We start from the raw sequence: 57,671 nt of genomic DNA, 5'->3' as shown, positions 1-57,671 counted from the left end.
TCTCCGTACGGCTGGCGCTCTGGTATGCCGTTACGTTGCTGGTACTGCTGGGGCTGTTTGCGGCCTTCAGCTACGTGAGCTTCCACATGGCCCGGCATCGGGACTTCGACCAGCATCTGATCCACGAGACGCGCCAGCTCATGCCGTTCGTGCAGGAGCGGGCCGGTGTGCCTGTGTTTGTGGCGCTCGATACGCTGCGCTCCGTGGCCTATCAGACCGACGGCATTTACGGTACGTATGTGCGGCTGCTGCGCCCCGACGGTCGCGTGGTCTACGAGAGTCCCAATTTCGCCCGGCACGATTCGCTGCCCGTGCGCGTGCAGCCCGTCCTGGATGTGCAGGTCTACAGCCACACGTGGGAAGGCAAGCCAGCGCGCACCCGCTACACGCCGCTTTTCGATGAGGCAGGTCTGCTATTCGGCTGGCTGGAGGTGACAGGCTTCGAGTGGTCGCTCCACCGCGAGCTGCACCATCTGGGCCTGGTGCTGGGACTGGGGATCGTGCTGAGCGTGCTGCTGGCCGCCCTGGGCGGCTACTGGCTGGCTCGGCGGGCTCTGCAGCCGGTAGCGCTGCTGACGGCGACCGCCCGGCAGATGGGCGCCGACAACCTGGCGGCGCGCCTGCCCGTCCCGGGCGGGGTGCAGGACGAACTGACCGAGCTGGCCGAGACGTTCAACGACCTGCTGGCACGCCTGGCCGCCTCGCTCGAGCGGGAACGGCGCTTTACGGACAACGCGGCCCACGAACTGTTGACGCCGCTTTCGGCGCTGCGCAGCGAGCTGGAGGTGGCACTCCGGCGACCCCGCCAGGCCGCCTACTATCGCGAAGTGCTCGAAGAAGCCCTGCGCGACGTCGAGCGCATGACGGAAACCGTCCGCGGCCTGCTGCACCTGGCCCGTCTCGAGCGCACCGACGCGCATGAGCGCGCCCGCCCGACCGATCTGGTCGAGCGCTGTCAGTCGCACCTGAAGGACTGGCAGGCCCGCTTCGAGCAGGCAGGGCTGCGTTTCGAGGCGGTGTTGCCCGGACAGGCCTGGGTTTGCGTGGTGCCGGAATATCTGGACGAGGTGCTCGACAATCTGCTTTCCAACGCCTGTAAGTACACGCCGCCGGGTGGCCGGGTGCGTCTGGAAGTGCATCGGCTCGACGGCCAGATCCGGCTGCGGGTTACGGATACCGGGATCGGTTTCGATCCGGCGGAAGCGGCGCATCTCTTCGACCGCTTTTACCGGGGACGCTCGGCCGAAGGCAGGCCCGGCTCCGGACTCGGCCTGGCCATCGTACGCGCCATCGTGGAAGCCTGCGGCGGCTCGGTGCGGGCCTGGAGCCCGGGCCCCGGCAAGGGCAGCACCTTCGAGGTTTACTGGCCGGCCTGTCCGGTGCCGGTGCTGTCGGCCTGACAGACCGGAACGCGCTTTGTCGAGCAGATCTCCGGAGCCTGTGGGTGACAGCGTGTCAACCAAAAACCGGGAGGTGCGCCATGTCGATGACCGGATTGGACGTGTTTGACAGCACGATCCAGAAGACGAACACCTGGCTGAAGGAGATTCGAGAGGCGCTGCACCTGGACGAACATGTGGGCAACAGCCCGCATCCGGAGGAGACGGCCCGGCGCTATGCCTATCACGTGCTGCGGGCCGTGCTGCACCAGTTGCGGGATCGGCTGACCGTGGAGGAGGCGGCTCAGTTTGCTGCTCAGCTTCCGCTGCTGGTGCGTGGTATTTTCTACGAAGGATGGGACCCCACCGACAAGCCGCTGCGCCTGCGGCACGAAGAGGACTTCCTGATGCCCATTCAGGAAGAGTTGCACCAGATCGGGCTAACCATCAGCCCGCAGCAGGCCGTGCGGGTCGTCTTCGAAGTGCTGAACCGGCATATCAGCGCCGGTGAGATTGCCGACGTGCGGGCCATGTTGCCCAAAGCGATCCGGCACCTGTGGCCGGAGCCTTCGGCGCAGACGGCGTAAAGCAGTGGCAAAGGGGTGGCGTTCAAGCCACCCCTTTTTTGTTTAGGCCGGCTCGACGCGCAGCGCAAAAGCTTCCAGCTTCCCGTAGCGCACGGGCTGTACGAGTGTCGGGTGATAACCGGCCTGCGTGAAGGCCTCGAGCCAGGAGTCGCGGCGGGGCGTGAGCGCCACGACTTCGGCAATGCCGTGTCGGGCGCAGGCGCGGGCAAAGTCGTGGTAGAGTCGGTCAATGCGCCGCGGATCGCCCAGGCGCAGGCCATAGGGCGGGTTGGTTACGATGCTCCAGCGTCCGGGTGGCTGCTGTTCCAGGTAGGCCATGCGCTCGGCCCGGCCGGCGCAGACGGTCACGTCGGCCGCCACGCCCATGGCTTCCAGATTGGCCTTCATGCCCCGAATGTTGCGGGCGTAGCGGTCGGCCGCCAGGATCGGAACGGGCGAGCGGGGACGCACCTGGCGTTCCGCGCGGTGACGCAACCGACTCCACGCAGTGTGGTCGAGAAAAGACAGACGAAACAGTGCCAGCTGTCCTTCCGGCAGCAGGAGTCCGGGTGCCACGTTGCGGGCCAGCAGGGCCGCTTCGATGGGGATTGTGCCGCCGCCCGCCATCGGGTCGATGAGCAGATCCACGTTGTCCGGGAAAGACGACAGCCGGAGCAGCGCGGCCGCCAGCGTGGGAAGCAGCGGCGCAAAATGCTGAAAGGCCCGATGGTGCCGACGGTGCAGGGGTGGGCCTGAGGTGTTCAGCAGAAGCAGGAGCTGGTCGTCACTCAGTTCGGCCATGATCTCTACGTCGGGCGTGTCCAGGTCGGCTCGAATGCGCCGTCCGGTGTGTGCCTGCACGCGCTCGACCACGGCCGAGCCCACTTCACGGGCGACGTCCATCGACGTGAAGTCGTGGGATCCGTGGCGCTGTGCGCGCACGGCAAAACGCTGCTCCGGGTTCAGATAGGCATGAAAGGAAACGGCCTGCGCCAGCGCCCGCACGTCCTGTAGCGTCGGTGCACGTCCCAGTCCCAGCAGCAGATAGACGCGATGGACGGTGCGCGGATAGAAGTTCAGCGCCGGGCAGGCGTCCGGACCCGCCTCGGGAAGTACCAGCTTGGCCGGTTTCAGGTAGTAGGGCGTATGGCCCAGCTTGCGAAGTTCTTCGGCCACCACCGGCTCGAAGCCGGCTGCACAGGAAACCACCGGGGGATTGGAAAGCGGCTCGGGAATCCAGGGATCAGGGGCCTGGAAAACGGAAGGAAGCGGTAAGGTCGGTTCGGCCACGATCCTTCTGTGGCTTGCTGATCGCAATGACGTTTCAAGTTAAACAATTCGGGAAAACGGCACCGCCTCGGTCCGTCAAATCTCCGTGCATCCTACATTACCGAAAACTTTTGCCCGCGGAATCATGGACGACGCACGACTTGCCGCCTACCTGCAGGCGCTGGAGGCGCTCCGTTTCGATCCGATCGGCCGGGTGGCTTATCTGGTAGAGAGCCCCGAACCGGGCTTGCACCTGCTCCGGGCGGAATTGCCGCTGGAGGAAGGGGTGGGGTGTCCGGGCGATCATGCCAGAAGGCACACGCCGGGCCGTGAGGTGAGCGCCATGAGTCTGGAGGTGCTGCGCGCGCTGCAGGTGCGCCCGGAAGTGCCGGGCGACAATCTGATTCTGGAGGGCATCGATCTACGGGCGCTTCGACCCGGTGATCGGCTGCTGGTGGGCGAGGTGGTGCTGGAGCGAAGCGACCGGCCGCATCAGCCGTGCGCCACGTTTCGGGCCCGTACAAGCCCGGAAGCCTTCGAGGCGGTGGCGCAGACCGGCCTGCGAGGGGCGCTTTTCACGGTGCGCAGGGGCGGCGTCGTGCATGTGGGCGATCCGGTTCGAAAGCTGTAAATCAGACGGTCGTATGCGTACGCTGCACGTAGTGCTTGTCGGGCTGGCCGTGCTGGCCGCCTGCGCTTCGGAAGGGCAGACGCCTTCTGCTTCGTCAGAGGATCAGGTGTTGCAACTCGGCCGGCGGGTTTTTCAGAACTACTGCGCTACCTGTCATCAACCCAATGGCCAGGGGGTGCCCGGCATCTATCCGCCGCTGACCCCCAATGAATGGGTACAGGGCGACAAAGGGCGGCTCATCCGGCTGGTGCTGCACGGCGCGCAGGGTGAAATGAAGGTGGGCGAGGAAGTCTACAACAACGTGATGACGGCGCACGATTTTCTGACGGACGAACAGATTGCAGCGGTCCTGACGTTTATCCGACAGAATTTTGGCAACCAGGCCGATCCGGTAACGCCCGAAGAGGTGGCGGCCGTGCGTGCGGCCAGTCGGCAGCAGGGCCCCTGGGATCCGGCCGTGCTGTGGGAGCAGACTGGGATTCCACAGGCCGATGACTAGAACTTACTCGGAAAACAAGGGCAGATCTGATAAGCTGGCGCTTTGGGTTGCGTCTCTGAAGCATGTGTTTGTAGTAAGCCACGAAGGCGTCAGCCGTAGTGGCGTTACCTGAGACGGCACTCCGCTTCGCTCCGCGTCGGACTACAAGCGCGTTGGTCGTGCTTCAAACGGCCGGCTATAAAGGTTTGTAGGTCGAAATCGCGAACTTCTTCGCAACTGTTTTTCGGATGACTTCTGATCCAGTTCAGTCGGATTCAGATGCTTCGGGCGGCCGGGCCGGGAGGCGCAACCGGCCGGTGGCAGCTTCGGCGGCATGGGCCAGCTGTTCCCAGGCGCCGAATTGCCAGAGGCGCGCGTGCGTGCGGATGATCTGCAGCTGGCGCTGACGATACGGGGTAGGCGTTTTCTCGGCCAGTTGCTCGAAGCGCGCGGCGAGCGAGTCCAGTCGGGCCCGGTTGGCGAAGGTGAAGCCAAAGTGGCGGACGTCCTCGAGCAGGTCCGCATAGGCCTGGTCCCAGAGTGTGTATTCCTGTTCGTTTTGCGTGAAGGTTGTGTGGTCGAAGCGTTGGATCAGGCGCAGGCCGTCGAAGCCGAGGTACCGGAGGCGCTGCGTGGTGCCGAGGGGCAGGAAGAAACGGACGGGCGGCGTGTTGTCCGTTATTGCAAAGTGAACATCTCCGGCCAGAGGAATGCCCACGCTATCAGGTGCGGCGGGCAATTCGAAATGTGGATTGAGCAGGCGGAATCGGTTGTAGAGGCTGGCGGAAGGCGTTGCGACCCGCCAGTCCAGCGTGTCGACGCCGGCAGCGCGCAGCAGGGCAAGCAGCTCGCTCAGGTAGAACGGCTCCGGTGAGACCACCTGAACCAGTTCGGCCTGGATGGTACGGCTGGTGTCCAGCGGCAAATGTTCCAGCGCACGTAGCGTGCCGTAAAGCGAGGGTACATAACCCCGCGAGTAGCTGCGAAAACTTGTCTGACGAGACAGTTCGTCAAAGCCCTCGGTCAGCGCCCACAGGTAGGCGTCCAGCACCGTGGTACCGGGTTTCAGGTAGGCAAGGCCTTTGGTCAGAAACTGGCGATAAACGCGAAAGAGATTGGCCGGGCCGGTGTGGTAGGCCGACAGGCCCGGCACTTCGTGGCCCACGGCGTTGGCGTAGCTGCGCATCACCAGAAAGGCCGGCTCCATGGTCATCAGAGGGTGCCATTCTTCGAGGACCCGGATTCGGTTGCCGGCGGCTGTGTGCAGCGTATAGTGGTGAATGTCATAATGGCGAAGCAGGTAGGGCATGAGCTGGTAGCGGCTGCGGGCGCCGGCAGGAGAGACCAGCCGGTCGTTGCTGAACGTTTCGACGACGCTTACGGCCGTGCTGAGCAGACTGAGATTGAGCAGGCGCGCCAGCCGGATTTCATATTCCAGATAGGGCGCCGCCCGCAGATAAGCCTCCTGCACCTGATTGGCCCGGCCCCAGCGCACCACGAGCGCCTCGCGCGAGAAACCCCGGGCGACGAAGTTATCCAGCAACGCACGGGTGATTTCCCGGCGCCGACGGTCCACCTCGTCCCAGTCGATGACGCCCGTTTCCTGATAGCGTTGCCGTTCGTCGATCAGCTCGTAGCGAACCAGCAGTTCACCGCGTGCTCCATCGTAGACGCGGATGGTAAAGTTGTCGTCCACCGCCTGGCGCAGCGTGTACTGCGCCAGCAACTTTTGAAAATGAGGCAGCAGCGGAGCGACGGGAATGGAGCGATCCGCAGGGGTAAGGGCCCCGGTAAAGTACGGGCCGTAGCGGACGTCGGGGTGCAGATCGGCAGCGAAGCTTCCAAGCGTAATAGTAGTGTGCGTTTCCGTCGGAGGTGCCGGCGGGGAGGTTACCGCGACCGGCTCCGGCGGAGGAGTAAGGTACGCCCGAAGCGCGGCGGCCAGCCGGGGCAGGTTGAGCGACACGGCCAGCGTCAGCGCGATCAGAAACAGGCGCCACCAGGCACGCTGCTGCTCCATAGCGAATGACGCGTTGTCGTAATTTTGTCTCTATAGAAGGCTCCGCGCTATGTATCGGCGAAAGCCGTACCAGTTAGAAGCGCTCGGTGTTACCGGCCGCAAATTTTTCGGCCAGACTGACCAGGTGGCGAAAGAGCGGGAAGCCCTCCGTTCCCATGCGCTCAGGGTGGAATTGTACGCCGAGCAGACGGCCATCGGGTGACTCGATGGCTTCAATCACCCCGTCGGGTGCCCAGGCGCTGACGCGAAGACCACGGCCCACGGTGGCAAGGGCCTGAAGGTGTCGGGTATTGACCGTCCAGGTTGTCCGTTTCAGTAGACGGGCCAACCAGGAGTCCTGCGCGATTTCAATCGGGTGTTGCTCGGCACCTCGTCTGGGACTGTGCGCCTGTGCGCCTTTGCATTGACGCTGCACGTCGGCGTAGATGGTGCCGCCCAGCACGGCGTTCAGCAACTGCATGCCGTAGCAGATGCCCAGAATGGGCTTGCCGGCTTCCAGGAACGCCTGGAGATAGAGACGGTCGCTTGCGGTGCGGCGCGGCTGCGGCGGATCCAGATCCTCCGGTAGCTCGCCGATGAGACCATCGGTCACGGCGGGACCTCCGGGTACGACCAGACCGTCCAGCAGCCCGGCAAAATGGCGGGCGATTTCGGCCGATTGCGTGAGCGGCAGCAGCACGGGCAGGGCTCCGGCCGTCTCCAAAGCAGCCACGTAGGCGAGGTCCACCTGCTGGCGCTCGCCGTCGAAGCCGGTTGTCAGGCCAATCCGCACCATGGCTAACGGGGGCAGTATTCGGAAAGACAGATCGGACGCGGATCAGGCGTGGCCGTCAGATCCAGGGCCAGTAGCAGTTCAGTCTGCAACGGGAGCGCCTGCGTGATGTGCGGCGCAAGGCTCCGGTCTCGAGCATCTCGTGCAGCATGCGTTTGATGGTCGGGCGTGCACCTTCTGGATCAGCGGTGGACGATCCATGGATCAGGCACACCTGCGCGCGGCCCTGGCGGGCGGCCTCGGCCACCACACGTAACACCAGCGGGCGCGCTTCCGCCAAGCGCACGCCGTGCAGGTCGAGCACCACGCACCGTCCGTCGTCCGTCAGTCGTGGATACGCCATTCCAAAAGCGGTTTACGCCGATCAATGGCGGGTTTGCGAAATAGTTTCTGAATTTTCTGCACGAAAACGCTTCTGTTAAATAACTATGTCGAAAACGCTTACTGCTTCCGGAAGAAGAATCCGAGGCTTCGTCCTTTCGTAGAACGGGACGTTCGGTTGTTCCACCAACCATTTCGGGAGGGAAAACGACGCCATGAAACGGCTTATGCATTCGCTGAAGCGGCAACTGCTCCAGCTGGCGCACGTGATGGCCCTGCCGGCCTACACGTACTGGGGGTTCTGCCCGGTCTGTGGAGAAACCACGCCCTGGTATGCCGACGCCTGGCGCGGGCATTACGAGTGCATGCGGTGTCACCGCAACCCGGTAACCATGTCGGTGGACCGGCGCGAGAAAGCCGGCGCCTGAGCCTGTCGTTCGGGTGGGGAAGGGGGCCGCTGTGCCCCCTTCCCCACCGTAATTTCTAGCAGTCGTCCGAAAAATAGTGTCAAAGAAGTTCGCGATTTCGACCTGTAAAGCTTTTCGGTGAGCCCTATAGCCTGCCGTTTTGAAGCACGACCAACGCGCTCGTAGTCAGGCACGAAGCAAAGCGAAGTGCTGTCTCGGGTGACGCCCCTTCGGCTGGCGCCTTCGTGGCGTACTACAAACCCGTGCTTCTGACACGCAGCGCGAAGCGCTGGCATACCAGATTTTCTGGATAAATTTCCGGAAAATCATAGTGCATATGAGAAAGCACGGGCGCACATTGTGGTGCGCCCTTACAGATCCTTGACGTTTTCCCTATCCCGTAGGGGCGGACCCCTGTGTCCGCCCGATCATACCCGCCGGATCACGTCCGCCACACGGGGTGTGGCCCCTCATGCACCAGTAAATCAACGATTCCATTAAGTTCTACACAGATCCAGCACCTGTGAAGTGCAGGCCGCGCCTTGCTGCCGGCATCCGGACTGTCGGTGGCTTCCATTGCACCCATTTTCATCGGCTTTTCTGAACGGGAACAGGGTGTAACATTTCCGTACACACCTTGCTTTTGTGGCCGGGAGGTTTATTTTTGCGCAGAGCATCACCCTGAACCAACACGGCAGACCTATGCCTGTACGCAAAGCGCAAGCCGTCTGGAACGGCAATCTTCGGGAAGGAAGCGGCCGTATGGCCTTCGGCAGTTTCGAAGGGCCCTACTCGTTTGCCTCGCGTTTCGAGGAAGGGGAGGGCACCAATCCGGAAGAGTTGATCGCCGCGGCGCATGCCGGCTGTTTTTCGATGGCGCTGGCTAATCGGCTGGCCCAGGCCGGATACACCCCTGAGCGAGTGCAGACCGAAGCGCGCGTGCATCTGGAGATGACGAACGACGGGCCACGCATCAGCAAAATCGAGCTGCATACAGAAGTCAAGGCGCCGGGCCTGGACGAGCAGACGTTTCTGGAGCATGCCGAGGCGGCCAAGCAGGGCTGCCCCGTTTCCAAAGCGCTGGCCGCCGTGCCCGTCATCGAATTGCACGCGCGGCTGGTCTGAGCGTCGTCCGATTTGTTACCATGTGGCAACGGCCGGCTCGGTGCCGGCCGTTTTGCCATTTCTTCAGGAACGTTTGCAAAAAGCGGGCGATCACCTTTTAGTAAACTTTATTTTTTCCTGTCAACCATCCAGGTCGTTCCCTATGGAGGGGGCTCGCATACGGCGGATCGCCTTCGTGGGTAACTATCTGCCGCGCCAGTGCGGCATTGCCACGTTCACCACGGACCTGTGCGAAGCCGTTGCGGCGGCCGCTCCCGAAACCACCTGCTTTGCCGTCCCGATCAACGATCGTCCGGAAGGATACGCCTACCCGCCCCGTGTGCGGTTTGAAATCCTCGAAGAGGACCTGACGGCTTACCGGCGTGCCGCCGAGTTCCTGAACATCAACGATGTGGACGTGGTCTGCCTGCAGCACGAATACGGGATCTTCGGAGGCCCTGCCGGTAGCCACGTGCTGACGCTCGTGCGCGAGCTGCGCATGCCCGTCGTGACCACGCTGCACACGATCCTGCGCGAGCCGAACGCCGAGCAACGGGCCGTGCTCGAAGAATTGACGGCGCTTTCGGATCGTGTGGTCGTGATGACGCAGCGGGGCAAGGAATTCCTGCAGACGATCTACGGCGTGCCGGAAAGCAAAATCGATCTGATTCCGCACGGGATCCCGGACGTGCCCTTCGTGGACCCGAACTTCTACAAAGACCGCTTCGGGGTCGAGGGCAAGATCGTGCTGCTGACGTTCGGGCTGCTTTCGCGTAACAAGGGCATCGAGTACGTGATCGAGGCCCTGCCGGCCGTTCTGGAGCGGCACCCGAACGTCGTGTACATCGTGCTGGGCGCCACGCATCCGCACGTGCGCCAGGTGGAGGGCGAAAGCTACCGGCTCTTCCTGCAGCGTCGCGCGCGGGAGCTGGGCATCGAGGAGCATGTGATCTTCCACAACCGGTTCGTCAGCCTGGAGGAACTGGTCGAGTTCATCGGCGCGGCGGACATCTACCTGACGCCCTATCTGAACCGGGAGCAGATCACCTCGGGTACGCTGGCCTACACGGTCGGCTGCGGCAAGGCGGTGATCTCGACGCCTTACTGGCACGCCGAAGAGCTGCTGGCCGACGGACGGGGCATTCTGGTGCCGTTCCGGGACGCGAAGGCCATTGCCGAGGCGGTCAACCGGCTGCTGGACGACGAGGCCGAGCGCCATGCCATCCGGAAGCGAGCCTACCTGTACGGCCGCCAGATGATCTGGCCGGTGGTGGCGCAGCGCTATCTGGAGAGCTTCGAACGGGCCCGCGCGGCCGGCACCACCCGCACGCGCGTGGCCATCCCGACGCTCAACCAGCGCCCGGATGAGCTGCCCGTGCTCAAGCTGGATCATCTCAAGCGCCTGACTGACGACACGGGCATCTTGCAGCACGCCACCTACACGGTACCCAACTACGACGAGGGATACACCACCGACGACAACGCGCGGGCTTTGATCGTGGCCGTGTTGCTCGAAGAACTGGGCGGCAAGACGGCCACCGAAGCGCCCGAGCTGGCCACGCGCTACCTGGCCTTCCTCTGGCACGCCTTCAATCCGGAAACCGGCCGTTTTCGCAACTTCCTGGACTACAATCGCCACTGGCTTGAAGCCGTCGGCTCCGAAGACAGTCACGCCCGGGCCCTCTGGGGACTGGGCTACGTCGTCGGGCGCTCGCGGCGCCCGGGGCTCTGGAAGCTGGCCGGACGCCTCTTCGACGAGGCGCTGCCCGCTGCGCTGGCGTTTACCAGTCCGCGCGCCTGGGCCTTCACGATTCTGGGCGTGCAGGAATACCTGCGGCGCTTCTACGGAGACCGGACGGCCCTCCAGGCCCGTGAGACGCTGGCCGATCGGCTCTTTCAGCTCTACCAGAAAAACCGGCGTGACGACTGGCGCTGGTTCGAAGATCGGCTTACCTATGCCAATGCGCGCATGCCCCATGCGCTCATGATGGCCGGCTACTGGACCGGCCGTTCGGAATGGCTGGAGGCCGGGCTGGAGTCGCTGCGCTGGCTGGTCGGCGTGCAGCAGGACAAACAGGGCAACTTTGTGCCGATCGGCAATGATGGGTTCTATTTGCGCGGAAAGAAACGTCCCCGTTTCGATCAGCAGCCCATCGAGGCGCATGCGACGGTCTCGGCCTGCCTGGAAGCCTACCGAATCACGAACGATGCGTTCTGGTATCGCGAGGCGCGCCGGGCTTTCGAGTGGTTCTTGGGACGTAACCAGCTCGGCGTGCCGCTTTACGATCCATCCACCGGAGGCTGCTGCGACGGATTGCAACCCAACGGCGTCAACGAAAACCAGGGCGCCGAATCGACGCTCGCCTTCCTGCTGTCGCTGCTGGAGATGAAACTGGCCGAGGCGTACCTGCCGCTGCAGCAGAAGCGCGTGGAACAGCGGATGGTCGAATCGGCCGGTGTGGCCAATGGGGCATCTGCAGAAATCTGACGAATTCGGCCCGGCATCGAATCCAGGGTGCCGGGCTGTTGTATGTTACAGGTATCGGAGTGAATTGTCGTAAATCCAGAATCTGGAGCGAATATGCAGGTGTCGCCGGCGCTGGTGGAGAAGTATAATCGTCCCGGACCGCGCTACACGAGCTATCCGCCCGCGCCCCATTTCCGGCCGGGGATGACGCCGAAGACGGTGGTGGCGATGATCCGGGCCGACAACGAGCGCCCCGATCCCGAGCCACTCTCGCTGTACGTGCACCTGCCGTTCTGCCGCTCGCTCTGCTACTACTGCGGTTGTCACATGATCGTCACGCACCGGCCGGAGAAGATCGCCCGCTACCTGGACTACCTGGAAAAAGAGATCGCGCTGGTCAGCCGGTGGGTGGCGCCCGACCGTCCCGTCGTGCAGCTGCACTGGGGCGGCGGCACCCCGACCTACCTGGCGCCCGAGCAGATCGTGGCGCTGATGGACCTGCTCCGGCGGCACTTTCACTTTGCGCCGGACGCCGAGATCGGCATCGAGGCAGACCCGCGTGGCCTGACCCGTGCCCATCTGGAGGCGGCCCGGCAGGCCGGATTCAACCGGATCAGCTTCGGCGTGCAGGATCTGGATCCCACCGTCCAGCAGGCCATCAACCGGGTGCAACCCTACGAGCAGGTGGCCGAGGTCACGCGCTGGGCACGTGAGCTGGGCTTCGAGAGCATCAGCTACGACCTGATCTACGGGTTGCCGCACCAGCACCTGGCACAGTTCGAGCAGACCATCCGCCAGGTGATCGACCTGGGACCCGATCGCATTTCGCTGTTCAGCTATGCGCACGTGCCCTGGAAGAAAAAGCACCAGCGGCTTATCCGTGAGGAGTGGCTGCCCCGACCGGCCGAAAAACTGCAACTTTTCCTGCGGGCCGTCGAGCTATTGACCACCGAGGGCGGCTACCGCTACATTGGCATGGATCACTTTGCGCGGCCGGAAGATCCGCTCAGCCGCGCGCTCGATGAAGGCACGCTCCAGCGTAACTTTCAGGGCTACTCCACGCATGGCGGCACCGAACTGTACGCGTTCGGTATTTCGGCCATCAGCCAGCTCCGTGACGCCTATGTGCAGAATGTGCTAACGCTTCCCGAATACTATGCGGCGCTGGACCGGGGACAACTTCCGGTGGGGAAGGGTTATGTGCTGACCGAAGAGGATCGGCTCCGGCGGCACGTGATCATGTCGCTCATGTGTCACTTTCGGCTGAACATTCCCGACGTTGAACGACGCTTCGGGATCGACTTCGCGGCACACTTTTCCGAGCCGCTGGCACGGCTCGAGGAAATGGAAGCCGACGGGCTGGTCGTGCGCCGACCCGACGTGATCGAGGTCACCGAAACCGGCCGTTTCTTCATCCGCAACGTGGCCATGGCTTTCGACGCCTATCTGCAGGCCACATCCGACCGCCCCATGTATTCCCAGACGGTGTAATATGGGATCGCTGATTTACCGGTGCATGAGGGTGCAACACCCTGTGTGCCGGACACAATCCGGCGGGTATGATCGGGTGGACACAGTGGTCCGCCCCTACGGGATAGGGAAAACATCAAGGATCTGTAAGGGCGCACCACAATGTGCGCCCATGCTTTCTCATATGCACTATGATTTTCCGGAAATCGTATAAGGAAATCAGGCGGCGGTAGGATGAAGCGAGGCGGGAAGTTCGCCCAGCACGGTGGCGATGGCGTTGCGGGCCGTAAAGTAGGCGTTGCGGATGCGCTCGCGTTCGTTGACCGAGAGCGCGTCTTTCTGCAGCAGCGACGGCGCTTCGGCTTCCAGCGGCAAGAGTAGATCAAAGTAGAGGTGGAGGCTGCTGGCCAGATCGGTGCAGGGGCGCGCCATCAGTCGTAGCGAGGCATCTTCAGGAACGGGCACATCGTGCCAGGTCAGAAATCCCCGAAAAGCCGCCTTGAGCGCCTTCAGCGTATGTTCAAGCAGGCCCCGGTAGTCGGTGGGCTGGGCTTCGAGCGCCCGGCGGGCCTGCTGCAATTCTTCCAGTGCGGTGGTCAGCAGCTTTCGAGCTTCCGTGGTCCGATCCTGTACAACGGCTTCCATGGTACGACGCGTTTTTCCGTGCAATGCGCCGGAAAGATACGGGCTTTTTGCGGGAAGCTCCAGCCTTTGATGTCCGTTATGGCAAATTCATTTAGAGGGAACCAGATCGCGAAAATGAAAACCCCGGCGGGCGACGCGTCGGCCGAGCCGGTGTCGGACCGGATGGCGAAACAGCGGCCCGTCAAAGACGAACGTGTGGAATTCACCGTTTTCACCGCAGGGATCGACGGCTTCCGGTAGCTTCTCTACCGCCTTCGGGGTCAGTTCACGGCCGGCCCATTCTGGACCGAGGTGTCGTGCATCGACGCACACGATGCGCGTGCGAAAGCCCGCGTTCCAGAATTCGTCCAGCAGGGCCAGGCTGTCGGTGCGCCTACGGCTACCGGTCCAGATCGGAAAAACCGGTCTCATGTCCAGCTTCGCCAGCTGCTGCTCCCGGTAGGCGCGAATGTCTTCCAGAAAAATGTCGCCGAACGCCACGTGCCGGACGCCCTGTGCAATGAACGGACGCAGCGCTTCCGCCCAGGCCGCTTCGTACACTTCGTTCGACGCCTCGGGTGGCAGGAAGATCGGGATCATGGGCGCTACGTTCATGGCGGCTACCTGCTGTTCGATCAGCGCGCGCCGGACACCGTGCATGGTGATCCGGTCGTATGGCTGGCTGATCGTGCACAGCAATCCGACCACCTGCCAGTTCGGATCGTGCAGGGTTCGATAAAGCGCCAGGGCGCTGTCTTTGCCGCCACTCCAGGAGACAAGCACGGGCGTTTTCATCGAAAGTCGGCCTGTTTTCAGCCCGGTTCTATCGCAAAAATTGTAATTCGGGTCTTTTTTTGCCGAGAAAATGCAGTATATTTTGGCTTATTATAAAACTCACCCACCAACCAACACCCAGGAGCCATGCGTCGTTTAATCTATGTGCTGTTTGCTGCACTGTTTATGGTGAGCCTCAGTGCCTGTGGGCAGCGTGCGGCCGAACAGCAGCAGGAACAACCGGCGACCGAACAACAGGAGGCACCGGCCGCCGTGGATACGCTGCAGCAGGATACCACCATGGCGGCTCCGGATACGGCAGCTGCCGAGCAGATGTAATGCGCAAAACTAAGGCACGGGTTCTGAAAACAAAGAGGGCGACGGCCGGCTTAAATGCCTGTCCGTCGCCCTCTTCTGCTAACGCACAGGCGTTTCATCCATCCTGTCCTTTACGCAGGGCGCGACCAGGACGCGCGCCGGTAAGCTCGCCGTCAAGCAGTACGGCCTGGCCGTTGACAAACACGTGCACGATGCCCTCGGCGTACTGGTGAGGATTCGTGAACGTGGCGCGGTCCTGCACGCGGTTTAGGTCCAGCACAACTACATCCGCATAGGCGCCCGGGCGTAGCACGCCGCGGTCTTTCAGGTTGAGGCGCCAGGCGGGCAGGCCGGTCATCTTGTGAATTGCCTCCTCGGGCGTGAGAATGCTCCGCTTGCGTACGTAGCGGGCCAGCACGCGGGCAAAGGCACCGTAGTTACGTGGATGAGGGACACCGACGCCGGGGTCCGGGATGCCGCCGTCGGAGCAGATCATCGTGCGGGGATGCTGCATGATGCGCTCGACGTCCTCCTCGCTCATGGCATGGAAGATACCCGTGCAGCCGCCTCGCTCCTGGATTTCCAGCACCAGCTCGGCCGCCTCTGCGACAGTAACCGGCCGTCCCTGCTCCTGCAGCACCTGGGCCAGATTTTTGCCGTTCAGTGTCGTGTCCCAGCGACAGAAGGCCAGTTGTACGCGGGACGGATCGCCGCCACCCCGATCCTCGCGCAGGTTGAAGATGACGGCCTCTTTGATTTTGTGGCGAGTTTCCGGGTCGCGCAGCCGGGCGACGATGTCTTCGCGACCTCCCTCCAGCGCCCAGGCCGGAAACAGCACGCTGATGTCTGTGCTGGAGGCTGTATAGGGATACTGGTCCATGGAGACGTCGAGCCCGGCCTGCAGGGCCTCGTCCACCAGACGCAGCATTTCCCGGCTTTTGCCCCACATGCGCGGGCCGATCACTTTGGCATGGGTGATCTGCGCCGGCAGGCTACCTTCACGGCCGATCCGGATGGTTTCTTTGACGCTTTCGAGCACGTGTAATCCCTCATCCCGCATGTGTGTGATATAGATCCCGCCGTAGCGACCGGCCACGCGGGCCAGCTCGATGACCTCTTCGGTGCGCGCGTAGGCGCCGGGAACGTACTTCAGCCCGGATGACAGACCCCAGGCCCCTTCTTCCATGGCCTGTGCCACCAGGGCTTTCATCTGCTCCAGCTCCTCCGGAGTGGGATCGCGGTTTTCGTTGCCCATGACGGCACGACGGACGCTCCCGTGGCCTACGAACAGCCCCAGATTGATGGCGGCCGGGGTCAGCTCAAAGCGCGCCAGAAATTCGTCGATGGGCAGCGGCGAGGAGCCGTCCTGCCCGGCAAACACCGTGGTGACACCCTGGCGGATGTAGTTTTCGGCCAGTGGCTGGCGGAAGATGCCGCTGGTTTCAGGGCCTCCCCGTACGGCGTGGCTGTGGATGTCGATAAAACCGGGGGCTACGGCCAGCCCTTCGACATTCAGCCGGAGCGCCGCACGCGCCTCCTTCAGATCACCAATGGCAGCAATGCGATCGCCGACCAGTCCCACGTCGGCCACAAACGGCGCCTTTCCGGTGCCGTCGTAAACGGTGCCGCCTTCCAGAATGACCGTGTAGATCGTGTCGAGGTGTATCGGTGTAGAGCCGGCAACCAGTCCGATGCACAGCGCCAGTAGCAGGGTAAGCATGGTAACCTCTGAAGTTTGAAAGTAGCGCTTTCAGTAAGAATTTAATAGCTTTGCGCCAGAGTTTGTGTGATCAACAGAGAGTGAAGCCATGCGTCGGCTCCGGTTTTATGGCCTGTTGCTGCTGCTGGCCGTGGCGCCGGCCCTGAAGGCGCAGCGGGCACCGCGCTATGCCGTGGCACCTGCCCCGCCACACGCCTCGCTACTGGTGCAGGTCCGGGACTCCATCGATGCGCTGATGCGGCGTTACGGAGTGCCCGGGCTTTCGGCGGCCATCGGGGTGAACGGTAAACTTATCTGGGCGGAGGGATTCGGCTATGCCGATGTGGAAAATCGCGTCCCCATGCTGCCGCAGACAAAGTTGCGCGTGGCCAGTGTGTCGAAGTCGTTGACGTCGGCCGCACTGGGACTGCTGGTCGAGCAGGGGAAGCTGGACCTGGACGCCCCGGTGCAGCGCTACGTGCCCACCTTTCCGAAAAAACGCTGGCCGATCACGACCCGTCAACTGGCCGGACATCTGGCGGGCATCCGGCACTACCGCGATCAGGAATTTTACAGCATGAAACACTACGATTCGGTGGTGGAGGCCCTGGAAGTCTTCAAAGATGACACTTTGCTCTTCCGGCCGGGCACGCGCTACTCGTATTCCAGCTATGGATGGAATCTGATCAGCGCGGTCATTGAGGGGGCCTCCGGTGAGCCGTTCCTGCAGTTCATGCGCCGCTATGTGTTCGACCCGCTGGGCATGCACGACACGGTGGCCGAGCATGTCGACAGCCTGATCATGTACCGCGCGCGTTTCTATGTCTACCGGGATAGTTTGCTGATGAACGCGCCCTACGTGGACAATAGCGTCAAATGGGCCGGCGGTGGGTTTCTATCGACGGCACCGGACCTGGTGCGTTTCGGTAACGGACTGCTGACCGGGCGCCTGCTGAAGCCGGAGACGGTCCAGTTGCTGTTTACCTCGCAGCGCACCGAAGACGGTCAGGAGACGGGCTACGGCATGGGGTGGCGGGTCGGCGAGCACCTGGGACGCCACTTTGTCTGGCATACCGGAGGCGCCGTGGGTGGCAGCTCGGTACTCGTGCTGCTACCCGAAGCACAGGTGGTCGTCGCGCTGATTGCCAATCTGCAGGGGGTGCGACTGGCGCCGCTGGGGTTCTGGATCGCCGATCAGGTGGCTCAGCACGTGGTGGAAGCGGCCGCGGCCGTTCCCTCCGATTAAGAGATGATGCGGGCGTCGTGCCGGCCATCATAGAATTCGAGCGTGACCGCGTCGCCGGGTCGGAGCTGATGCGCACGGGTGGCGAGGCTGCCGTTGCACCGCACGCGCACGTAGCCGCGACGCAGGGGAAGTTGCGGATCGAAAGCGGCCAGGCGGCTCTGCAGCAGGGCCAGCGTCTGCCGGCGCCGTTCCAGAAGTTGCCGGACCTGTTGCTGCAGCGAGGCTTCCAGCCGTTGCAGCTCGTCCTGCAGACGGGCCAACCGGTCCGGGACGCGGCGCAGGCCGTAGTGGTGCAACAGCATGTGCACACGCTGGCGCCGCCGATCGAGGCCCTGCCGGAGGTACTGACGCATGATCTGGGCGGTGCGGATCAGCATGGCTTCCAGATCGTCCCGATCCGGTACGGCGATCTCGGCCGCCATCGACGGCGTGGCCGCCCGCCGATCGGCCACCAGGTCCGCAATCGACACGTCCGTTTCGTGCCCGACGGCGCTGATGACGGGGATGCGAGAGGCGAAAATCGCCCGGGCGACGACTTCCTCGTTGAAGGCCCACAGGTCTTCCACCGATCCGCCGCCGCGTCCCACAATGAGCACGTCCGGCCGGCGATCCTCCGGCAGCCGGTTCATCAGTCGGATGGCGCGGGCGATCGACGGCGCCGCCTGCAACCCCTGCACGCGCACCGGGCAGTGCAGCACCTCGACGACGGGAAAGCGGCGACGCAGAATACTGAGAATATCCTGCAACGCGGCACCGCTGTCGGAAGTGACGACGCCGATTCGTCGGGGAAAGCGGGGGAGCGGACGCTTGCGGTCTGGATCGAACAACCCCTCGGCCTCCAGCCTGCGCTTGAGCGCCTCGAAGGCCTGCTGGCGGGCGCCGGCCCCGGCAAGCGTCATCGACGTGGCAATCAACTGCAGCTCACCTCGGGGCTTGTAGAACGTCAGGCGGCCCCGGACCTGCACCTGGTGGCCGTCTTCCGGCCGGAAGTACAACCGCTGCACCTGCCTGGCCCACATGACGCAGCGAAGCTGGGCCCCGCCATCCTGCAGCGTAAAGTAGCAGTGGCCGCTCTGCCGGTGCCGCCGAAAATTCGAGAGTTCGCCTTCGACGATCAGTTCGTCATAGAGCGATTCGACCGTCTCGCAGAGCGCCTCGGCCAGTTCGCCGACCCGCCAGATGCGCGGCTCAAAGGCAAAATCAAATAGCGACTCCATGATCTTTTGGTGTGTGATTTGCCTGAAAGAAAAAAACAGGAGACGCTCTCCATCAAGAAACCTGCAATTTTTGAAGCAAATGGCACTTTTGCCAGACATCAGACGTTCACGCACCTTCGCATTCATTGTCGTCAGGTAACCGCAGGGGGCCTATGTCGCAGACCAATCATCAGCCAATCCGCGTTTTGTTCGTCTGTCTGGGCAACATCTGCCGGAGTCCGCTGGCCGAGGGCGTCTTTCGCAAGCTGGTGGACGAGGCCGGACTATCGGCCCATTTTGAGATCGACTCGGCCGGGACCGGTCCCTGGCACGTCGGAGAGTCGGCCGACCGGCGCATGCAGCGGACGGCCCGGCGCCACGGCGTGGATCTGAGCGGTCATGTGGCCCGCCAGCTCGGTCGGGAAGATCTGGCCCGCTACGACCACATCTACGTCATGGACCGGGAAAACCTGGAAGACGTGCTCCGACTGGATCGGGACGGGCGCTTCCGGCACAAGGTGGAGCTTTTCCGCACGTTCGATCCGGAGCCCGGCGACGGCGAAGTGCCCGATCCCTACTACGGCGGCGAGCGCGGCTTTGAGGAGGTCTATCAGATCGTGGAGCGCACGGCGCGCCGTCTGCTGGAGCACCTTGTTTCCCTCTACAAGCTGAAGGAAACGGCCGATCTGTCGCGATGACGCTGCCTGCCGCGTTGCAGGAAGCACTGGCGAAGGCACTGGGCTGCCCGATCCGTCACGCCGTGCCCGTCGGAGGCGGTTGCATTGCGCAGGCCTGCCGGGTCGAAACGGACCGGGGACCGTACTTTCTGAAATGGGGCCCGCCCGAGGTGGCACGTACCTTCGCGGCCGAAGCGGCCGGCCTGCAGGCACTCCGTGCGGCCGGGAGTCCGCTGGTGATCCCCGAGGTCGTGGCGCTGGCCGAGGCGTGGCCGGATTGCCCCGGCTTCCTGCTCATGGAATGGATCGAGTCCGGCCGTCCCGGCCCCCGTTTCTGGGAACACTTCGGCGAAGGGCTGGCCCGGTTGCACCGGCATCTGGGGCCCCGCTACGGGTTCGATCAGGACAATTTCATCGGTCGGATGCCCCAGGAAAACACCTGGGAGGACGACTGGCCGACCTTCTTCTGGCGACATCGCATCGAACCGCAGGTGCGCTGGGCACGTGAGCGGGGGCGCTGGGAGCGGAGCTGGGATCGCTGGCTGGAGCGCCTCGAAGCCAGGCTGCCGGAGCTACTGCCGGCACGCCCGCCGGCCTCGATCCTGCATGGCGATCTCTGGAGCGGTAATTTCATGGTGACCGCCGATGGTCGCGCCGCTTTGATCGATCCGGCCGTCTACTATGGCGATCGGGAGACCGACCTGGCGATGACCGAACTGTTCGGCGGGTTCGACGCGCGCTTTTATGCGGCCTATCGGGTGGCCTGGCCGCTGGAGCCGGGCTACGAGGAGCGGCGGGAGCTGTACAACCTCTACCACCTGATCAACCACCTGAACCTTTTCGGCGGCGGCTATGCCGCAGGCGTGGCGCGCACGCTACGACGCTTTGCGTGAAAGGGCCTGTCGCGTCAACAGTTCAAAAAGCGGCTCCGGATCGCTCAGATCCTCCAGCAGCAGATCGGGCCGACAGGCCTCCAGGGCATCGCGCGAATAACCACCCGTGCAGACGACGGCCACCGAAGCGCCGGCATGCCGGGCGCAGGCGACGTCGTGCGGCGTGTCGCCGATGATTAAGGCGTCGGCGCCGGTGAACGGATAACCCGTGGCTTCGCGGATACGCTCGATGGCCAGCGGGGGCAGTTCGTTGCGGTTGGCATGATCGCAGCCGAAGGCGCCCTCCCCGAAATACCCGGCCAGGCCCGCCATGGCCAGCTTGTGAAAGGCGACCGGGCGCAGGTTGCCCGTCACCAGCCCAAGGTAAACGTCGGGCCATTCGCTCAGCTCTTCCAGCAGCATGACCACACCGGGCAGCACTTCGAGATGTTCGGGCCGGAGCCGCCGGATCATGGCCCGGCTGTAGACTTCCAGCGCTTCGGGGAGCAGGTGACGGGCAGTGTGCTCGGGCAATCCGCTGGCCTTCAGGATGTCCAGCAGAATGGCCGGATCCGTGCGGCCGGCAAAATCGACGCCTTCGGTGGTGACCGGACGTCCCAGCCATTCCGAAAGCGCGGCCTCCATGGTCTGGCGCCCGAAGCCGCGCGTGCGGATCAGCGTTCCGTCGATGTCGAACAGCAGCAGATGCACGGGCCTGATCGGGTTGGATGATCTCCGGGGCACGAACGCCGACCTTTCGGCCGGGTTCGACAACGGCGGCAGATTTAACCAGAAAAAAATGTGCCGGATGCGCCTCAGTCCATGTGAAAGGGATGATCCGGACGGTTCTCGTGGCGGATCTCATCGACGGGCTCGCGGCGGCCCCAGCCGGCATAGAGCCGGTTCGGGCAGTTGACCAGCAGGGCCGGCGTGTGGCCGACGTTGCGGTAGGCATGCACCACGCCGGGCGGTACCAGCGCGGTGACCGGATTGGCCTCGCCGACGTCGAGCACCTGTCGGTGGCCGTAGGTGGGAGAGTCGGGCCGAGTGTCCCACAGATACAGCCGCAGATGCCCGTGGAAGAACACGAACAGGTCCGTCTGCTCCCGGTGCTCGTGCGGGCCGCGCGTGATGCCGGGATGGGTCAGCGAAACGTATCCCATGACGGGATAGACCGATGGATCCAGTTCGTCCTGCCGAAAAAACTCGGCCAGCCACCCGCGGGCGTCTTCGTAGCGCTTGAGCGGCCGAATGACGACGCCTTCGATTGGACCTTCTTTCCAGTTCATCGCCGATTCGGACGCAGGTTTTCCAGCTCTTCGTAGATCAGATCCCGGGCCAGGCGGTTGGCCTCGTGCCAGCCTTCGATCGTGCCGGCATCGCCCCACCAGCCCTTCAGAATGCCGTAGGAGAGCTGGCCGCGGGCAATATAGGCGTTGCTGACGTCGCTCACCTCCAGTTCGCCCCGGGCACTGGGCTTCAGGTGGCGGATGACTTCGAAGGCATAGGCATCGTAGAAGTAGATGCCGGTGACGGCATAACGGCTGGGCGGCCGGGCCGGCTTTTCGATGATCTCCACGATCCGATCGCCTTCGATGCGGGGCACGCCGTAGCGCTCCGGGTCGGGCACTTCTTTCAGCAGCACACGCGCGCCGCCCCCGTCGCGCCGCAGTTGCTCCTGGTAGGCGGCTACCTCGTCGTGCAGGTCTTCCGAGAGGATGTTGTCGCCGAGGATGACCAGGAACGGGTCGCCGTCGACGAAGCGCTCGCACAGCCCGATGGCCTGGGCGATGCCGCCGGGCTCGTCCTGCACACGGTAGGTCAGGTCCAGCCCGAAGTCGCGGCCGCTGCCCAGCAGGTTGACCACGTCGCCCATGTGTTCGGGGCTGGTCACGACGGCCACTTCCCGGATGCCCACACGACGCATCCGGATCAGCGGATGGTAGATCATCGGATAGCGGCCGACGGGCAGCAGGTGCTTGTTCGTGACCTTCGTCAGCGGATAGAGACGGCTGCCCGTACCGCCGGCCAGCACGATCCCTTTGAGCGGGCGTTCCATTCAGCGCAAGGCGTATTGTTTTTCGTAGTAGGCGCGATACGATGCGTCGGCCACGGCCTCCAGCCAGTCGCGGTGCGACAGGTACCAGCGAACCGTCTCGCGCAGCCCTTCTTCCAGCGTGTAGGCCGGCGCCCAGCCCAGCTCTTCCCGTAGCCGGGAGGCGTCGAGCGCATAGCGAAAGTCATGGCCCGGCCGGTCCTTCACAAACGTAATGAGCTGCCGCGACTGGCCCACGGGCCGCCCCAGTTCCTCGTCGATCAGATCCAGCAGTTGCTGCACCAGCTCCAGGTTCTTGCGCTCGCAGCCCGCGCTGACCAGGTAGGTCTGTCCGGTCTGTCCGGAAAGCAGAATGCGCTCGATGGCCGTGCAGTGGTCCCGCACGTAGAGCCAGTCGCGGACGTTCTCGCCCTTGCCGTAGATGGGGATGGGGCGGTTCTCCAGCGCATTCAGGATGACCAGCGGGATGAGTTTCTCGGGAAACTGGTAAGGGCCGTAGTTATTCGAACAGTTCGAGATCACCACGGGCAGGCCGTAGGTGTGCCAGTAAGCCCGCACGAAATGGTCGCTGGCCGCCTTGGAGGCGGCATACGGCGAGCGCGGGTTGTACGGCGTCGATTCGGTGAAATAGCCTTCCGGTCCCAGGCTGCCGAACACCTCATCGGTGGAGATGTGATAGAACCGGAAGCGTTCGGGATCGGCGTGGTCGCCCCAGGCCTTACGCGCCGCTTCGAGCAGCGTGACGGTGCCCACCGTGTTCGTCAGCACGAACGACAGCGGCGTCATAATGGAGCGGTCCACGTGGCTCTCGGCGGCAAAATGCACCACCGTGGTGATGCCATGCTCCCGGAACAACCGCTCCACCAGCGGCGCATCGGCCACGTCGCCCCGCACGAACCGATAGTTCGGCGCGTCTTCGATGTCCCGCAGGTTGAGCAGGTTGCCCGCGTAGGTCAGGCTGTCCAGGTTGATGAACTGCACTTCGGGATAGCGGGGTACCATGTAGAGCAGAAAATTCGACCCGATAAAGCCGGCCCCTCCGGTCACCAGCACGACCTCCGGCCGATGGATCACAGGTGGTGTTTTCTCCGACATGCTGTGCTGCCTCGAATGTGTGCTCCGAAAAATCAGCCCCAATATAACGCTTTCCGAGGAACTAACTTTCCCCGACCTTTTTAACTTTTGGCGATACGTTTCTGTTGGATCGATCTGGAACGCCCGTGCAAAAAGAAGACCAGCTCAGTCTGTTCCCGGAGCAGGAAGTCGATCGGCCGCCGCCCGACATGCAGCGCCTGTACCTGATCGATGCCATGGCGCTGGCCTATCGGGCGCACTACGTGTTCATCAGCCGGCCGCTTGTCAACTCGAAGGGCCAGAACACCTCGGCCGCCTACGGTTTTACGACCTCCCTTCTGAAGCTGATCGAAGAACACGGCATGGACTACATGGCCGTGGTCTTCGACGCCGGCGGGGAGGAGGGCACGTTTCGCGAAGCAATCTATGAGGAATACAAGGCCCACCGGGAGCCGCCGCCGGAAGATCTGCTGGCCAACCTGCCCTGGATCAAGGAGATCGTCCGGGCGCTGGACATTCCCGTCATCGAGGAGCCGGGCGTCGAGGCAGACGACGTGATTGGAACGCTGGCCCGTCGGGCCGAGGCGCACGGCATCGACGTGGTGATCGTCTCGCCTGACAAGGACTTTCTGCAACTGCTGAGCCCACGCATTTCCATCTACAAACCGGCACGGCGCGGCGAAACCTTCGACCTGATTACCATCGAGACCTTCCGGGAGACCTACGGCCTGGAGCCGCACCAGTTCATCGACGTGCTGGCTCTCATGGGCGATCCGAGCGACAACGTGCCGGGCGTGCCGGGCATCGGCGAAAAGACCGCCGTGCAGCTTATTCAGCAGTACGGCTCGGTCGAAAACCTGCTGGCGCACGCTGAAGAGGTGAAAGGGAAGCGCGCCCGCGAGGGGCTCCTGAACCACCGCGAGGAAGCGCTCCTCTCGAAGCGACTGGTTACGATCCGGACCGATGTGCCGTTGCGCATTCGCTGGGAGACGTTCCATCGCGCCCGGCCCGATCTGCCCCGTCTGCTGCAGATCTTTCAGGAGCTGGAGTTCGACTCGCTGGTGCGGCGCATCCGGGAGGGCGGACTGGCCGGCATTGTGAACGGCGAAGCCGCCTTGGATGAGGCACTCGAAGCGGAGACCGAGCCGGAGTTCGACTTCGGGCCCTACGAGCCGCTTCAGGTGTACGATCCGGAAAAGGCGGACTACCGGATCGTCCGCAACCGCCAGCAACTCGACGAACTCGTGACGCAGCTGGACGGACTCGAGCGGCTGGCCATCGACACGGAGACGACCTCGACCGAGGCCATGTGGGCCTCGCTGGTGGGCATTGCCTTTTCCTGGGAGAAAGGCCAGGGCTACTACGTGCCCACACCGCTGCCGGACGGCACGCCGACCGAGACGGTGCTCGAGCGACTGGCGCCGATCCTCCGACGGGCGCAGCGCAAAGTCGGTCAGAACCTGAAGTACGATCTGGTGGTGCTGGCGCGGCACGGCGTCGAAGTCCCGCCCCCGTACTTCGATACGATGGTGGCGCACTACCTGATTGCGCCCGAGGAGCTGCACAATTTGGACGTGCTGGCCCGCCAGTACCTTCGCTATCAGATGGTTTCCATCACGGAGCTGATCGGCTCGGGCCGCGACCAGAAGTCCATGCGCGATGTGTCGATCGACGAGGTGGGGCCCTACGCCTGTGAAGACACGGACATTGCGCTGCAGCTGGCCGACGTGCTGGCCGCCGAGCTGGATCGACACGGGCTCCGGCATATCGCCGAGGAAATGGAGTTTCCGCTCATCGAGGTGCTGGCCGACATGGAGCGGACGGGCATCTGCATCGATCGCACGGTGCTCCGGGAAATCGGTAAGCAACTCGAAGCGGAGCTTCACGAACTGGAGGCGAAGATCTATGAGGTGGCCGGTGTCGAATTCAACATCGGCTCGCCGCAACAGCTGGCGGACGTCTTATTCAAGAAGCTCGGGTTGAAGCCGCGGGCGCGTACCAGCACCGGCCGGCCTTCCACCAAAGAGAGCGTGCTGCAGGAGCTGGCCACGCAGCATCCACTTCCCGGCCTGATCCTGGACTGGCGGCATCTGGCCAAGCTCAAAAGCACCTACGTGGACGGCCTCGAGCCGCTCATCCACCCGGAGACCGGCCGCATCCACACCACGTTCAACCAGACGGTAACGGCCACCGGGCGGCTTTCCTCGAGCAACCCGAACCTGCAGAACATCCCGGTACGCACCGAGATGGGGCGGGAGATCCGCAGGGCGTTTGTGCCGCGGCCGGGCTGGAAGCTGCTCTCGGCCGACTACGTCCAGATCGAACTTCGCATTCTGGCCGCGTTGAGCGGCGACGAGGCGCTTCGCCGGGCTTTTCTGGAGGGACAGGACATCCATACGGCCACGGCGGCCCGCGTCTTCAAGGTGCCGCCCGAGCAGGTGACGCCCGAGCAGCGCCGCCGTGCCAAGATGGTCAACTACGGCATTCCCTACGGGATTTCGGCCTGGGGGCTGGCACAGCGGCTTCGCTGCTCCACGCGCGAGGCACAGGAGCTTATCGAAGAATACCAGCGGGCCTTTCCGGGCGTGACGCGCTACCTGCACCGCGTCGTCGAAGAGGCCCGCCGGAAGGGCTACGTCGAGACGCTGCTGGGCCGCCGCCGCTATGTGCCGAACATCAACTCCCGCAACCGGGCCGAGCGCTCGATGGCCGAACGCATCGCCGTGAACATGCCCATCCAGGGCACGCAGGCCGACATGATCAAGCTGGCCATGGTGCACATCTACCACCGGCTGCAGCGGGAGGGCTACCGGGCCAAGATGCTGCTCCAGGTGCACGACGAGCTGGTCTTCGAGATGCCCCCCGAAGAGGTGGAGCCCGTGCGCCGACTGGTCGAGCAGGAGATGAAGCAGGCCCTGCCGCTGGAAGGTGTGCCCATTGAGGTGGACATCGGCGTCGGCGACAACTGGCTGGATGCCCACTGAAGCGCAGTAAACGAAGGGACACGTATGGCTGTATCGGAAGTAGCTCAGAAGACCGGCCGCCGGGTGGAGGGCTTTACCTTTGAGGAAGCCGTCGGCGGCATTGAAGCCTATCGCCTGGACGCGAACGACCTTCAGGTGCTGCTGATGCCCCAGAACGTGGTGCCGGTGGTGACCTTCATGGTCACCTACCACGTGGGAAGCCGGAACGAGCCGACGGGCCTGACCGGCGCCACGCATATGCTGGAGCATCTGATGTTTAAAGGCACCGAGCGCTTCAACAAGGCGCGGGGGACCTCGGTCTTTCAGGTGCTCCAGCGCGTGGGCGCCCAGGTGAACGCGACCACCTGGCTGGATCGCACGAACTACTATGCGTTGCTGCCCCGCGAGCATCTGGCACTGGCCGTCGAGATCGAAGCGGATCGCATGCGCGGCGCCCTGATTCGTCCCGAAGACGTGGAGGCCGAGCGCACCGTGATCCTGAACGAGATGGATCGGGGCGAAAACGACCCGCTCCGCAACCTGTATCACGCGGTCTGGAGCGTGGCCTTCGTGGCGCATCCCTACCGCCATCCGACGATCGGCTGGCGCAGCGACGTGGAGAACATGACGGCCGAGGCGCTCCGCCATTTCTACGACACCTATTACTGGCCCGACAATGCCACGGTCTCAATCATCGGCGACTTCGAGCCCGAAGCGGCGCTGGCGCTGGTGCGCGAGCACTTCGGGCGCATTCCGCGGGCTCCGCATCCGATCCCGCCGGTGTGGACGCGCGAACCCGTGCAGCGGGGCGAGCGCCGCGTGACGGTACGGCAGGCCGGCCAGCTCGGGCTGGTCATGGTGGCCTTCAAGGCACCGGCCGGGCTGGAGCCGGACGCCGACGCGCTCGATGTGCTGGCCACGCTGCTTTCTCATGGCCGAAATAGCCGCCTCTATCGGCGCCTGACGGATACGGGACTGACCACGCTGGTGGTGGCGGCCAACGAGCGGCACCGCGACCCCGGTCTGTTCTACGTGGTCGCCCGCCTGGCACCGGGCAAGACGCACGCCGAGGTGGAAGCCGTGCTGCTGGAGGAGTTGGACCGCGTGGCCCGCGAGGGGGTGACCGAGGAGGAAGTCGCCCGCGCTCGCGAGCAACTCACCGCGCTGGAGGCCTATGGCCGGGACGGTCCCTTTGCGATCGCCGCGCAGCTCAACGAAGCGATCGCACTCGGCGACTGGAAACTCTACGCCACCTATCTGGATCGAATCGGCCGCGTCACGCCCGACGACGTGCAGCGCGTGGCGCAGACCTACCTGATCGAGACCGCGCGTACGGTGGGCTGGTACATCCCGCAAAACTCCTGAAAGGCCATGACACGGACGTTCGCCGAACGGGTTGTGGAAGTTGCGGCCGGTCCCTGCCGGCTCTATGTGCTGCCGATGCCCGTGGAGCAGGTGGTGACGCTCCGCGGCTCGTTTCGCACCTGGCCGGACTTCGCGGCCGGCGAGACGCTCCTGCAGCGGCTCTCCGTTGCCATGCTGGACCGGGGCACGCGCCGCCGCGATCGCTTCGAACTGGCGCGCCTGCTGGAAGACCGGGGCGCGCACCTGAGCTTTACGAGCAAGGGCTCACGTGTTGAATTTGCCGGACGCATGCTCCGGCGACATCTGGCCGACGTGCTGCCGCTGCTGGCCGAGCAGCTCCGCGAACCCCGCTTCGATCCCGAAGAGTTCGAAAAGGCCCGCCTGCACGTGCAGGCGCAGCTCCAGCAGCAACTGGAGCAGACGAGCGCACGCGCCCGTATTGCCTTGAGCCAGCGTCTCTATCCGCCCGCGCATCCGAACTACCGGCGCGATCCGGAAGCCGAGCTGGAACGCCTGGCCACGCTGACGCTCGAAGACGTGCGGGCCTACCACGCCGCCCACTTCGGGGCGAACGAACTGATCCTGGTGCTGGTGGGCAACGTGCAGCCCGAGGCGGCCGAGCCGCTGGTGCGGGAAGCGTTTGCCGACTGGCCGCCGCATGCCGCGACGCCGCGCTTTGCGGCCGATGCCGCCCCGCAGCCGCCGGATCGGGTCCAGATCCACGTGCCGGATCGGCAGAATCTGGACGTGCTCATGGGCCATGCCGTGCCGCTCCGGCGTCAGCATCCCGATTACATCCCGCTTTACGTGGGCACCTACATCCTGGGCGGCAACTTTTCAGCCCGCCTGATGGCGACCGTGCGCGACGAGCAGGGGCTGACCTACGGCATCCACGCCGCGCTGGAAGGGATCTCGACGGAGCACGACGGTCACTTCGAGATCGAAGTAACGCTGAGCCAGGAGCGTCTGGAGGAAGGCATTGCCGCCACGCTGGCCCAGGTACGGCGCTTCGTGGAGGAGGGCGTGACCGAGGAAGAACTAGCTGAAAAGAAGGACACGCTGACCGGACTGTTCCAGACCGGCCTGAGCACGACGGCCGGACTGGCCACGGCACTGCTGATCAACATCGAGCGTGGCTTCGGGCCCGGCTACCTGGATCGCTACCCCGAAGAAATCCGCGCCGTCACGCGCCCGCAGGTCAACGAGGTCGTGCAGCGCTACCTGAATCCAGAGGCCCTGCACACCGTGGTGGCCGGCAGCGTGGAGACCGTGCCATCCGGGTCATAAACGCAGCAGGCCCGCCCCCTTGCGAGAGCGGACCTGCTGCGTCCCCATCCACGAGAACACGGGCCTTGCGTGTTCCGGGGAAAGTATCGGCCGGAAGCCGGAGCAACTTAAGCGTCGAGCCGGAGAAAATTATCGGTCACGTTGCGCCTCTCGGTAGAGCTTTTCCAGCGTGGGCAGAGCACGCTGCACCATCTCCTCCACACTCAGTCCCCGATTGGCCTGTACTTCGTGCAGTTTGCGGCAGACCAGCTCGAGTGCTCCTTTCAGGCCGTGCGCTTCAATGCTCCGGCTGGTGGCGCGACGACGGCCGTCAGCGTCGATCCAGTAGCCCTGCACATAGGGACGACGAATGCCCTGTCGCGTCACCTTGACGCTGAAGCCGATTCCGATCACACCGGAACGGTTGATCGATGCGGCCGCTTTTTGCCGAACCTCTGGCGTGCGCAACCGGGCCGTAGGATCGATCGGGGGCGGAAGCTCCTGCAACAGTTGATCGCGATAGGCCAGCGCGGCTTCGAATGCCTTCTCGGGAGAGCCGTATTTCTTGTCGGAAAAGAATTGTGTATAGGACTGATTCTGCCGCTGGATGCGGACCTGCCAGCCGTGGGTGGCGTGCACGTCAATGCGAAAAATGTTGCGTGCCTTTTTCTTTAAGGCCTGGCTTTTTAAAGACATGATTCCCCTGGCCGCTGATAAACATTACCAGATCCATTGTAAGGAAGGCTCCGTGCTTCGCGGTGGGACAGCACCTGAATTTATACATAAAACTTATTACATTCAATAGTGCAACAAAAGAAAATCTCGGACGGGGAGCGGTTCCAAAATACTGACATATTTTGCAATAAGCGTAACTCCAGGCCTACCTTGCGATAAATCGGTGGTTTCCCCTGCAGCTTAAATCAACTACAGCCGATGCGTATCGGATGGGTATGCCTGGGAGTGTGGTTGCTCTGGGGGTGTGTTCAGGAGCAGCCGGCTCTGAACTATCGCGTCGTGGGGTACCTGTATGGACCACGGATGGACAGCCTGCCGACGCTGGAGCTGTCCGGCCTGACCCACGTGAACTATGCCTTTGCAAACGTGCGCCCTGACGGTCGGGTTGTGCTGGAGACGTCGGACGACAGCGTGCGATTGCGCCGACTGGTGGGAATGCGGGGCATGGAAGGCCCTCGGATCTTGCTCTCAGTGGGGGGATGGACCTGGTCGGATTATTTCTCGGATGCGGCGCTGACCGAGGCGTCCCGCCAGCGCTTTGCAGAGAGTGCGGGCTCGTTGCTGGTAGCCTTCGATCTGGACGGGCTGGATATCGACTGGGAGTATCCGGGCCAGCCGGGCGAGGGCAACGTGTATCGAGAGGAGGATCGGGAGCATTTCACGTGGCTGCTGGCATCGGTGCGGGCGGTGCTGGATTCGCTGGAGCAGGCGCACGGTCGAACCTACCTGCTGACCATTGCGGCGGCGGCCGGTCCGGAATACCTGAAGCATGTGGAAATAGAGCAGGTGCAGTCCCTGGTGGATTTTATCAATCTGATGACGTATGATTTCCACGGGAGCTGGACGCCGCACACGGGGCACCACGCGAACCTGTACCCGTCGCCGCTGGACCCGGAAGGGATTTCGGTAGACGAGGCCGTTCGGCGCTACCTGGCGGCGGGGGTGCCGGGGGAGAAGCTGGTGGTCGGGGTGCCGTTCTACGGGCGAGGCTGGCGTGGCGTGCGGCCGGAGCATAACGGGCGGTATCAGCCCTACGAGGCGTCGCTTACGGAGGAGCTGTCGTTTGCCACATTGCAGCGTGACTACATCGGACGGGGCGGTTTCGTGCGCTACTGGGATGAAGAAGCGCGGGCGCCATACCTGTGGCATGCCACGGAGCGAATTTTTATTTCCTACGAGGATACGCAGTCGCTGGGCGAGAAGGTGGCCTACGTGCGGGCGCATCGGCTGGGAGGTCTGATGTTCTGGGAGTACAGCGGGGACGCGGGCGGGGTGCTGCGGTGCCTTGCAGCCTCGATAAATCCGTTATTGCAATGCAGAGAAGAGAACTGATTCAATTAGGGGTAGTCTCCGGTCTGCTGGGGTTGCTGGGCATTCGGTGTTCGCCCGCCGCAAGGCATCGACTGCCAGTAGCCGTCGCGACCTGGGATCACGGACAGATGGCCGTTGAAGCCGCCTGGCGCGCGTTGCAACAGGGCGGTAGCCTGCTGGATGCCGTGGAGGAAGGCGTGCGGGTCGTCGAGGCGGATCCTGATGTGCGGACGGTCGGAGTGGGCGGCTATCCGGACGTCACCGGTCGGGTTACGCTGGACGCGTCGATCATGGAGGGCACGGGGCGTTGTGGGGCCGTGGCTTTTCTGGAGGGCTTCGTGCATCCGATTTCGGTGGCTCGCCGCGTGATGGAAAAGACCCCGCATGTCTTTCTGGTAGGTGAGGGTGCCCGGGCCTTTGCGCTGGCCGAAGGATTCGAGGAGGCGAAACTGCTGACGCCGGAATCCGAGCAGGACTGGCTTCGCTGGAAGGAGCAGCAGGGGACACCGGCTCCGCCGCCGCCCAATCTCGAAAACACCAACCGCATCGATGCCGACAATCACGATACAGTCGGGCTGCTGGTGGCCGATGCGACGGGCCGGCTGGCCGGTGCCTGCTCGACCAGCGGCGCCGCTTTCAAGATGCGGGGACGCGTGGGCGACTCGCCGATCATCGGGGCCGGGCTGTTCGTGGACGACGACGTGGGGGCGGCCTGTGCGACCGGCTGGGGCGAAGGTGTCATTCGCATTGCCGGCTCGCATCTGGTCGTAGAGCTGATGCGCCAGGGCGACGATCCGGAGCTCGCCTGCCGGAAGGCCGTCGCGCGCTATCGCGCCAGGAATGCCGACGACACGCTGCAGGTGGGCTTTCTGGCACTCCGGCGCGACGGTGCCGTGGGCGCCTACAGCCTGCAACCGGGTTTTACCTATGCCGTGAGGGACGCGGAGCAGAAGGTGCGATTGCTTCAGGCACCGAGCCTCCTGCGCTGAAAAACAAAAAGCGCCGGCTCCAAGCAGAGCCGGCGCTTTCTGGCTTCGCCATGGGCGTTGTCACTCAGAGGCTCCTTCCTCAGCCGTCTCGGGTTTCTCCGGCGAAGTGGCCTCGGCGGCCGGGCGCGCCTCAAAGATCAGCTCACCCGGTTTGACCGACTCGTCGTAGTTGATCACGACGAGATCGCCTTCCTTGACCTCGTTGCTCAAGATGGCCTCGGCCAGCGGGTCTTCCACGTACTTCTGGATAGCCCGCCGTAGCGGCCGGGCGCCGTACTGCGGGTCGTAGCCCTTTTCGACGAGGAAGTCTTTCGCCGCCTGCGTGAACTCGACCTGAATGCCCAGATCGCCCGCCCGCTTGAGCAGGTCGGAGACCATCAGGTCGATGATCTGGTAAATGTGCTGCTTTTCCAGCGGCTGGAAGACGATCACGTCGTCGATTCGGTTCAGGAACTCGGGGTTGAAGACGCGCTTGAGCGCATCTTCAACGGTGGACTTCATCGCCTGGTAGTTGAAGGGCTGCTCGGTCTGCGTGAAGCCGATGCCCTTGCCCAGGTTCTTGATCTCCCGAGCCCCGATGTTCGAGGTCATGATGATGATCGTGTTCCGGAAGTCGACGCGGCGGCCCAGTCCGTCGGTCAGGATGCCGTCGTCGAGCACCTGCAACAGGATGTTGAACACATCCGGGTGCGCCTTTTCGATCTCATCGAGCAGCACGACGGAGTAGGGCTTGCGCCGCACCTTCTCGGTGAGCTGGCCACCTTCCTCGTAGCCCACGTATCCCGGCGGGGCACCGATCAGGCGGCTGACGGAGAACTTCTCCATGTACTCGCTCATGTCGATGCGGATGAGCGCGTCTTCGGAGTCGAACAGGTACTCCGTCAGCGCTTTGGCCAGCTCGGTCTTCCCGACGCCGGTCGGTCCGAGGAAGATGAACGAGCCGATCGGCCGCTTCGGGTCCTTGAGGCCGGCCCGTGTGCGCCGGATGGCCCGGGCCAGCTTGGAGATCGCCTCGTCTTGGCCGATCACCCGGCTCTTGAGCGCCTCCTCCATACGGAGGAGCTTCTTCTGCTCCGGTTCGGTGATCTTGTCGACCGGGATACCGGTCATCATGGCCACGACTTCGGCGACGTCCTGGGCCGTGACCTCATGCACCTCATGCTGCACGCGCTCTTCCCAGGCCCGCTTGGCCTCTTCCAGCTCTTCGAGCAGTTTCTTTTCCCGGTCACGGAGCCGGGCCGCCTCCTCGAAGCGCTGGCTCTTGACCACCCGGTTCTTTTCCTCTCGGACGCGCTCGATCTCTTCCTCCAGTTCGACGATCTCCTTCGGAACCCGGATGTTCTTCAGGTGCACCCGGGCACCGGCCTCGTCCATGACGTCAATCGCCTTGTCCGGGAGGAAGCGATCGGTAATGTAGCGCTCCGAGAGCTTGACGCATAGCTCGATCGCCTCGTCCGTGTAGCGGACGTTGTGGTGCTCTTCGTAACGATCCTTGATCTTCTTCAGAATCTCGATGGTCTCCTCGGGCGTGGAGGGATCCACGATGATCTTCTGGAAGCGGCGATCGAGCGCGCCATCTTTTTCGATGTACTGGCGGTACTCGTCCAGCGTCGTGGCGCCGATGCACTGGATCTCACCGCGCGCCAGCGCCGGCTTGAACATGTTGGAGGCATCGAGCGAGCCCGAAGCACCACCCGCCCCGACGATCGTATGCAGCTCGTCGATGAAGAGGATGACGTCCGGGTTCTTCTCGAGCTCGTTCATGACCGCCTTCATGCGCTCCTCGAACTGGCCGCGGTACTTCGTGCCGGCCACCAGTGCGGCCAGGTCGAGCGAGACGATCCGCTTGTCGTAGAGGACGCGGCTGACCTTGCGCTGCACAATGCGCATGGCCAGGCCCTCGACGATGGCGGTCTTCCCGACCCCCGGGTCTCCGATGAGCACCGGGTTGTTCTTCTTCCGGCGGCTGAGCACCTGGGCAACCCGCTCGATCTCCCGCTCCCGTCCGATGACGGGATCCAGCTTCCCCTCTTCGGCCAGCTTGGTCAGGTCGCGGCCGAAGTTGTCCAACACGGGTGTTTTGCTCTTTTCCATTTTCGTGTACTCTCTGCCGTATCTGGATGAAAATCGACTGCCGCTTCCGCTACTGCTACTGCCGCGGGCCGAAGCCTTGCCACTCAGGATGGCATCGAGCTCGGCCCGGACGGCATCGTACGTGATCGAGAACCCCTGCTGCAGAATCTGAGCGGCAATGTTTTCCTCGTCGCGGAGCAGACTCAGCAGCAGGTGTTCGGTGCCAATTACATCGCTTTTGTACAGTTTGGCTTCCAGGTAGGTTATTTTCAGTACCTTTTCGGCCTGCTTCGTCAGGGGGAGGTTCCCCACGACGGTCGTCGGGCCGCTGGTGCTACGGACGGCGTCTTCAATCGCCTTCTTCAGCTTCAGCAGGTCACATCCGAGATTGCGAAGGATCTGTACGGCGATGCCTTCGCCCTCCCGGATGATGCCAAGCAACAGGTGTTCCGTTCCGATATAGTCGTGGCCCAGCCGGATTGCTTCTTCGCGACTGTAGGCAATAACGTCCCGAACTCTGTTGGAGAAGTTTCCTTCCATAACTACCGGTTTTGATTTAAACAGCCCTGAATGCCGGTGGCCTGTTCAAGGCTGCCCTGATGCGATCAGCGTGCCGCAATGTGCGGCCGACGCTGACCCTACGCTGTTAACCGAACCTCTGGAATGCAGTTCCTGAACAAAAAACGCGGGGCGGCAACGCTTACCCCGCGTCTGCAGCCAGCTCGCATCCTGCTTCAGACTGCAAAACTCGAGCCGCAGCCGCAGGTCTGGGTAGCATTGGGGTTGTTGAAAACGAACCCTCGGGCATTAAGCCCGTCATGGTAGTCGATCGTTGTTCCCATTAAATATAGGCCGTGACGGCGGTCCATGTAAATGGTAATGCCTTCGACTTCGAACTCCAGGTCGTACTCGCGTTTGCGGTCGAAGCCCAGCAGATAGCTCATGCCCGAGCATCCGCCGCCCCGGACGCCCACGCGCAGCGCATAGCCTTCCGGAATCTGCTTGGTCTGCATGATCTTCCGGATTTCCTGTGCCGCCCGGGGCGTCAGCTGGATCGGAGCCTGCAGGGTCGTGGTGCTCATGGGTCGTCGAAAACTTTCGGATGATTTCCGGAACGATTCTGAGAACGTAGCGCGGACGTAGCTGTTCCGCACTCAGCGCAGCGGGCGTGCCAGCACCACAGGTGCCCTGCGGGCCAGCAGACGACCGCCGCGGGCGTCCATGGCCTCCAGCAATACGATGTAGATCCCGATGGGGAGCACGCCACCCGTATCGTCGCGACCGTCCCAGAACAGCAGGCCCTGCGCGCCGCTGTTGGCCGGTCCCAGCGTACGCACCGGCCGTCCCTGACTGTCGAAGATCCGGGCGCGTACCAGGGCGCCGGCCGTCGGCAACTTGAAACGAATGACGGCCACGTCGTCGATGCCGTCGCCGTCCGGTGAAAACGGGGAGGGGGTGACTTCCAGATCGGGCTGCTCCGGAAGTGGCGGGGTGGTCTGCAGGCGGGCAGCGTTCGGACGTCCCGGCGTGCCGCCGGAAGGATCTGGACTGCTGGTCCAGTTGGCCGGATCATTTGAGGGTCCCTCGGGGAGCAATCGTTCCAGGGACAGACCCGTTGCCTCACGGACGCCCGCCTGGTGCCAGGAGGGGTCGTAGTACACCGAGTCGATCGTGTGATGCCCATACTGCAGGTGGATCAGATCTCCCTCGTTGCGCAGCCCCAGCGAGGCCCCGGACAGAGGAATCCATACGGTACCCGGCTGACGGGTGGCGCCCGGAAAGGCCGCCTCGATGAAAGCCAGCGGGTCCTGCCCGGCCGGCACGTTAAAGACGACGGCCAGACTTTCAGGTGCGAGCGCCCGAAAACGGACGGGCAACCACATGGTATCGGCACGGTTGTGCTCGTCGGGCACGTCGGTCCAGAAAAGCCCCTCCAGATTGAGGTGGCGTTCGGAGATGTTGATCAGTTCGATGTATTCGGGCTGGTCCGGACGGCCGTCGTGCGGATCGGCAAGCGGCGCGTAGAGGATTTCGTTGATACGCAAGGCGTCCGGCACCGGTGGATAGGCCAGCGGGCGCACTGCCGAAGCCAGTTGGTTGCCTTTGAGGTCACGAAGGTCGTGAATGACAAGCTGTTGCTGGGTTAGCGGTCGTTCGAAGTGCAGCAGGACCTGCTGTGCGTCGGACACCCAGGTGGCCGCCGCGGGTTGTGTGCCATCGTCCAGTTCGAAGGCCTCGGGCTGAACAGATGACGGGTCGAGTACTTCATCGAAAAAGACCACCACGGTAAAGCTGTCGCGCACGGCCACAAAGCGCACGACGGGCGGCGCCAGGTCGGGCTCGTAGCGGCTGTTACGGCGCCCGGGTGTGGCCCCCAGCGAATCGACGCTGACGGCCCAGTTGGCACGGAGCCATGTGGGGAGGTCGGGATCCCGACGCTCCAGCGAACGGCCGGGCTGGCCCATGGACGCGTCGTACCGGAGCGAGTCGAGGCGCAGGCTGTCGCTTCGCTTCAGTACGACGACGTCGCCGTCGTTGTTGAGCGGGGGCCAGGCGCCCGGCTGCAGGAGCACGGGCACGTTGCCGAAGATTTTTCGCAACGCGGCCGTGTCCTCGGCCAGCACGACATAAGCGCCGGGACCGATCAGAAAGACACGCTCGGCCAGCGGTTGTGGCTCCGACCGGGCATCGTGCCAGTGGATCTCGCGGAGATCCAGCGCATGGGCTGAGCGATTGTAGAGTTCAACAAACTCAAGCCCGGGCTGTGCGGGCGCGTAGAGCACTTCATTGATGATCAGATCGCCCGGATCGGCCGGTTCGGGATCCCCCGGAAACGTAAACGTGCGCTCAACGGCCGGCATGAGGTTGCCCACCGTATCGGCCACGGCTTCGATGCGAAGGGTGTAAGTGGCCAGGGGTGTCATGGGCGTAGCCAGCAGCAGCGTGAAGTCGGGGCGTGGTGGGGCCGGACAGTCCTGCACCTGCCGGACGGCCGGCCCCTCCAGCAGGCGGTAGGCGGCCGGATCGCAACCCGTCGCCGGCTCATCGAAGCGCACGCCGAGCTTTCGACTGTCGATGGGGTAGAGGTCGACCAGGCGTGGTGGAAGCGTATCGGTTACGACAGGAAGTGCCAGCACCGTGTCGCGCATCAGGTTGCCGGCCGGGTCGCGCAGGCCGCGGACGTATAGCCGATAGGACCCAGAGGGAGGAATGCGGGCGTAGTGCAGGCGAGCGGTCTGGCCGGAAGCATCCCAGCGCACGTTGTCAGGGATTCCGGAGAACGTCGGGGCCTCCACGTAGAACGCGTCAGATGGCGTACGGGTGGTGTCGATGGGCTCGGAAAAGTCTACCAGGAAGGCACGCAGTCGCTGGCGATAGACGGCGCCGGTAACCTCAGGGGGTGTGCGGTCGGGGCGTTCGGCCTCGCCAGCTACGAGCAGATCGTCGAAGGTATAGCTGCGGCCGGTGGTGGTCGTATGCTTGACCCAGAGGCCGAAGTAGCGGCTTTTCCAGTAGGTGGCATCACTGGCTTCCAGGAGCAGCTGGCCTTCCAGAGAGACGCTCCAGTGTCCGGTTTCGGTACGCAACACTTTCAGCGTGAGTGTCTGCGTCGGCTCGGTCAGGATCGGGTCGCTACGGCCGAGCAGAATGCGCCGGGTGGCCGGATCACCGTCCTGGCGGTAGAGGCGCACTTCGTCGCTGTTGTTCGTACCCAGTTGCAGAAAATAGCCGTGGACAGGGCCTTTCAGATCGGCGGTGTCGGCCATCAGGTAGATGCGGACGCCGTTGAAGTTGCTCAGGTTGACCTGCTCATAGCTTATGGTGAACTGCCAGAGGCCCCAGGAGACGGTGGAGGGGGTAGCGAGAAAGAGCGTGTCGGCTCGGGGTGGGCCGTTGGTGCGCAGGCGGGGGTTACTGGCGAGCGTATCGATCGTCCAGTAGGCGGTGGTGCCCAGCCAGGGCGGGTTTTCGGTAAAGTTGCCGTCGCTGAAGGTTTCCAGGAGCTGGGCCTGCAGGGGAAGGGGAAGCAGCAGGAGCCAGAGGAAGCGGTGCATGGCCGTTGAGAGCCGTTATTGCAGCGCTAAACAATCCCGAAGTGTTTGCGAAGAACCCATTCGATTGTAAGCAGCAAAATAATCAGGACAAGCGGCGGCCACGTCATCCGTGGGCGCCATTCTGCCTGTACGAGCGTCTCCGATGGTGTAAGCAAACCGGCCTGCTGGAGCGTAGTTGCCAGCGTCGGAGCTTCCGAAAGGGTCAGGAAGCGGCCGCCGGTGCGGCCGGCAAGCTGTCGGAGCAGGTTCCAGTCGGCCCAGGGGGTTTTGTACTCGAGCGTGGTGGCACCGACGGCAAAGTAGCCGCTGTCGCGGCCGAGCAGTTCCGTTCCGCGCCGTGCTTCGCCCCGGTAGCGGTACAGGCCCTGGGGCAGGTTGTCGATTTCCAGGCGATAGCGGCCGTTGCCGGTCGATTCCATACGGAACGGATAGCGGGTGCTGTCGGCGTCCCACACCTCGACGGTAACCGTCGCGTCGCTGACCGGGGCCAGCCGTTCGTCATAAACCTCGCCCAGGAGTCGAACCGGTTCGTCCTCGCCAAACGTGTCGCGTTCCGGGCGGATGCGCACCTGCTGATTTTCGGTAGGTGCCGTTAGCCACTGGATCAGGTTGTTCAGCAGCGTTTCCCAGAAAGCCCTGAGTTCGTCGAACGCATCGGGCAGGCTGCTCCAGCGCCAGGTACCGCTGCCCAGCAGCACGGCACGGCGGTGGCCGCTTCGTTCTTGGACCACGAGCAACGGAGCGGAGGTAGCGCCGTCGGTTGAACGGGCAACGGCCAGCAGACGCGCGTCCGGGGCCACCGTCCAGGTGGAAAGCGTGGTGCGGAGTGGAGGAAGCTGTTCCAGCGCGTCGGGGATGCCACCGGGAAGATCAAAGACGGCATGCGTGCGAGCTTCCGGTCGAAGCTGGAAGGCCACGTTGACATGGCCGGGAAGAATCTGATCGGGGCGGGCCGGAAGTACCTCGGCCAGGGCGCTCAGGCGACGGAGATCCGTCTGGGGGCTGAGCAGAAACAGGAGCGGGATGCGCTCGGCGGCGGCCGCGATACGCTCCAGGTCGGTCGTGCTGGCTTCGCGTCCAGGATAGCCGGCCAGGATGATCAGGTCGAATGCGTTGAGTGAGTCTGGAAGCGGACCGCCATAGAAGCGCCGGTCGTCGCGCTGCACGCGTGTGGTTACCTCCAGGTCGGCGTTCTGAGCGAGGAGCCGCTGGAGGTTGGCCAGATCGGGTTCGGGGGCGGCGCCGAGCAGCAGGATGCGGCGGCGGCGTTCGAGTACGCGGACGACGGTGTTTTCTCCGTTATTGCTATCCAAAAACTCTCCAGAAATCGGATCCACATACACGCGCAGCCGATGCAGACCCGGCTGTTGTGGTTCGTAGGTGAAGGTGACGGTCGCCCGCTCTTCCTGAGCGCTGAAGGTGTGCCGCCGGCGTTCGATTTCGCGGCCGTCCACTTCCAGCCTGATCGTTACTTCCGCGCCGGCGAAGCCCCGGGCCTGCAGGTGTGCTGTGACGGGGAGGCGCGTCCGCGTGTAGGCCAGCGTGTTGGTTTCGATACGGTCGATCCAGATGTCGCGCGGGCGTGCAGTATCGCCCACGGCCACGGTGAAAATCGGGATGCCCAGGCGTTCGGCGCTGTACAGGGGCGACGGACCGGTGTTGAACTGGCCGTCGGAGATCAATACGATGGCACGAAGATGGGGATGGCGTTGCTGGACTTCGAGAATAGCCTGATTCAGGTCGGTGCGTGTCTGGCGGAAGCGAAGCGAGTCGGTCAGATGACGCGGCTCATCAGGAAGAGGGTGCAGGGTGGCTCCCAGGCCGTAAACGTGCAGGCGGGCTGTTCGCAATGCATCCCAGGGGAGTGCCTGCTGAAGCTGCCGGGCCAGTTGCCGGCTGCTGTCGCGGGCGGCAAGCGGCATACTGGCACTATCGTCGATCAGAAGGGCCAGTTCGGGCGGAGTCTGCCGTCGCTCGGTACGTACCAGCAGGGGATCGGCCAGCAGCGTAAGCACGAGGCCCAGGGTGGTGCTCCGGAGCAGCGTCAGCAGCAGACGCTGGCGCCGGGTCAGGGTGTGCGTGCGGCGGTAGGTCCAGACGGCGAAAGCGACCGTCAGGCTCAGCAGCAGAACGTACAGGAAGGGCGGCCAGGCGAGCTGCAGCATGCGCAATTGCTGTTATTGCAATACAAAAAAACCAGGAAGTAAAAGATCAACCCTCATATGCTCAGGAGGATTCTTCGATCCTCGATCCATCCACACCGACAGATCCGAACGGTGTTCGGCCAGCAGTTGTCGACAGGCACCACAGGGCGCACCCCGGACGTCGTTCACACACGACAGAAACAACGCTCGCCAGGTTGACGGCGCTATTCCGTAGCTAATGGCCGTTCCCAGCGCATTCCGTTCGGCGCAGAGCGTCCGCGTCCAGTCCGGATGCTCGACGTTGACGCCCGGAATACAACGACCATCCTCAAGCTGGAGCAGACAGCCCACCGGAAACCGTGAGTACGGCGCCAGCGCTCGAGTAGCAACCTCACGGGCCAGTTGAATACCCTCGGGCGGTTCATCGGGCATCTGATCAAGAAAAGGGGCAAGCGGCTCGCGAAGCGTCGGCAGCTCAGTAGCTCGAAGCACAAAAAGATCCGCCGATACGCCCATTAGCGATAATTCCAGCCCCTCCAGAAAAGCCCGCGTTCCCGCATCCGGTGGCTCTGAGAAGACCACGGCCACCACGTCACGACGGCCCAGCGCCACGGCGGTCGTCCAGGCATTCTGCAGCGGTGGAATCGTCAGCGAAAACGACGCGCTTTCGACGCGTACACCCGGAATCCAGGAGCCGTCAGAGAGCAACAGCACCACGGCGGCCGGACGCTTCGAGTAGGGCACATAAGCGCGGCGTTTCACCTCGTGCACCAGCTCTCGGAGTTGCTCGCGTATGTCCGTCACGGCAGTTTCGTGGATCATTTATGAAGCACAGGACATATCCGGAGCGATTGCATAAGTTTCGCCGGATACCTGGTTGCTATTGGAAAAAGCCGTGCTCCGACGCCTGTACTTCGAGCTTTTCGTAGCCTTACGCTACCTGCGCGGAGCGCAGGGACGCGAGGAGGGTCGCCGATTCCTTCGCTTTATCACTTACATTGCCATCGGCGGAGTAACTGTCGGCGTCGCCGCACTGCTCCTGGCGCTGTCCATTGTGCACGGCTTCAGTCGGGAGATCGAAGCCAAGATCACCGGTTTTGGCGCACACATTCAGGTGGAGAACCTTCGCGATGCACCGCTTTCAGATGCCGCCTGGATGGAAGCCGCCCTGCAGTACATGCCCGGCGTGGTCTCCGTCCGCCCGGTCATTCAGGAGTTCGTCCTGATCCGACGGGGGCGCCGCGAAGTGGACGGCGTCGCTCTGTGGGGGAGCCCCACGCTTCCAGAATACCTGCAACAGCACCTGGTGGCCGGCGTGGCACGATTTGCACCTGACAGTCTCGGACGGCCCGGACTGGTCATTGGACGCCAGCTCGCCGAGCAGCTCGGCCTCAAGGTTGGCAATCTTGTCACGCTTTTCTCCATGCGCCGGCTGCCGGCCTCGGTTCATCCCCGCGTACGCGTCCGCCAGTTCTACGTGGCCGGCCTGTACGAGACGCTCCTGGCCGACTTCGACCAGCTCTACGTTTTTACTTCTCTTGAAGCCGCCCGGACCCTGCTGGAATACGGTCCCGACGAGGTCACCCGCTTTGACCTCACGCTGCAGAACGTGCAGGACGCCCCACACCTTGCCCGACAGATCGAGGATCACTTTGGCCTGCCGGTCATCGCCCGCACCATCTATGAAGTATTTCGCAATCTTTTCGCCTGGGTTCGCCTGCAGGAAAGCATCATTCCGCTGGTAATCAGTATCATCGTAATCGTCGCCGCCTTCAACATGCTGGCTACCCTGCTCATGGTCATTCTGGAGAAAGCGCGCGAGATCGGCATTCTGGCCAGCATGGGGGCGTCTCGGCGAAGGCTTCAGCGAATGTACCTGATCCTGGGTCTGCTGACCGGACTGGTCGGAACCGCCCTGGGCGAACTCCTGGCGCTGAGCCTGGCGCTTCTGCAGCAAAAGTTCGGAATCATTCCGCTGCCTGCCGAGGCCTACTACATGCGAACGGCACCGATCGCCCTGCAGACCGTAGATTTTATCCTGGTTGCCGTCGTGACGGTGGGGCTCTGTGGACTGGCCTCGCTGATACCGGCCCGCATTGCCGCCCGCATGAACCCGATTCAGGTGATTCGTTTTCACTGAACAGGCCATGAGCGACGCGCCACAGGTTCGCCTTCGGGTCCTGCTTTTCAGCACGCTACGGGAGCGCCTGGGAAGCAGTGAACTGGAAGTGTTCGTTCCGGCCCCGGCTACCGGGAGTCGGCTACTGGACCAACTGGCCGCACAGTATCCGGCCATCGCCGCTTATCGGCCGGTGGTTCGCCTGGCCGTCAACCAGGAGTACGTCCCGGAATCCGTTGAACTCCATGAAAACGACGAAATTGCCCTGATCACACCGGTCAGTGGAGGCTGAGTTGTGCAACCTTCAGAAAAGCAGGATCGCTATGGAATTTCGCTCACCTACGGTCTGGCTACGACTGATGCACGAGCCGTTGCCGGTCGCCGAAGCTGTGTCGTTTCTTCAGACGCCCGAAGCGGGCGGTCTGGCGCTGTTTCTGGGCACCACACGCCGCTGGACCGACGACCGGGAGACGCTCTCGCTGTTCTACGAAGCCTATGAGCCCATGGCCCTGGCCGAGATGGGACGACTCTCGGACGAAGCGCTCCGCCGCTGGCCCGTCCGTCGGCTCTGCCTGTGGCACCGACTGGGCGACGTACCCGCCGGCGAAATCAGTGTACTGGTGGGCGTGGCCACCCCGCATCGGGCCGAAGCGTTCGAGGCCTGCCGTTTCCTGATTGACACGCTCAAGCGCCAGGTGCCCATCTGGAAGCGCGAAACGCTCTCGGACGGTCAGAACGTGTGGGTCGAAGGCATCCCTGAATCGAAGCCGCGCTGAAATCATGCAGGTTGCTTACGTGCAGTACAATCCGGCCTATCTTCAGGTCACGCAGAACCTGAAACAGGTTGAAGCACTGCTTGAAGGCATAGAGGCCGACCTGATCGTACTGCCGGAGTTGTTTGCCAGCGGGTATTTCTTTAGATCACACGAAGATCTGGAGGTCGTTGCCGAGCCGATCCCGGAGGGACCTACCACGCAGTGGATGATCGAGTGGTGCCGGAAGACGGGCACCGTCATGGTCGGCGGCCTGCCCGAGCGCGACGGCGATCGATTTTACAACAGCGCGGTCGTGGTGGGGCCCGAAGGTCTGATCGGCCGCTATCGCAAAGTCCATCTCTTCTACGAAGAAAAGCTGCATTTCAGCCCGGGCAACCTGGGGTTTCAGGTGTTCGAGGTGGCCGATCGGAATGGCCAGCCCTACCGGCTGGGTGTCATGATCTGCTTCGACTGGTATTTTCCGGAGGCGGCCCGCACGCTGGCGCTTCAGGGAGCCGACGTGATCGCGCATCCGTCCAATCTGGTGCGTCCGGACTGCCCCCGCGCCATGCCCATCCGGGCATTGGAAAACCATGTGTTCACGATCACGGCCAACCGCTACGGCACCGAATCCAACGGGCGCGAAACGCTGCGCTTCATCGGACGCAGCCTGATCTGCGATCCCTCCGGTCGGGTGCTGCAAGAAGCTCCGGCCGAGGGAGACCAGGTGGGCATTGCCGAAATCGAACCTCAGGAAGCCCGCAACCGGCGCATTACGCCCTATAACGACCTGTTCGAAGATCGACGGCCAGACTGCTACCGGCTGAGCTGAGCCTGGAGCAGGGGAAGGGCAGCCAGATTCTCCCGGATGCGCTGCTCCGGGTCCGGATGCGTGTCGGGCTGAAACGGCTCGCCAGTCAGCTGCTCGTAGACCTCGATATAGCGGCGGGCAATCTCCACGCGTACGTCGTCCGGGAGATCGGGCAACTGCTGACCGGGCTGGCCCATGAAACCGTGCTCCATCAGCCACTCACGCACGAACTCCTTGGAGAGCTGCCGCTGCGGGAGTCCTTTGCGCAACCGCTCTTCGTACTCGTCTGCATAGAAGTACCGGGACGAATCCGGCGTGTGGACCTCGTCGATCAGGCGGATCGTGCCTTCGTCGTCAATCCCGAACTCGTACTTCGTATCGACGAGAATCAGTCCCCGACGCGCGGCCATTTCGGCACCGCGACGGTAAAGCGCCAGCGCCATGGCCTCGATGTGGTCGAACGTTTCCGCATCCAACAGCCCACGCGTGAGAATTTCTTCACGGCTGATGTCTTCGTCGTGTCCCTCTTTCGCCTTGGTGGCCGGCGTCAGGATCGGCTCGGGAAGGCGGGCATTCTGCACGAGCCCCTCCGGGAGTTTTTTGCCGCAGAGTTCCCGGCGGCCGCTCCGATAGACGCGCCAGGCATGTCCGGCCAGATAGCCCCGCACCACGAACTCGATGGGAATCGGGCGGCACCGCCGGGCTACCGTCACGTTCGGGTCCGGCACCGCCTCCACATGGTTGGGGACCAGATCGGCCGTGTGGCGGAAAAAGTACGCGGCCAGTTGATTTAGCACCTGCCCCTTGAACGGGATGGTCTGGCGCAGAATATGATCAAAGGCCGAGATCCGGTCGGTCGTGACGATCACCAGGTGACCGTCCACCGTGTAGACGTCCCGCACCTTGCCCCGGTAGGGCGTGCCCAGCTCCTGGAGATTCGTCTCCCGGATCGTCCGGTCCAGTTGTACGCGAATCAGGGATTCCGAGACCATTTTCTCAGGCACGTCCGCAGTCGCTCGAGTAACGGATCTTGAGCTGTGGCACTACCAGCACTTCCAGCGGCGGATCCTGCCGCTTCCCTTCGACGCGTTCCACCAGCAGGCGCGTCGCCTCGCGGCCCACCGCATGCATGTTCTGGGAGACGCTGGAGAGGCCGATGTACTCGCTGATCTTGATGTCGTCGTAGCCCACCAGCGCCACGTCCTCGGGCACGCGCAGCCCGGCTTCACGCAGCGCTTTCCAGGCCCCGATCGCCTGCACGTCGCTGCTGGCAAAGACGGCCGTCACCCGGGGCTCAATCTTCAAGAGATCCTGCATGGCCTCGTAGCCGGCCTCCTCACTGAAGCCCGCATGCTTTTCGGTTTTGCCGGCACGTACCAGCTCGGGATCGAACGGAATCCCGGCCGCCTCCAGCGCCTCCCGGTAGCCGGCAATGCGATCGAGCTGCAGGCTACCCTCCGTATGCGAACGGATCATGCCAATGCGGCGATGGCCGCAGGCGATCAGGTGTTCGACAGCCTTTCGGGCGCCGACCCGATCGTCCCAGTAGAAGCAGTCGAAGTCGGTGTGATGGTAGCCCACCATGACCACGGGTGCATGAAGGGCTCGGAGCTCCAGCGTAAGCTTTTCGTCAGCGGGCAACCCGATCACGAGAAGACCGTCGACCGCGCCACGCCGCAGGAAGTTGAGCAGCTTCTGCTGGGGATACTTCGAACCCAGGTCGCTCAGCAGCAGGTCGGCGTCCACGTTTTCCATGGCCGTGCGGACGCCTTTGAGGATTTCGTTGTGGAAAGGCGTCGTGAACGACGTGACGGCCACGGCCAGCACGCGCGTTTTCTTCTGAGCCAGCGTGCGGGCGGTTCGATCCGGGCGAAACTGAAGCTTCTCGATGGCCCGAAGAACGCGTTGCCGCGTTTCTTCCGAGACGTCGCTGGAGTTGTTCAGCACACGCGAGACCGTCGAGATAGCGACGCCGGCTTCCCGGGCGACGTCGTAGATGGTGACCTTATCTTTCTTTTTGGGACGAATGCGCTGTGCCATATGCAGGGCCCCTGGTTAAGCGTAAACGGTTGCAGTTGATTCCGCACACAAGGCCACAATGTTCCCCTGTAATATAATTCCGGAAGCGAGAAACCTGAAGTGCATACTCGATCTGCCACTTACTTAACGATTTGTTAACGAAAAATCATTCAGAATGTCGCTTTAGTAGCTACGTCCAGTAGGTATATCTCTTGTAAAAACATAAAACATCAAAACATATCGATCCCTTCTTTGCCATTACATGGAGCGTTATGCTGCTGCCGAGCTCAAGGTGCCTCCGGTAGTGCGGACGGGGCGGGAATGGGCGGGAGATTTTGACCTGGATCTGATGGCCGAGCATGCAGATGGAAGCTGGACAATCGGGGAGTGTAAATGGACGCAACGACCGGTAGGGGTGGAGGTGCTCAGGGAGCTGCAATCGCGATGGAAGAGGCTGGTTCAGCGGCAGAGGTTGCCGGAGCAGGTGCGGTATTTCATTTTTTTTCCAGCGGCGGCTTTGCGCCCGGATCGCTGATGGAAGAGGAGTCGGGGCGGCTGCAGGAGACGCTTAAAGCACTCCAGACGAGGGTTACGCTGGTACTGGGCACGCTGGGGCTGATTATTCTGTTGCTGCTGTTGCTGATCTTCAGAACAGGCTGAAGACCGACGCCCGGCCCGCATTGACGTGGTCCGCGAGAACGGCCCCGCGCGTTGCTTCCACAGGATGCGTCTGGTAGTTCAGGCAGCAGGCCCCTTGTGTAAGGACTGTTGCTGACTATAGCGCTATTCCTTACACAAGGCAGTGGCCCGCTCTCCGGACCGCAGGATCGGGATGCATACCCGATGCTCAGGGCCAGAGCATGATGATCAGCGTCAGCAGCACAAGGCCCGCCACGACTGCCAGCATCCAGAGCGATCGCTGCTGGCGCGTTTCGATGGTGGCGATCCGATCGGCCAGCTGCGAGGTGGCCAGCATAAGCGATTCGAGGTCGGTCTGCAGTCGTTCGCCGGTGGCCTGCAGGCTGTTGTAGCCGTTCACAATTTGCACGATTGATTCATGAAGGTACCTGAGCGTTTGATGCAGCGCCTCAAGCTGGCGTGAGGCTTCATGCTGGCGCGCCTGCAGCTTTTCTATATCGGTGCCCATCTGATCCAGGCTTGCCTTCAATTCCGGAAAGCCGGCTTCCTGAAGCGCACTAGCGGCCGCATGGAGGTGTTCGAATAGATCGGCCACGCGATCATTAAGGTGCTGGCAGCTGCGCAGTACCTGATCGACACCATGCTGCGCTTCGGTCAGCAAAAGGGTTGCGTCACGCAGCCGGCTCAACTCTTCGGCAATTTCCTGAATCTGCTGTTCAGCTTTCAGCAGCGCGGCGTGTCGGTTTTCCATGGTCGATAAACGCAAGCAGGTTCTGGTAGGGCGGACAGTTTCTGAGGGTTTCCAGCGTGGAGGCCGCCAGGCAGAAAACGGCCGGTTCGCTGCATTCCGGGAGTTCTCCGGCGGGCGATGCGAGCAGGCGGCGGGCCATCGAACGTGTGCCATAGTGCTCGAAGAGTAGCTGAGCCGCTGCAGCGCAGGCCCTGTGCCGCCGGCGCGTCAGTTCTTCCAGAGCGCCAAGCATCATCAGCTCGGGATCTTCCAGTTGATCCGTATGCTGATGTACTGCTTGAAGGTAGCTGAGGAATGCATAAAGTGTGTTCTGAACACTGGCATCTTTTCTTGCTTCAAAGTGGAGCTGGATATACCGGGTGGCCAGCCTTTGCTGTGCACCGGAAAGCATGGAAGTCAGCACAGGGATCTGCTCAAGAGCCGAACATTGATCGGCCAGGTGGCGGAAGCGTCGCAGCGTATCGTTACGGAAGTGGTAGAGCCGCTGGCGGACGCGTTCGGCTTCGGTGTATGCGCCGGCCTGCAGATAGGCTTCGATAGCCTCTTCGAGCTCGTTCTTTGCTTCCAGCAAGCGCCCTTTGCGGAGCAGATCGGGCGGCTGGATGCGTTCCAGCATTTGCTGCGCCGTGGCCAGATCGCCGGCCGCAAGCAGTGCGTCGAAAGCAAGGCCCCGTAGCTGTCGCACTGCTTCCTCGAGGTTACCAGCGTAGTCCAGGAAGCGAAGCCAGGCCGCCACATCCTCCAGGAAGACGCCGGCCGATTCCGGGCGACGGGCACTACGCTCCAGGGCCGCGTGCAGGCTGTAGGCAATGGCCGAGAGGGCCTGCCGTAACCATTCGGCTTCACCGGTGAGCCGGCAGGCGGCTTTGAGCAGTGCGGCCGGGAAAACGCGACCGGATTGATGCCAGCGTACCAGTTCGTCGAATGCACGCAGGTGCTCCGGGCCGAGTTCGCTGGCGGCCTCGCGAGCCTGCTGCAGCAGGTCCGGAGTTTCCACTTCGGGAAGTACACGATCGTCGGTCAAAAGGCGTGCTATTGAGAGGAGAATGGCCCGGGGGACCTCTCGGGCGATGTTCGCGGGGATGTGTTCGCCCAGGCTTCGAATTCGCAGCTGCAGATCGCGGGCGCGCAGTGCCAGACGAAGGGCCTGCACGGGGTCGTCGTCGATGCGCACAGAAAACTCCTCCAGACGCGCCTGGATGCGCTCCAGCAGAGAGAGCTCCGCCTGCTCCAGATTATCGAGCAGTTCGTGTGGCGGCACCTCTACCACGTCGTCGCCGAGCAACCGCAGGCTGCAGGCACGTTGCGCGGCGGTGGGCGCTACGTCCAGAAACACCAGTGTTTCGCTGGAGCGGCTCAGGGCCACGCGCAGCCGATCGACTTCGGTGCGATAGTCTTCGCGGTCGAACGCAAAGTGCTCTTCAGCAACGAAACGATCCAGCCTTTCAAGCACTGCGCCCGGATTCAGCACAACCACGGTCTGGCGCTCGAGCCCTTTAATGAGGGCCGGGGACCAGATGTGTTCGGGCACTTCATCTTCCAGCGAGACGACCACCAGCGATTCCTCGTCGCACAGTTTCTGGATCAGGGAGGTGGCCTGTTGCTGGTTTTCGGCAGCTACGTAAATGAGATGGCCACCGGGTGCGGCCCGGGTATCGCGACGCTGACGCGCCGGGCGTTCCTCGCGCGGCAGTTTGCTGTAGTAGCGGGCGGCACGCTCGAACGTGCGCGCGATATTGGCCGGGCAACGAAGACTTTCGCCGAGTTCGTAATCCCGAGGTGGCGCAATGCGCTCGCTCAGCCATTCCTTGTAGGGTCCCCAGCGAAACCCCGAAGGACGGACCGTCTGCCCTTCGTCGCCCGCCAGTAGCAGAAGCGGAGGGGTCGAACGTCGCCGCGCCAGCATGTGCCAGAGTTCCACCACAACCGACAGCTCCAGCAACGTCAGGTCCTGTACTTCATCGACGACAATGCCCTCGATCGTTTCCAGGATGGTCGGCAGACGTCCGGCCCGAAGGATTCGAATGGCCTGTGAGGCGGCCGCCAGTTCGGGAAAGATTTCCGCAAGTTGTTCGTTGCGGCAGAGCAGTTCGAAAACATGCCAGGCCTTCTCTATTGCATCCGGATGGCGATCGTCCCGCCGCAGGCCGGCATAGGCTTCCTGCCGCAGGTGGAAAACCGGCCTGTGGAAAACGGTAGATGCATGGCCGGGGCGTGCCCGACCGATCAGAAAGGCACGCAGTTCTGCATGGAGGGCCGTCAGGCGCTGCTTCCAGGGGCCCAGTTGCCGGGCACTCAACAGTTGCAGTGCTTCGCGAAAGCGCCTGCGGCTTTCCGTCAGCGTAAGGCGCGGTTCGTCCTGCTGCGTGATGGCCCGAAGAAGCCGGGAAAAATGCCAGCACCGAACGGTTCGGCCGGGTGCCAGGGCCGAGAAATTGAGGTGCGCCTGCCAGGCCAGTTCCCGGGACCAGGTCAGATACAGCAGATGACGTGCCGGATGACGCTCCACGGCACGCCAGAGGCTGGCCGTCTTGCCCGAGCCCGGCCTGCCCAGCACGATGCGTGTAACTTCACCGGCGTCGATAAAGGCTCGTTGCTCGGGCGTCCAGGGTGCGCAGTCAACGCCGTCGATGTGTTCTGTCTGCAGCTCCTGAAGGGACAGCAGGATGTAGTCGTGGCGCTGGCCACAGTCAAGTGGATCGTGGTTGTCGTGGTGGCGAATCGTGCGAAGAAAAACCTCGTTGTCGGAGGGGACGAGCGGAGCTACGCGTTCGCTGTCGCTCGGCGCCCACCACAGGTAGAAGTGCATGCCACTACCGCCGCCTCCCATGGGCGTGCGCAGCCAGCCGCGATTTTCAGGGGTGCGGCAGCTCTTGATGCGGTTGGGGCGTCCTCGGGCTGCAATCTGGCGCAGAACGATGCCCAGCCGACGCACGGAAGCATCCCGACCGTGGAGAAATTCGAGAACGTCCTGGTGGAGCCAGATCCGATGCGGTGGGGATTGAGGGGAACGATCCGGGTCAACAGGCGCCTGGAAAACTACCATGCACGTATTGCGCATCAACGCTCCTTTGGAAAGACCCCGAAGCGGGTCGTTTGTTACCTCTCTTACCCGAATTTAATGCCCGCTTTTCTCAAAAAAGAGCTTTCCGGATTTTCCTGCAGAAAGGGGGCCGTAGCGCTTAACTTTCCGATCGAAAACAGAACTTCTGAAAAAACGGGACAGACATGCGCGTGCGTTTTCTGCTGGTGCGGCTGCCGTTCCAACGGTCGCTGGTGCTTGTGATGCAGGAGCTGGAAGGGCAGCAACGCGTGGGTGTTGTGCCAGTAATCGCTCCCGGAGAAACCTTCCATGATGAGCAGGCCTATCGGATTTTTCAGGAGGTCGATGCGGGGCGGCTGCCCGCAGGCGCCGAGATCGTCGGGGAGTTCGAGTTTCCCGATGAGGAGGCGGCGCAGGAAGCGGCCCGGAGGTTTGCGCAGGACCTGAAGGAATCACTCTGGGGCGAGGAGGTAGCGGCCCAGGAGCAGCACGCGCCTTCCCGTGTCGAAACCGTACTGCTGCTTACGGTGGGCGGTTCACCCGAGCCGCTGATTCGGGCCGTGCAGCGGCTCGACCCGTCGCAGAGCTTTGTGTGCTTCATCTGCTCGCCCGACTCGCGGCGGCTGGTGGAAACAGCGGGCGATGCGCCGAACATTCCCCGAGCGGCAGGGCTGCCCGCGACGCATTATGCCGTGGAGGTGTGGTCCGATCCGGACGATCTGGCCGGTTGTGTGTCGGCCCTGTTTGCACTGCACCGGCGGATCCGGTCGCGATTTCCCGAGGCGCGCGTGGTGGCCAACTATACCGGCGGGACCAAGACGATGTCGGCGGCGCTGGTGATCGGGGCCGTGTTGCTGGGCTGGGAGTTGCAACTGAACGTCGGTGTGCGGCGCGATCTACGTCAGGTCCTTGCCGGGACGGACGTTCCCATGCGTGTGGCGGCCGACGACGTGCTGCTGCACCTTGAACTGCGTTTGCTGCGTCAGGCGCTGGATCGGTACGACTACGTGGCGGCTGCAGAGATCGTGCGCGAGTTGCTGCGTACCCTTTCGCTGAGCGGCGCACGTCGCACGCAGGTATTGCGGCTGTATCAGATTGTACAGGGGCTGGCGGCCTGGGACGTGGGGCAGTACCGGCAGGCGCTGGTGGGCTTCGGTATGGCAGGAGCGCATGGGAGCGCGTGGCTGCCGCGACTTCGGACGCTGGCCGAAGCGCAGAAGCCCGGCCTGGAGGCAGTGGCCGATCTGCTGCTTGCGGCGGCACGCCGGGCGCATCAGGGACGTTACGACGACGCGGTCGTGCGTCTGGTGCGGGCCGTGGAGCTTTTCGGGACGGTGCGGTTGCAGCAGGCGCATGGCATCGACATCAGGCATCCGGATCAGGCGCGCCTACCGGAAGTGTTGCGGGCAGAACCGGCGGTGTCGCGGGATCGCTGGCCGGGTTCCCCGGAGTTGAGCTATCATATGCTGGAGGCGCTTGGCGATCCGGTGGGGCAGTTGTTTGCCCGACGGCGTTCGGTGTTGCGCGAGGCGCTGGAACGCTGTCGCGACTCTCTTCTGCTGGCGGGTAGTGCCGCGCTTGACGAACAGGAGTACGAAGCGGTGCGCAACAGGCTGGAGGGTTTTCTGCACGAAGCGGCCCGGGTGGTAGCGGAGTCGCTGCGCGCGCCCCAGTTGCCGCGTTCGGAGGTGCTGGAGTGGGTGGAACTCGGGCCGGCCGGGGCTTGACATTTTAGCGACAGAGGCTTATGCTCTGGAGTGTACAGGGAGGTAGAGAGAAAGGGGGTGTGACACGGAATTGTCACAGGGTTTTCGAAGCAAATTCTATTCCGTTTTTTGACGTGCTGATGGCGAAAAAATCGGCCTTTTTGGCGGCAAACAGGCCGGTTCGGATGGGCCCCGTAACAATGGGGTCTGAAAACCTGACCCGATGAAAAGGGGATTACGACGGCCTCAATTAACCACCGCCGGAAGACTCTCCTCAACGGCTCGTCTGAAAACCTGACCCGATGAAAAGGGGATTACGACTGCGAATGCTCCGGAGATTGTCCAACTCGCCGCTCTGGTCCAGTCTGAAAACCTGACCCGATGAAAAGGGGATTACGACCCAATCGAACGGAGACGAGCCATGACGGCGACAACTGAGGTCTGAAAACCTGACCCGATGAAAAGGGGATTACGACTCTTACGGTGGCCCTCGATAAGCTGAAGGGGACCGTGAAGACGTCTGAAAACCTGACCCGATGAAAAGGGGATTACGACGCCAGGTGCTGCCGAGCAGTCGGACGACGTGCTGGCTGTCTGAAAACCTGACCCGATGAAAAGGGGATTACGACTCGAACACGTGGAGATTCTGGAAGCGCCGGTTGTTCTCGAGTCTGAAAACCTGACCCGATGAAAAGGGGATTACGACGTCGACTGTTTCGCCTGGGGATAGAGCCCGCTCAGCAGGTCTGAAAACCTGACCCGATGAAAAGGGGATTACGACCATTCCCGCGCTTCGGTAATGATGAGGTCGCCGAGGCGCACAAATTCTCCTTGCTGAGGGGCGGTCTGAAAACCTGACCCGATGAAAAGGGGATTACGACCGTTTACGTCGGGCAAGTTTTCGACTGAAACCCGGGCGGCGTCTGAAAACCTGACCCGATGAAAAGGGGATTACGACAGCAGGAAGTGCTGCTGAATGTCCTCAGCTGCTTCAATTCGTGTCTGAAAACCTGACCCGATGAAAAGGGGATTACGACCCGGTAGAAGGCGAAGCCATGATGGCTCTCTCGCGGCGGGCCAAGTCTGAAAACCTGACCCGATGAAAAGGGGATTACGACGCCATTCCCTTTCAACTAACTTCATCGCCGAGCTCAAGTCTGAAAACCTGACCCGATGAAAAGGGGATTACGACACGGCGCTTACGCAATCCTCGTCCGCATATTGTACGGCCAGGTCTGAAAACCTGACCCGATGAAAAGGGGATTACGACTCAACGACTTTGGCGTTGACGTCATTCACGCACACGGGACACTGAACAAACAGTCTGAAAACCTGACCCGATGAAAAGGGGATTACGACCGATTTCTGGTTGTGGGTCTGGTCCTGGCTATCCGCACCTCCTGTCTGAAAACCTGACCCGATGAAAAGGGGATTACGACTTTCGGCGGGGCGTAAAAGCGAAAAGAGGCCTTTATCTTTGCTTCAGCGCCTGTAGCACTTCAGGAAAGGCTTCTCAGCATTCGATGGGCTGAACGACTCATGCGTCTGTTCTGATGGCGTTTTATTGTAGCAGAAAATATGCCCGCAGAAGGCTTCGTAAAGGCCAGTTCGGATGATTATCATTATCTGGTTGCTGCTCGGAATAGGTTCTCTTGCATTTCTGATCTATCGCTACAATCAAGTCTGTCGAATATGCCCTGAGTTAAACATATTGATATTTGCCCTTACATTGCTCTTCTTGCTCGTGTTTTATCTTCTGGGATCAGAAATCGTGCTCGTGCCTGAATGTGCGATTCTGCTTATTGTTATTTACTTTCTGCTTATTCTGTGGCGCTTTTTCGTCTGTGATAAGATTCTGTTTATTGCAGCAATAGTCACTATTGTTTCTTTTTTTTAAGTTTGATGACGAGTTTTATAAAGAGCATTATTATTCGTCGGGGCCTTTACGATTGAGTTTATTTGTCAGTTTGCTCGCATGGCTTATTTTCTTTGAAGTTGTATTAAGACGCATATTTTCTCCAAAAAAAGAAGCAACAGATAGAAAAGGTAGCGGCGGGGATGATAAGAGCGCCACGTAGCCGGTAAAATTTGAGCGAGGGAACGATTTTGAAGCATTACGGAAGTCGTCCCTGCCGCCGCGTGAGAGCGACCGGAAGAAAGCCTGAGAAAGGCTATTGGTCAGCAACGGGTTTAACTTTCAGGGCGCTCCAGGAGTGTGTGTTTTTCGTGGGGTCGATGGTGCGCTCGGCCAGCACCTCCACGGTAGCGTCTGCCTCCAGGTTTAACTTCCTGTTAAGCCGGGGTGGGATAAAGATGCGCTGCTCGTCCCCGGTAATTACGAAGGCGAAAGCGCGTCCGTCGGGTTGCAGCAGGCGGCCCCGAAACCACCGGACCAGATCAGGAAGCGGATGGTCCGGCCGCGGCTCGAGCGCCACCACCTGCTCTGCTACCAGGCGCAGCCAGACCACCGTGCCCGGTTCGAGCCGGGAAGCGTCGGGAAATTTCCTGTGTTTGACGCAGACTATTTTCGACGGGGACAGGCGAATGATCGTGAGACCTTTTTCGGAGTTGTGGCCGATGATCACGCCAGAGGATTCCGTGGTCGGCAGGTGTTCGTAGAGCATTGCTTCGGGCTCGATGGTAAGGGTGGGTGTCCGGGGCAGGTTGGTCTGCTCGGCCCGTTGCCGGAACCAGGGTTGCTGCAACATGTGCCGATAGCGTTGCCAGAGAGGATTGCGGTCGTCGCGCACGTTACGGCCGAGCTGTTCTTCCAGGCGGCGGGCAGCCTGAAGCTGGGCAGCGGCTTCATCGTGGCGCTGCCGGGTGGCCAGCAGATCTGCCAGCTCCAGGTGTAGCCTGAAACGGACGGCGGGCAGCTCCCGCTCTGCGAGCCGCAGGGCCTGCGTCAGGGCCGTCAGGCGATGTTCTGGCCGGTCGTGGTTGGCCCGTGCCACCCGTTCCCAGATCCAGCTCTTATGGCGGTGTTGCAGGAGCACGGGGGCCAGCAGCGGACGTGCGTCCGGACCTCGTTGCTTTTTGATCAGATAGCAGGCCAGGTGATAGGGAATCCATGGCTCGTCAGGAAAGCGGTCGAGGCGCTGCTGCACCTGCACACAGGCCCAGTCCAGCACCTCAGGCCGCTGGTCCCGGAGGGGGAGCTTTGCAAGGGCGGCGGCCACCGTCTGCGTCAGCAGTTGTTCGATCGAGGGATAGGTCCGATCCCCGTAGGTCTTTGGAAGCCTGTCCTCGGGGCGCAGCGTGTCGAAGGCGCGCACGTGGTACAGAAAGCCCAGCACGCCGGACCATCGGATCCCGATGCGGCAGACCATGACGAGTATCATTGCATGTAGCAAATCAGGGGTATGCAGATTCGGGAGCCGGGCATATTCGACCAGGGCTTCACGGATCTTGCGGGAAAGATGTTCGGGCAGGCTGTTCGCCTGGCGGGATGCCGGGGCTTGCTTTGCGCGCGCCTGCTCTGCCAGATCTTTCAGTCGTTCGTAGATCACCCAGCCCCACTGTCTGGCCAGATGGACGTTCTGAACAAGCAGCGGATGAAAGCGCCGGGCCAGGGGGAGCGCCTGCCCGAAGTTTTTCTGCTGGCACAACGCTTTAAAGCGCCGGAGCTCTTCAGTCGAGATGGCGGTGGTCATAGTGCACTTCAGCCGTCGGACTGTAGCAGCAATTGAATGCGTGCGAAGAGCGAGCCGGAGCTCGATCGCCCTACTTGCTGCGCGTGGGTCCAGACACCCCGTCGGTTGTAGTAAAAGTCGATGGTGGCATTTTCGCCGTCAGCGCTGAAGTAAAGGCGGAGGGCATAGGGCATTTCTTTCCAGTTGACGATCCGAATGCCGGATCCTTCCAGACGATGCCGGGCCCGCTCGAGGAACTCGCGGAGTAAGGGGTTTTCCGGGAGCTCATCCGAAGCGGGGGGCGGCTCGGAAAGGATGCGCTCGAACAGGGCATAGGCCTGCTGCGTCAGCTCGGGATCGTCGGCGCCGCCCAGCGTGACAATGCGGCTGACCTGCCCGTTGCCACGGTAGTAGTACTGAATTCGGGTCGTGCGATCTTCCCGGCTGAGATGATAGCGTACTGCATACTGCAGCAGTTCGACGTCGGTCGTCTCGATGCCTTCTGCGCTGAGCGCTTCGGTGAGGCGTCGGTGGTAGGTTTCCAGCGCCTTCAGAGGAAAACGCGCCGCTGAGCCAGCAGTCTGCTCAGCGGCGGGGACGGAAGCGGCCGGCTGCCAGCGCATCTCCGAAAACGCCTCGAAGGCGGGTGCATCGATGGTCAGCAATTCCTCGCGGGCACGAGTGATGGCCGTGTAGGCCCAGCGGAAGAAGTCGGCATGGCGGAAGTGTTTCCAGTCGGTGAACACCACGGCCGCCCGGCGCCACTCACCACCCTGCGCCTTGTGGACGGTCATGGCATAGCCGTAGCGGACGTGCAGTGCGTTGAAGTACGGGTCGCGTGCCAGTTCCAGATGAAACTCAGGCGAGCCGGGCTTGAGCGTTCGGTTGCGCAGGTAGAAGTCGATCAGCAGCGCCTGAATGAGGTCTGGAGAGAGCTGGCCGTCCGGGCTCTCGAGCAGGTTTTCGAGCAATTTGCAGGTGATGCGTCTCCGGGGGTTGTCGTGCGGATAGCGTAGAATCACGTCGCGAAAGTAGAGGTCCACGGGCGGGCGACCCCGGCGTCCCACGCGACGATGCTCGAGGGGGCCGACGGTCTCGACCAGCACCAGATCGCCGTTGAAAAGGCTGTAGAGCGGGGCATTGCGGTTGACGAGCAGCAGGTCGCCGGGCTGTAATGGCAGGCTTTCCTTTCCCCAGAGCAGGGCGCGGACGGCTTCATTGAGCTTACGGGCAAGGGCGTTGGTCCGGCACAGCAGCACGGAGGGCGTCTGACGCTCGAAGTCCTGCGCGGCAATCTGGATGGCCTCCTCGATACCGACCGGGCGAAGGTCGGGGGGCTGTGCAGGAAGTTGAAACGTGTGAAAGCGGTTGTTCTCGAGCGCGTTGCGCAGCGCCGTGGCCGCCTCCAGAATGGGATGCCCTTTGCGCTGGCGGAAGACCGTTTGCAGATGGGCCGTCTCGGCCGAAAGACCGAAGGTTTCCCGGAGATATTCGGCGGAGAGTGCGGGCGAGATCGACTGGCCGACCGGTGGGAGCTGGGCCGGATCGCCGACGAACAGCAGTCGGGAGGACACCTCCCCGGCGCGTCGTGGCATCAGGCGCGCGTAGCTCAGCAGGTCGAGCAGTAGCCGGCCCGAGCCAAACCGATACAGTTCCTGCTCGCCAACCACGTCGCCCACCATGGAGGCTTCGTCCACAATGATGAGGCGCGCGTCGAGCTCGGCAGACCGCAACGCAAAGTGAAGGCGCAGGCTCAACGGATCTTCGGCCTGCGCCTCGGCCTCTTCGATGAGCTGATAACGGTCGAGGATGTAGATCAGGCTGTGCAGCGTGCGCGCATCCTCTCCGGTACGATCCGCCAGCAGACGGGCGGCA

At 62.7% G+C, this 57,671-nt stretch carries 47 protein-coding genes and 1 CRISPR repeat array (2 of these 48 only partly in view); of the genes, 23 read left to right on the top strand and 24 right to left on the bottom strand.

What is annotated here, in order from left to right:
• Window positions 1-1,400: the 3' portion of a sensor histidine kinase gene (locus GYH26_RS07680; protein ID WP_161541153.1), read on the top strand. It extends 37 nt beyond the left edge of the window; only the last 1,400 of its 1,437 coding nucleotides appear in the window; its start codon lies off the left edge, out of view; the stop codon is at window positions 1,398-1,400.
• Between the two features lie 80 nt (window positions 1,401-1,480).
• A complete protein-coding gene (locus GYH26_RS07675) occupies window positions 1,481-1,966 on the top strand; it encodes a DUF2267 domain-containing protein (RefSeq protein ID WP_161541152.1) in 486 nt (161 codons plus the stop codon).
• Window positions 1,967-2,008: 42 nt separating this feature from the next.
• On the opposite strand, the gene GYH26_RS07670 is transcribed toward GYH26_RS07675, so the two are convergent.
• Window positions 2,009-3,235, bottom strand: a complete 1,227-nt coding sequence (locus GYH26_RS07670) for a THUMP domain-containing class I SAM-dependent RNA methyltransferase (protein WP_161541151.1) — start codon at window positions 3,233-3,235, stop codon at window positions 2,009-2,011.
• A 124-nt stretch (window positions 3,236-3,359) separates the two neighbouring features.
• Between GYH26_RS07670 and GYH26_RS07665 the strand changes: the two genes are divergently transcribed.
• Complete coding sequence (locus tag GYH26_RS07665) at window positions 3,360-3,845, top strand: MOSC domain-containing protein (protein WP_161541150.1); 486 nt, start codon at window positions 3,360-3,362, stop codon at window positions 3,843-3,845.
• Between the two features lie 13 nt (window positions 3,846-3,858).
• Window positions 3,859-4,344, top strand: a complete 486-nt coding sequence (locus GYH26_RS07660; protein WP_161541149.1) for a c-type cytochrome — start codon at window positions 3,859-3,861, stop codon at window positions 4,342-4,344.
• A 244-nt stretch (window positions 4,345-4,588) separates the two neighbouring features.
• On the opposite strand, the gene GYH26_RS07655 is transcribed toward GYH26_RS07660, so the two are convergent.
• From GYH26_RS07655 to GYH26_RS07645, 3 genes are all read right to left on the bottom strand, one after another.
• Window positions 4,589-6,343 carry a hypothetical protein gene (locus GYH26_RS07655; RefSeq protein WP_161541148.1) on the bottom strand — a complete coding sequence of 585 codons (1,755 nt, stop codon included), beginning with the start codon at window positions 6,341-6,343 and terminating at the stop codon, window positions 4,589-4,591.
• A gap of 73 nt (window positions 6,344-6,416) precedes the next feature.
• A complete protein-coding gene (locus tag GYH26_RS07650; protein ID WP_161541147.1) occupies window positions 6,417-7,118 on the bottom strand; it encodes a gamma-glutamyl-gamma-aminobutyrate hydrolase family protein in 702 nt (233 codons plus the stop codon).
• Between the two features lie 55 nt (window positions 7,119-7,173).
• On the bottom strand, window positions 7,174-7,458 hold the full coding sequence (locus GYH26_RS07645; protein WP_161541146.1) for a Smr/MutS family protein: 285 nt from the start codon (window positions 7,456-7,458) through the stop codon (window positions 7,174-7,176).
• 193 nt (window positions 7,459-7,651) lie between these two features.
• Between GYH26_RS07645 and GYH26_RS07640 the strand changes: the two genes are divergently transcribed.
• From GYH26_RS07640 to hemN, 4 genes are all read left to right on the top strand, one after another.
• On the top strand, window positions 7,652-7,864 hold the full coding sequence (locus GYH26_RS07640) for a hypothetical protein (RefSeq protein ID WP_161541145.1): 213 nt from the start codon (window positions 7,652-7,654) through the stop codon (window positions 7,862-7,864).
• Between the two features lie 681 nt (window positions 7,865-8,545).
• Complete coding sequence (locus GYH26_RS07635) at window positions 8,546-8,968, top strand: OsmC family protein (RefSeq protein ID WP_161541144.1); 423 nt, start codon at window positions 8,546-8,548, stop codon at window positions 8,966-8,968.
• Window positions 8,969-9,110: 142 nt separating this feature from the next.
• The gene (locus tag GYH26_RS07630; protein ID WP_161541143.1) at window positions 9,111-11,435 is read left to right on the top strand and encodes a glycosyltransferase family 4 protein; all 2,325 of its coding nucleotides are present in this window, start codon (window positions 9,111-9,113) and stop codon (window positions 11,433-11,435) included.
• A 93-nt stretch (window positions 11,436-11,528) separates the two neighbouring features.
• On the top strand, window positions 11,529-12,905 hold the full coding sequence (gene hemN / locus GYH26_RS07625) for an oxygen-independent coproporphyrinogen III oxidase (RefSeq protein WP_161541142.1): 1,377 nt from the start codon (window positions 11,529-11,531) through the stop codon (window positions 12,903-12,905).
• A 198-nt stretch (window positions 12,906-13,103) separates the two neighbouring features.
• On the opposite strand, the gene GYH26_RS07620 is transcribed toward hemN, so the two are convergent.
• Both GYH26_RS07620 and GYH26_RS07615 read right to left on the bottom strand, forming a co-directional pair.
• Window positions 13,104-13,529 carry a hypothetical protein gene (locus tag GYH26_RS07620; RefSeq protein ID WP_161541141.1) on the bottom strand — a complete coding sequence of 142 codons (426 nt, stop codon included), beginning with the start codon at window positions 13,527-13,529 and terminating at the stop codon, window positions 13,104-13,106.
• Between the two features lie 87 nt (window positions 13,530-13,616).
• Window positions 13,617-14,303: an adenine nucleotide alpha hydrolase gene (locus tag GYH26_RS07615; RefSeq protein WP_161541140.1), complete on the bottom strand. Its 687-nt coding sequence runs from the start codon at window positions 14,301-14,303 to the stop codon at window positions 13,617-13,619.
• 126 nt (window positions 14,304-14,429) lie between these two features.
• Here GYH26_RS07615 and GYH26_RS07610 point away from each other — a divergent pair, with 126 nt between their 5' ends.
• Window positions 14,430-14,621, top strand: a complete 192-nt coding sequence (locus GYH26_RS07610) for a hypothetical protein (protein ID WP_161541139.1) — start codon at window positions 14,430-14,432, stop codon at window positions 14,619-14,621.
• Between the two features lie 94 nt (window positions 14,622-14,715).
• On the opposite strand, the gene GYH26_RS07605 is transcribed toward GYH26_RS07610, so the two are convergent.
• Window positions 14,716-16,320, bottom strand: coding sequence for an N-acyl-D-amino-acid deacylase family protein (locus GYH26_RS07605; protein WP_161541138.1), 1,605 nt, complete (start codon window positions 16,318-16,320; stop codon window positions 14,716-14,718).
• Window positions 16,321-16,408: 88 nt separating this feature from the next.
• Here GYH26_RS07605 and GYH26_RS07600 point away from each other — a divergent pair, with 88 nt between their 5' ends.
• Window positions 16,409-17,545: a serine hydrolase domain-containing protein gene (locus GYH26_RS07600; RefSeq protein ID WP_161541137.1), complete on the top strand. Its 1,137-nt coding sequence runs from the start codon at window positions 16,409-16,411 to the stop codon at window positions 17,543-17,545.
• Here GYH26_RS07600 and xseA read toward each other — a convergent pair.
• Window positions 17,542-18,762, bottom strand: a complete 1,221-nt coding sequence (gene xseA, locus GYH26_RS07595; protein ID WP_161541136.1) for an exodeoxyribonuclease VII large subunit — start codon at window positions 18,760-18,762, stop codon at window positions 17,542-17,544. The two genes, GYH26_RS07600 and xseA, sit on opposite strands and share 4 nt — an antisense overlap.
• A gap of 152 nt (window positions 18,763-18,914) precedes the next feature.
• Between xseA and GYH26_RS07590 the strand changes: the two genes are divergently transcribed.
• Together GYH26_RS07590 and GYH26_RS07585 are read left to right on the top strand one after the other, a co-directional pair.
• Window positions 18,915-19,439 carry a low molecular weight protein-tyrosine-phosphatase gene (locus tag GYH26_RS07590; protein ID WP_054683406.1) on the top strand — a complete coding sequence of 175 codons (525 nt, stop codon included), beginning with the start codon at window positions 18,915-18,917 and terminating at the stop codon, window positions 19,437-19,439.
• The gene (locus GYH26_RS07585) at window positions 19,436-20,311 is read left to right on the top strand and encodes a fructosamine kinase family protein (RefSeq protein WP_161541135.1); all 876 of its coding nucleotides are present in this window, start codon (window positions 19,436-19,438) and stop codon (window positions 20,309-20,311) included. The genes GYH26_RS07590 and GYH26_RS07585 overlap by 4 nt, the downstream gene beginning before the upstream one ends.
• Here the strand turns inward: GYH26_RS07585 and GYH26_RS07580 are convergent.
• The 4 genes from GYH26_RS07580 to rfbB all read right to left on the bottom strand — a co-directional run bounded on the left by GYH26_RS07580 (window position 20,294) and on the right by rfbB (window position 23,441).
• Window positions 20,294-21,001: an HAD family hydrolase gene (locus tag GYH26_RS07580; protein WP_161541134.1), complete on the bottom strand. Its 708-nt coding sequence runs from the start codon at window positions 20,999-21,001 to the stop codon at window positions 20,294-20,296. The genes GYH26_RS07585 and GYH26_RS07580 overlap by 18 nt on opposite strands.
• Window positions 21,002-21,105: 104 nt before the next feature.
• Window positions 21,106-21,579: a dTDP-4-dehydrorhamnose 3,5-epimerase family protein gene (locus GYH26_RS07575; protein WP_161541133.1), complete on the bottom strand. Its 474-nt coding sequence runs from the start codon at window positions 21,577-21,579 to the stop codon at window positions 21,106-21,108.
• Window positions 21,576-22,349: a sugar phosphate nucleotidyltransferase gene (locus GYH26_RS07570; protein WP_161541132.1), complete on the bottom strand. Its 774-nt coding sequence runs from the start codon at window positions 22,347-22,349 to the stop codon at window positions 21,576-21,578. The genes GYH26_RS07575 and GYH26_RS07570 overlap by 4 nt, the downstream gene beginning before the upstream one ends.
• Window positions 22,350-23,441: a dTDP-glucose 4,6-dehydratase gene (gene rfbB / locus GYH26_RS07565; protein ID WP_161541131.1), complete on the bottom strand. Its 1,092-nt coding sequence runs from the start codon at window positions 23,439-23,441 to the stop codon at window positions 22,350-22,352. It abuts the gene before it with no gap.
• A gap of 125 nt (window positions 23,442-23,566) precedes the next feature.
• On the opposite strand from rfbB, the gene polA reads away from it, so the two are divergent.
• The 3 genes from polA to GYH26_RS07550 are packed head-to-tail and all read left to right on the top strand — an operon-like array spanning window position 23,567 to window position 29,035.
• Window positions 23,567-26,404: a DNA polymerase I gene (polA, locus tag GYH26_RS07560; protein WP_242006309.1), complete on the top strand. Its 2,838-nt coding sequence runs from the start codon at window positions 23,567-23,569 to the stop codon at window positions 26,402-26,404.
• A gap of 24 nt (window positions 26,405-26,428) precedes the next feature.
• Window positions 26,429-27,748, top strand: a complete 1,320-nt coding sequence (locus GYH26_RS07555) for a M16 family metallopeptidase (RefSeq protein WP_161541130.1) — start codon at window positions 26,429-26,431, stop codon at window positions 27,746-27,748.
• Between the two features lie 6 nt (window positions 27,749-27,754).
• A complete protein-coding gene (locus GYH26_RS07550) occupies window positions 27,755-29,035 on the top strand; it encodes a M16 family metallopeptidase (RefSeq protein WP_161541129.1) in 1,281 nt (426 codons plus the stop codon).
• 129 nt (window positions 29,036-29,164) lie between these two features.
• Here GYH26_RS07550 and GYH26_RS07545 read toward each other — a convergent pair whose 3' ends face one another.
• Complete coding sequence (locus tag GYH26_RS07545) at window positions 29,165-29,710, bottom strand: AP2 domain-containing protein (RefSeq protein ID WP_161541128.1); 546 nt, start codon at window positions 29,708-29,710, stop codon at window positions 29,165-29,167.
• 237 nt (window positions 29,711-29,947) lie between these two features.
• Here GYH26_RS07545 and GYH26_RS07540 point away from each other — a divergent pair, with 237 nt between their 5' ends.
• Entirely contained in the window at window positions 29,948-31,081 is a 1,134-nt protein-coding gene (locus GYH26_RS07540; protein WP_161541127.1) for a glycoside hydrolase family 18 protein, read from the top strand.
• Window positions 31,063-32,049, top strand: coding sequence for a N(4)-(beta-N-acetylglucosaminyl)-L-asparaginase (locus GYH26_RS07535; RefSeq protein WP_161541126.1), 987 nt, complete (start codon window positions 31,063-31,065; stop codon window positions 32,047-32,049). The genes GYH26_RS07540 and GYH26_RS07535 overlap by 19 nt, the downstream gene beginning before the upstream one ends.
• Before the next feature lie 60 nt (window positions 32,050-32,109).
• Here GYH26_RS07535 and GYH26_RS07530 read toward each other — a convergent pair whose 3' ends face one another.
• From GYH26_RS07530 to GYH26_RS07510, 5 genes are all read right to left on the bottom strand, one after another.
• Window positions 32,110-34,662, bottom strand: a complete 2,553-nt coding sequence (locus tag GYH26_RS07530) for an ATP-dependent Clp protease ATP-binding subunit (protein WP_161541125.1) — start codon at window positions 34,660-34,662, stop codon at window positions 32,110-32,112.
• Window positions 34,663-34,856: 194 nt separating this feature from the next.
• Complete coding sequence (locus tag GYH26_RS07525; RefSeq protein ID WP_012843842.1) at window positions 34,857-35,204, bottom strand: HesB/IscA family protein; 348 nt, start codon at window positions 35,202-35,204, stop codon at window positions 34,857-34,859.
• Between the two features lie 72 nt (window positions 35,205-35,276).
• Window positions 35,277-38,177, bottom strand: a complete 2,901-nt coding sequence (locus tag GYH26_RS07520; RefSeq protein WP_161541124.1) for a lamin tail domain-containing protein — start codon at window positions 38,175-38,177, stop codon at window positions 35,277-35,279.
• A gap of 26 nt (window positions 38,178-38,203) precedes the next feature.
• Entirely contained in the window at window positions 38,204-40,342 is a 2,139-nt protein-coding gene (locus GYH26_RS07515; protein WP_161541123.1) for a VWA domain-containing protein, read from the bottom strand.
• Window positions 40,343-40,354: 12 nt separating this feature from the next.
• Window positions 40,355-41,125, bottom strand: a complete 771-nt coding sequence (locus tag GYH26_RS07510) for a cytidine deaminase (RefSeq protein ID WP_242006308.1) — start codon at window positions 41,123-41,125, stop codon at window positions 40,355-40,357.
• A 91-nt stretch (window positions 41,126-41,216) separates the two neighbouring features.
• Between GYH26_RS07510 and GYH26_RS07505 the strand changes: the two genes are divergently transcribed.
• Genes GYH26_RS07505 through GYH26_RS07490 form a run of 4 tightly spaced genes read left to right on the top strand, consistent with a single transcriptional unit; the run spans window position 41,217 to window position 44,027 of the window.
• Window positions 41,217-42,461 carry an ABC transporter permease gene (locus tag GYH26_RS07505; protein ID WP_161541121.1) on the top strand — a complete coding sequence of 415 codons (1,245 nt, stop codon included), beginning with the start codon at window positions 41,217-41,219 and terminating at the stop codon, window positions 42,459-42,461.
• Window positions 42,462-42,468: 7 nt separating this feature from the next.
• A complete protein-coding gene (locus GYH26_RS07500) occupies window positions 42,469-42,732 on the top strand; it encodes a MoaD/ThiS family protein (RefSeq protein WP_012843837.1) in 264 nt (87 codons plus the stop codon).
• Between the two features lie 31 nt (window positions 42,733-42,763).
• Window positions 42,764-43,216: a molybdenum cofactor biosynthesis protein MoaE gene (locus tag GYH26_RS07495; RefSeq protein ID WP_197738525.1), complete on the top strand. Its 453-nt coding sequence runs from the start codon at window positions 42,764-42,766 to the stop codon at window positions 43,214-43,216.
• Window positions 43,217-43,220: 4 nt separating this feature from the next.
• On the top strand, window positions 43,221-44,027 hold the full coding sequence (locus GYH26_RS07490) for a nitrilase-related carbon-nitrogen hydrolase (protein WP_161541120.1): 807 nt from the start codon (window positions 43,221-43,223) through the stop codon (window positions 44,025-44,027).
• Here the strand turns inward: GYH26_RS07490 and GYH26_RS07485 are convergent.
• Both GYH26_RS07485 and GYH26_RS07480 read right to left on the bottom strand, forming a co-directional pair.
• Window positions 44,012-44,998, bottom strand: coding sequence for a phosphoribosylaminoimidazolesuccinocarboxamide synthase (locus GYH26_RS07485; protein ID WP_161541119.1), 987 nt, complete (start codon window positions 44,996-44,998; stop codon window positions 44,012-44,014). The genes GYH26_RS07490 and GYH26_RS07485 overlap by 16 nt on opposite strands.
• A gap of 4 nt (window positions 44,999-45,002) precedes the next feature.
• Entirely contained in the window at window positions 45,003-46,046 is a 1,044-nt protein-coding gene (locus GYH26_RS07480) for a LacI family DNA-binding transcriptional regulator (protein ID WP_012843833.1), read from the bottom strand.
• A gap of 423 nt (window positions 46,047-46,469) precedes the next feature.
• Between GYH26_RS07480 and GYH26_RS15025 the strand changes: the two genes are divergently transcribed.
• Window positions 46,470-46,685, top strand: coding sequence for a hypothetical protein (locus tag GYH26_RS15025; protein WP_162556495.1), 216 nt, complete (start codon window positions 46,470-46,472; stop codon window positions 46,683-46,685).
• 187 nt (window positions 46,686-46,872) lie between these two features.
• Here GYH26_RS15025 and GYH26_RS07470 read toward each other — a convergent pair whose 3' ends face one another.
• Both GYH26_RS07470 and GYH26_RS07465 read right to left on the bottom strand, forming a co-directional pair.
• Window positions 46,873-47,415, bottom strand: a complete 543-nt coding sequence (locus tag GYH26_RS07470) for a hypothetical protein (RefSeq protein WP_161541117.1) — start codon at window positions 47,413-47,415, stop codon at window positions 46,873-46,875.
• Window positions 47,381-50,350: a hypothetical protein gene (locus tag GYH26_RS07465; protein ID WP_242006307.1), complete on the bottom strand. Its 2,970-nt coding sequence runs from the start codon at window positions 50,348-50,350 to the stop codon at window positions 47,381-47,383. Before GYH26_RS07465 ends, GYH26_RS07470 begins: the two co-directional genes overlap by 35 nt.
• Before the next feature lie 293 nt (window positions 50,351-50,643).
• Between GYH26_RS07465 and GYH26_RS07460 the strand changes: the two genes are divergently transcribed.
• Entirely contained in the window at window positions 50,644-52,185 is a 1,542-nt protein-coding gene (locus GYH26_RS07460; RefSeq protein WP_161541115.1) for a TIGR02710 family CRISPR-associated protein, read from the top strand.
• A 184-nt stretch (window positions 52,186-52,369) separates the two neighbouring features.
• A CRISPR array of direct repeats spans window positions 52,370-53,603; the repeat unit is 37 nt; unit sequence GTCTGAAAACCTGACCCGATGAAAAGGGGATTACGAC.
• Between the two features lie 732 nt (window positions 53,604-54,335).
• On the opposite strand, the gene GYH26_RS07455 is transcribed toward GYH26_RS07460, so the two are convergent.
• Together GYH26_RS07455 and GYH26_RS07450 are read right to left on the bottom strand one after the other, a co-directional pair.
• Window positions 54,336-55,817, bottom strand: coding sequence for a DUF7017 domain-containing protein (locus GYH26_RS07455; RefSeq protein ID WP_161541114.1), 1,482 nt, complete (start codon window positions 55,815-55,817; stop codon window positions 54,336-54,338).
• Between the two features lie 8 nt (window positions 55,818-55,825).
• A protein-coding gene (locus GYH26_RS07450) for an ATP-dependent DNA helicase (RefSeq protein WP_161541113.1) crosses the window boundary here: on the bottom strand, window positions 55,826-57,671 show its 3' portion. It continues 191 nt past the right edge of the window; 1,846 of the gene's 2,037 nt are visible here — the last part of the coding sequence; its start codon lies off the right edge, out of view; the stop codon is at window positions 55,826-55,828.

Source organism: Rhodothermus marinus (genome assembly GCF_009936275.1).
Classification (GTDB): Bacteria; Bacteroidota; Rhodothermia; order Rhodothermales; family Rhodothermaceae; genus Rhodothermus; species Rhodothermus marinus_A.
Note: the sequence above shows the minus strand (reverse complement) of the source record. Positions and strands in the feature narration are given on the sequence as shown.

Coding starts and splice junctions, on each gene's coding strand:
- GYH26_RS07675 (WP_161541152.1), top strand. CDS start 1,481: ATGTCGATGACCGGATTGGACGTGTTTGACAGCACGATCCAGAAGACG.
- GYH26_RS07665 (WP_161541150.1), top strand. CDS start 3,360: ATGGACGACGCACGACTTGCCGCCTACCTGCAGGCGCTGGAGGCGCTC.
- GYH26_RS07660 (WP_161541149.1), top strand. CDS start 3,859: ATGCGTACGCTGCACGTAGTGCTTGTCGGGCTGGCCGTGCTGGCCGCC.
- GYH26_RS07655 (WP_161541148.1), bottom strand. CDS start 6,343: ATGGAGCAGCAGCGTGCCTGGTGGCGCCTGTTTCTGATCGCGCTGACG.
- GYH26_RS07650 (WP_161541147.1), bottom strand. CDS start 7,118: ATGGTGCGGATTGGCCTGACAACCGGCTTCGACGGCGAGCGCCAGCAG.
- GYH26_RS07645 (WP_161541146.1), bottom strand. CDS start 7,458: ATGGCGTATCCACGACTGACGGACGACGGACGGTGCGTGGTGCTCGAC.
- GYH26_RS07640 (WP_161541145.1), top strand. CDS start 7,652: ATGAAACGGCTTATGCATTCGCTGAAGCGGCAACTGCTCCAGCTGGCG.
- GYH26_RS07635 (WP_161541144.1), top strand. CDS start 8,546: ATGCCTGTACGCAAAGCGCAAGCCGTCTGGAACGGCAATCTTCGGGAA.
- GYH26_RS07630 (WP_161541143.1), top strand. CDS start 9,111: ATGGAGGGGGCTCGCATACGGCGGATCGCCTTCGTGGGTAACTATCTG.
- hemN (WP_161541142.1), top strand. CDS start 11,529: ATGCAGGTGTCGCCGGCGCTGGTGGAGAAGTATAATCGTCCCGGACCG.
- GYH26_RS07620 (WP_161541141.1), bottom strand. CDS start 13,529: ATGGAAGCCGTTGTACAGGATCGGACCACGGAAGCTCGAAAGCTGCTG.
- GYH26_RS07615 (WP_161541140.1), bottom strand. CDS start 14,303: ATGAAAACGCCCGTGCTTGTCTCCTGGAGTGGCGGCAAAGACAGCGCC.
- GYH26_RS07610 (WP_161541139.1), top strand. CDS start 14,430: ATGCGTCGTTTAATCTATGTGCTGTTTGCTGCACTGTTTATGGTGAGC.
- GYH26_RS07605 (WP_161541138.1), bottom strand. CDS start 16,320: ATGCTTACCCTGCTACTGGCGCTGTGCATCGGACTGGTTGCCGGCTCT.
- GYH26_RS07600 (WP_161541137.1), top strand. CDS start 16,409: ATGCGTCGGCTCCGGTTTTATGGCCTGTTGCTGCTGCTGGCCGTGGCG.
- xseA (WP_161541136.1), bottom strand. CDS start 18,762: ATGGAGTCGCTATTTGATTTTGCCTTTGAGCCGCGCATCTGGCGGGTC.
- GYH26_RS07590 (WP_054683406.1), top strand. CDS start 18,915: ATGTCGCAGACCAATCATCAGCCAATCCGCGTTTTGTTCGTCTGTCTG.
- GYH26_RS07585 (WP_161541135.1), top strand. CDS start 19,436: ATGACGCTGCCTGCCGCGTTGCAGGAAGCACTGGCGAAGGCACTGGGC.
- GYH26_RS07575 (WP_161541133.1), bottom strand. CDS start 21,579: ATGAACTGGAAAGAAGGTCCAATCGAAGGCGTCGTCATTCGGCCGCTC.
- GYH26_RS07570 (WP_161541132.1), bottom strand. CDS start 22,349: ATGGAACGCCCGCTCAAAGGGATCGTGCTGGCCGGCGGTACGGGCAGC.
- rfbB (WP_161541131.1), bottom strand. CDS start 23,441: ATGTCGGAGAAAACACCACCTGTGATCCATCGGCCGGAGGTCGTGCTG.
- GYH26_RS07555 (WP_161541130.1), top strand. CDS start 26,429: ATGGCTGTATCGGAAGTAGCTCAGAAGACCGGCCGCCGGGTGGAGGGC.
- GYH26_RS07550 (WP_161541129.1), top strand. CDS start 27,755: ATGACACGGACGTTCGCCGAACGGGTTGTGGAAGTTGCGGCCGGTCCC.
- GYH26_RS07545 (WP_161541128.1), bottom strand. CDS start 29,710: ATGTCTTTAAAAAGCCAGGCCTTAAAGAAAAAGGCACGCAACATTTTT.
- GYH26_RS07540 (WP_161541127.1), top strand. CDS start 29,948: ATGCGTATCGGATGGGTATGCCTGGGAGTGTGGTTGCTCTGGGGGTGT.
- GYH26_RS07535 (WP_161541126.1), top strand. CDS start 31,063: ATGCAGAGAAGAGAACTGATTCAATTAGGGGTAGTCTCCGGTCTGCTG.
- GYH26_RS07530 (WP_161541125.1), bottom strand. CDS start 34,662: ATGGAAGGAAACTTCTCCAACAGAGTTCGGGACGTTATTGCCTACAGT.
- GYH26_RS07525 (WP_012843842.1), bottom strand. CDS start 35,204: ATGAGCACCACGACCCTGCAGGCTCCGATCCAGCTGACGCCCCGGGCG.
- GYH26_RS07520 (WP_161541124.1), bottom strand. CDS start 38,177: ATGCACCGCTTCCTCTGGCTCCTGCTGCTTCCCCTTCCCCTGCAGGCC.
- GYH26_RS07515 (WP_161541123.1), bottom strand. CDS start 40,342: ATGCTGCAGCTCGCCTGGCCGCCCTTCCTGTACGTTCTGCTGCTGAGC.
- GYH26_RS07500 (WP_012843837.1), top strand. CDS start 42,469: ATGAGCGACGCGCCACAGGTTCGCCTTCGGGTCCTGCTTTTCAGCACG.
- GYH26_RS07495 (WP_197738525.1), top strand. CDS start 42,764: ATGGAATTTCGCTCACCTACGGTCTGGCTACGACTGATGCACGAGCCG.
- GYH26_RS07490 (WP_161541120.1), top strand. CDS start 43,221: ATGCAGGTTGCTTACGTGCAGTACAATCCGGCCTATCTTCAGGTCACG.
- GYH26_RS07485 (WP_161541119.1), bottom strand. CDS start 44,998: ATGGTCTCGGAATCCCTGATTCGCGTACAACTGGACCGGACGATCCGG.
- GYH26_RS07480 (WP_012843833.1), bottom strand. CDS start 46,046: ATGGCACAGCGCATTCGTCCCAAAAAGAAAGATAAGGTCACCATCTAC.
- GYH26_RS15025 (WP_162556495.1), top strand. CDS start 46,470: ATGGAAGAGGCTGGTTCAGCGGCAGAGGTTGCCGGAGCAGGTGCGGTA.
- GYH26_RS07470 (WP_161541117.1), bottom strand. CDS start 47,415: ATGGAAAACCGACACGCCGCGCTGCTGAAAGCTGAACAGCAGATTCAG.
- GYH26_RS07460 (WP_161541115.1), top strand. CDS start 50,644: ATGCGCGTGCGTTTTCTGCTGGTGCGGCTGCCGTTCCAACGGTCGCTG.
- GYH26_RS07455 (WP_161541114.1), bottom strand. CDS start 55,817: ATGACCACCGCCATCTCGACTGAAGAGCTCCGGCGCTTTAAAGCGTTG.